The sequence below is a fragment of the Salinivibrio sp. MA440 genome, from assembly GCF_001996265.1.
GTDB lineage: Bacteria > Pseudomonadota > Gammaproteobacteria > Enterobacterales > Vibrionaceae > Salinivibrio > Salinivibrio costicola.
Map to the genome: position 1 here is coordinate 1 of NZ_MUFI01000009.1, position 57,671 is coordinate 57,671.

Annotated in this window: 53 protein-coding genes (1 of these 53 running past the window's edge); 38 read left to right on the forward strand and 15 right to left on the reverse strand. The window is 49.4% G+C overall.

Annotation, left to right across the window (positions count from 1 at the left end; genetic code table 11):
- Nucleotides 1-18: 18 nt before the first annotated feature.
- On the forward strand, nt 19-540 hold the full coding sequence (locus tag BZG80_RS04320; RefSeq protein WP_021023572.1) for a GNAT family N-acetyltransferase: 522 nt from the start codon (nt 19-21) through the stop codon (nt 538-540).
- Nucleotides 541-662: 122 nt separating this feature from the next.
- Here the strand turns inward: BZG80_RS04320 and BZG80_RS04325 are convergent, their stop codons facing one another.
- Nucleotides 663-2,294 carry a glycoside hydrolase family 13 protein gene (locus BZG80_RS04325; RefSeq protein ID WP_077576736.1) on the reverse strand — a complete coding sequence of 544 codons (1,632 nt, stop codon included), beginning with the start codon at nt 2,292-2,294 and terminating at the stop codon, nt 663-665.
- 217 nt (nt 2,295-2,511) lie between these two features.
- Between BZG80_RS04325 and BZG80_RS04330 the strand changes: the two genes are divergently transcribed.
- The 7 genes from BZG80_RS04330 (at nt 2,512) to BZG80_RS04360 (ending at nt 9,020) form a co-directional block, all read left to right on the forward strand.
- On the forward strand, nt 2,512-3,438 hold the full coding sequence (locus BZG80_RS04330) for a LysR family transcriptional regulator (RefSeq protein ID WP_077678811.1): 927 nt from the start codon (nt 2,512-2,514) through the stop codon (nt 3,436-3,438).
- 236 nt (nt 3,439-3,674) lie between these two features.
- Complete coding sequence (zwf, locus tag BZG80_RS04335) at nt 3,675-5,177, forward strand: glucose-6-phosphate dehydrogenase (protein ID WP_077460712.1); 1,503 nt, start codon at nt 3,675-3,677, stop codon at nt 5,175-5,177.
- Nucleotides 5,174-5,899, forward strand: a complete 726-nt coding sequence (gene pgl, locus BZG80_RS04340) for a 6-phosphogluconolactonase (protein ID WP_077460713.1) — start codon at nt 5,174-5,176, stop codon at nt 5,897-5,899. The genes zwf and pgl overlap by 4 nt, the downstream gene beginning before the upstream one ends.
- Nucleotides 5,900-5,910: 11 nt before the next feature.
- Entirely contained in the window at nt 5,911-7,359 is a 1,449-nt protein-coding gene (gene gnd / locus BZG80_RS04345) for a decarboxylating NADP(+)-dependent phosphogluconate dehydrogenase (protein ID WP_077460714.1), read from the forward strand.
- A gap of 113 nt (nt 7,360-7,472) precedes the next feature.
- Entirely contained in the window at nt 7,473-7,754 is a 282-nt protein-coding gene (locus tag BZG80_RS04350) for a DUF134 domain-containing protein (RefSeq protein WP_021023566.1), read from the forward strand.
- Nucleotides 7,755-8,092: 338 nt separating this feature from the next.
- Nucleotides 8,093-8,617: a NifB/NifX family molybdenum-iron cluster-binding protein gene (locus tag BZG80_RS04355; protein ID WP_077678812.1), complete on the forward strand. Its 525-nt coding sequence runs from the start codon at nt 8,093-8,095 to the stop codon at nt 8,615-8,617.
- Nucleotides 8,610-9,020, forward strand: a complete 411-nt coding sequence (locus tag BZG80_RS04360) for a PaaI family thioesterase (protein ID WP_077661548.1) — start codon at nt 8,610-8,612, stop codon at nt 9,018-9,020. The genes BZG80_RS04355 and BZG80_RS04360 overlap by 8 nt, the downstream gene beginning before the upstream one ends.
- Before the next feature lie 10 nt (nt 9,021-9,030).
- Here BZG80_RS04360 and BZG80_RS04365 read toward each other — a convergent pair whose 3' ends face one another.
- The 3 genes from BZG80_RS04365 to BZG80_RS04375 are packed head-to-tail and all read right to left on the reverse strand — an operon-like array spanning nt 9,031 to nt 13,825.
- Nucleotides 9,031-10,002, reverse strand: coding sequence for an L-threonylcarbamoyladenylate synthase (locus tag BZG80_RS04365; protein ID WP_108744100.1), 972 nt, complete (start codon nt 10,000-10,002; stop codon nt 9,031-9,033).
- Nucleotides 10,003-10,010: 8 nt separating this feature from the next.
- Nucleotides 10,011-12,458: a DUF2309 domain-containing protein gene (locus BZG80_RS04370; protein ID WP_077678813.1), complete on the reverse strand. Its 2,448-nt coding sequence runs from the start codon at nt 12,456-12,458 to the stop codon at nt 10,011-10,013.
- Complete coding sequence (locus BZG80_RS04375; RefSeq protein WP_077678814.1) at nt 12,458-13,825, reverse strand: NADH-quinone oxidoreductase subunit L; 1,368 nt, start codon at nt 13,823-13,825, stop codon at nt 12,458-12,460. Before BZG80_RS04375 ends, BZG80_RS04370 begins: the two co-directional genes overlap by 1 nt.
- A gap of 99 nt (nt 13,826-13,924) precedes the next feature.
- On the opposite strand from BZG80_RS04375, the gene BZG80_RS04380 reads away from it, so the two are divergent.
- A complete protein-coding gene (locus tag BZG80_RS04380) occupies nt 13,925-14,857 on the forward strand; it encodes a LysR family transcriptional regulator (RefSeq protein ID WP_077577156.1) in 933 nt (310 codons plus the stop codon).
- Here the strand turns inward: BZG80_RS04380 and BZG80_RS04385 are convergent.
- Complete coding sequence (locus BZG80_RS04385; RefSeq protein WP_077577157.1) at nt 14,793-14,954, reverse strand: DUF2256 domain-containing protein; 162 nt, start codon at nt 14,952-14,954, stop codon at nt 14,793-14,795. The genes BZG80_RS04380 and BZG80_RS04385 overlap by 65 nt on opposite strands.
- Nucleotides 14,944-16,554, reverse strand: a complete 1,611-nt coding sequence (locus tag BZG80_RS04390; RefSeq protein ID WP_077678815.1) for an FAD-binding domain-containing protein — start codon at nt 16,552-16,554, stop codon at nt 14,944-14,946. Before BZG80_RS04390 ends, BZG80_RS04385 begins: the two co-directional genes overlap by 11 nt.
- A 240-nt stretch (nt 16,555-16,794) precedes the next feature.
- Here BZG80_RS04390 and BZG80_RS04395 point away from each other — a divergent pair, with 240 nt between their 5' ends.
- The 4 genes from BZG80_RS04395 to BZG80_RS04410 all read left to right on the forward strand — a co-directional run bounded on the left by BZG80_RS04395 (nt 16,795) and on the right by BZG80_RS04410 (nt 21,226).
- Nucleotides 16,795-17,574, forward strand: coding sequence for an ABC transporter ATP-binding protein (locus BZG80_RS04395; RefSeq protein ID WP_021023558.1), 780 nt, complete (start codon nt 16,795-16,797; stop codon nt 17,572-17,574).
- Nucleotides 17,571-18,440, forward strand: a complete 870-nt coding sequence (locus BZG80_RS04400; RefSeq protein ID WP_077678816.1) for an iron-siderophore ABC transporter substrate-binding protein — start codon at nt 17,571-17,573, stop codon at nt 18,438-18,440. The genes BZG80_RS04395 and BZG80_RS04400 overlap by 4 nt, the downstream gene beginning before the upstream one ends.
- On the forward strand, nt 18,437-20,404 hold the full coding sequence (gene fhuB, locus BZG80_RS04405; RefSeq protein ID WP_077677081.1) for a Fe(3+)-hydroxamate ABC transporter permease FhuB: 1,968 nt from the start codon (nt 18,437-18,439) through the stop codon (nt 20,402-20,404). The genes BZG80_RS04400 and fhuB overlap by 4 nt, the downstream gene beginning before the upstream one ends.
- 87 nt (nt 20,405-20,491) lie before the next feature.
- Nucleotides 20,492-21,226, forward strand: coding sequence for an SDR family NAD(P)-dependent oxidoreductase (locus BZG80_RS04410; protein ID WP_077678817.1), 735 nt, complete (start codon nt 20,492-20,494; stop codon nt 21,224-21,226).
- A 17-nt stretch (nt 21,227-21,243) separates the two neighbouring features.
- On the opposite strand, the gene BZG80_RS04415 is transcribed toward BZG80_RS04410, so the two are convergent.
- Entirely contained in the window at nt 21,244-21,549 is a 306-nt protein-coding gene (locus BZG80_RS04415) for a DUF6482 family protein (RefSeq protein WP_077678818.1), read from the reverse strand.
- Between the two features lie 221 nt (nt 21,550-21,770).
- Between BZG80_RS04415 and phhA the strand changes: the two genes are divergently transcribed.
- A complete protein-coding gene (gene phhA / locus BZG80_RS04420; RefSeq protein WP_077678819.1) occupies nt 21,771-22,643 on the forward strand; it encodes a phenylalanine 4-monooxygenase in 873 nt (290 codons plus the stop codon).
- A complete protein-coding gene (locus BZG80_RS04425) occupies nt 22,636-22,977 on the forward strand; it encodes a 4a-hydroxytetrahydrobiopterin dehydratase (protein WP_077661556.1) in 342 nt (113 codons plus the stop codon). The genes phhA and BZG80_RS04425 overlap by 8 nt, the downstream gene beginning before the upstream one ends.
- Before the next feature lie 185 nt (nt 22,978-23,162).
- Here BZG80_RS04425 and BZG80_RS04430 read toward each other — a convergent pair whose 3' ends face one another.
- Nucleotides 23,163-23,351, reverse strand: a complete 189-nt coding sequence (locus BZG80_RS04430) for a restriction endonuclease subunit S (RefSeq protein WP_077460727.1) — start codon at nt 23,349-23,351, stop codon at nt 23,163-23,165.
- Nucleotides 23,352-23,530: 179 nt separating this feature from the next.
- Here BZG80_RS04430 and BZG80_RS04435 point away from each other — a divergent pair, with 179 nt between their 5' ends.
- From BZG80_RS04435 to BZG80_RS04455, 5 genes are all read left to right on the forward strand, one after another.
- On the forward strand, nt 23,531-24,739 hold the full coding sequence (locus tag BZG80_RS04435; RefSeq protein ID WP_077678820.1) for an EAL and HDOD domain-containing protein: 1,209 nt from the start codon (nt 23,531-23,533) through the stop codon (nt 24,737-24,739).
- Nucleotides 24,740-28,051 (forward strand): response regulator, encoded by a 3,312-nt coding sequence (locus BZG80_RS04440; RefSeq protein ID WP_241833848.1) that lies wholly within the window; start codon nt 24,740-24,742, stop codon nt 28,049-28,051.
- Nucleotides 28,052-28,176: 125 nt separating this feature from the next.
- A complete protein-coding gene (locus BZG80_RS04445) occupies nt 28,177-29,214 on the forward strand; it encodes an efflux RND transporter periplasmic adaptor subunit (RefSeq protein WP_077678821.1) in 1,038 nt (345 codons plus the stop codon).
- Nucleotides 29,211-30,320 carry an efflux RND transporter periplasmic adaptor subunit gene (locus BZG80_RS04450; protein ID WP_077678822.1) on the forward strand — a complete coding sequence of 370 codons (1,110 nt, stop codon included), beginning with the start codon at nt 29,211-29,213 and terminating at the stop codon, nt 30,318-30,320. Before BZG80_RS04445 ends, BZG80_RS04450 begins: the two co-directional genes overlap by 4 nt.
- Nucleotides 30,317-33,382 (forward strand): efflux RND transporter permease subunit, encoded by a 3,066-nt coding sequence (locus BZG80_RS04455; RefSeq protein ID WP_077460731.1) that lies wholly within the window; start codon nt 30,317-30,319, stop codon nt 33,380-33,382. Before BZG80_RS04450 ends, BZG80_RS04455 begins: the two co-directional genes overlap by 4 nt.
- 321 nt (nt 33,383-33,703) lie before the next feature.
- Here the strand turns inward: BZG80_RS04455 and BZG80_RS04460 are convergent, their stop codons facing one another.
- Nucleotides 33,704-34,186 (reverse strand): PaaI family thioesterase, encoded by a 483-nt coding sequence (locus tag BZG80_RS04460; protein ID WP_021023545.1) that lies wholly within the window; start codon nt 34,184-34,186, stop codon nt 33,704-33,706.
- A 257-nt stretch (nt 34,187-34,443) separates the two neighbouring features.
- Between BZG80_RS04460 and BZG80_RS04465 the strand changes: the two genes are divergently transcribed.
- Entirely contained in the window at nt 34,444-35,763 is a 1,320-nt protein-coding gene (locus BZG80_RS04465) for a DEAD/DEAH box helicase (protein WP_028569685.1), read from the forward strand.
- 587 nt (nt 35,764-36,350) lie between these two features.
- On the opposite strand, the gene BZG80_RS04470 is transcribed toward BZG80_RS04465, so the two are convergent.
- On the reverse strand, nt 36,351-36,548 hold the full coding sequence (locus BZG80_RS04470) for a hypothetical protein (protein WP_128080777.1): 198 nt from the start codon (nt 36,546-36,548) through the stop codon (nt 36,351-36,353).
- A 207-nt stretch (nt 36,549-36,755) separates the two neighbouring features.
- A complete protein-coding gene (locus BZG80_RS04475; RefSeq protein WP_077678823.1) occupies nt 36,756-37,295 on the reverse strand; it encodes a hypothetical protein in 540 nt (179 codons plus the stop codon).
- A 287-nt stretch (nt 37,296-37,582) separates the two neighbouring features.
- Between BZG80_RS04475 and aroG the strand changes: the two genes are divergently transcribed.
- Nucleotides 37,583-38,665, forward strand: a complete 1,083-nt coding sequence (gene aroG / locus BZG80_RS04480) for a 3-deoxy-7-phosphoheptulonate synthase AroG (protein ID WP_077678824.1) — start codon at nt 37,583-37,585, stop codon at nt 38,663-38,665.
- A 110-nt stretch (nt 38,666-38,775) separates the two neighbouring features.
- Here the strand turns inward: aroG and BZG80_RS04485 are convergent, their stop codons facing one another.
- Both BZG80_RS04485 and BZG80_RS04490 read right to left on the reverse strand, forming a co-directional pair.
- Nucleotides 38,776-39,207 carry a DUF3069 domain-containing protein gene (locus BZG80_RS04485; protein ID WP_025744569.1) on the reverse strand — a complete coding sequence of 144 codons (432 nt, stop codon included), beginning with the start codon at nt 39,205-39,207 and terminating at the stop codon, nt 38,776-38,778.
- 13 nt (nt 39,208-39,220) lie between these two features.
- Complete coding sequence (locus tag BZG80_RS04490; protein ID WP_077661612.1) at nt 39,221-39,676, reverse strand: bactofilin family protein; 456 nt, start codon at nt 39,674-39,676, stop codon at nt 39,221-39,223.
- A 234-nt stretch (nt 39,677-39,910) separates the two neighbouring features.
- Here BZG80_RS04490 and BZG80_RS04495 point away from each other — a divergent pair, with 234 nt between their 5' ends.
- From BZG80_RS04495 to BZG80_RS04555, 13 genes are all read left to right on the forward strand, one after another.
- Nucleotides 39,911-40,555: a YceH family protein gene (locus BZG80_RS04495; RefSeq protein ID WP_025744571.1), complete on the forward strand. Its 645-nt coding sequence runs from the start codon at nt 39,911-39,913 to the stop codon at nt 40,553-40,555.
- A 6-nt stretch (nt 40,556-40,561) separates the two neighbouring features.
- Nucleotides 40,562-40,813, forward strand: coding sequence for a GIY-YIG nuclease family protein (locus BZG80_RS04500; protein ID WP_037367758.1), 252 nt, complete (start codon nt 40,562-40,564; stop codon nt 40,811-40,813).
- A 137-nt stretch (nt 40,814-40,950) separates the two neighbouring features.
- Nucleotides 40,951-41,904, forward strand: coding sequence for a YbgA family protein (locus BZG80_RS04505; RefSeq protein WP_077678825.1), 954 nt, complete (start codon nt 40,951-40,953; stop codon nt 41,902-41,904).
- Complete coding sequence (locus BZG80_RS04510) at nt 41,894-42,724, forward strand: MerR family transcriptional regulator (RefSeq protein ID WP_077678826.1); 831 nt, start codon at nt 41,894-41,896, stop codon at nt 42,722-42,724. Before BZG80_RS04505 ends, BZG80_RS04510 begins: the two co-directional genes overlap by 11 nt.
- Nucleotides 42,715-44,154 carry a deoxyribodipyrimidine photo-lyase gene (gene phrB, locus BZG80_RS04515; RefSeq protein ID WP_077678827.1) on the forward strand — a complete coding sequence of 480 codons (1,440 nt, stop codon included), beginning with the start codon at nt 42,715-42,717 and terminating at the stop codon, nt 44,152-44,154. Before BZG80_RS04510 ends, phrB begins: the two co-directional genes overlap by 10 nt.
- The gene (locus BZG80_RS04520) at nt 44,154-44,594 is read left to right on the forward strand and encodes a nuclear transport factor 2 family protein (RefSeq protein ID WP_077678828.1); all 441 of its coding nucleotides are present in this window, start codon (nt 44,154-44,156) and stop codon (nt 44,592-44,594) included. Before phrB ends, BZG80_RS04520 begins: the two co-directional genes overlap by 1 nt.
- Complete coding sequence (locus tag BZG80_RS04525) at nt 44,591-45,316, forward strand: SDR family NAD(P)-dependent oxidoreductase (protein ID WP_077678829.1); 726 nt, start codon at nt 44,591-44,593, stop codon at nt 45,314-45,316. The genes BZG80_RS04520 and BZG80_RS04525 overlap by 4 nt, the downstream gene beginning before the upstream one ends.
- 3 nt (nt 45,317-45,319) lie before the next feature.
- Entirely contained in the window at nt 45,320-46,579 is a 1,260-nt protein-coding gene (locus tag BZG80_RS04530; RefSeq protein WP_077678830.1) for an NAD(P)/FAD-dependent oxidoreductase, read from the forward strand.
- A complete protein-coding gene (locus tag BZG80_RS04535; protein ID WP_198532308.1) occupies nt 46,576-47,322 on the forward strand; it encodes a DUF1365 domain-containing protein in 747 nt (248 codons plus the stop codon). The genes BZG80_RS04530 and BZG80_RS04535 overlap by 4 nt, the downstream gene beginning before the upstream one ends.
- Nucleotides 47,323-47,324: 2 nt before the next feature.
- Entirely contained in the window at nt 47,325-48,566 is a 1,242-nt protein-coding gene (locus BZG80_RS04540) for an SAM-dependent methyltransferase (protein WP_025744576.1), read from the forward strand.
- Between the two features lie 3 nt (nt 48,567-48,569).
- On the forward strand, nt 48,570-49,088 hold the full coding sequence (locus BZG80_RS04545; RefSeq protein WP_077678831.1) for a DUF2878 domain-containing protein: 519 nt from the start codon (nt 48,570-48,572) through the stop codon (nt 49,086-49,088).
- Nucleotides 49,085-49,624 (forward strand): hypothetical protein, encoded by a 540-nt coding sequence (locus BZG80_RS04550; RefSeq protein ID WP_025744578.1) that lies wholly within the window; start codon nt 49,085-49,087, stop codon nt 49,622-49,624. The genes BZG80_RS04545 and BZG80_RS04550 overlap by 4 nt, the downstream gene beginning before the upstream one ends.
- Nucleotides 49,621-50,169: a DUF3833 domain-containing protein gene (locus BZG80_RS04555; RefSeq protein ID WP_077460741.1), complete on the forward strand. Its 549-nt coding sequence runs from the start codon at nt 49,621-49,623 to the stop codon at nt 50,167-50,169. Before BZG80_RS04550 ends, BZG80_RS04555 begins: the two co-directional genes overlap by 4 nt.
- 14 nt (nt 50,170-50,183) lie before the next feature.
- On the opposite strand, the gene BZG80_RS04560 is transcribed toward BZG80_RS04555, so the two are convergent.
- Nucleotides 50,184-51,815 (reverse strand): DUF2813 domain-containing protein, encoded by a 1,632-nt coding sequence (locus tag BZG80_RS04560; RefSeq protein ID WP_077661524.1) that lies wholly within the window; start codon nt 51,813-51,815, stop codon nt 50,184-50,186.
- A gap of 212 nt (nt 51,816-52,027) precedes the next feature.
- On the opposite strand from BZG80_RS04560, the gene BZG80_RS04565 reads away from it, so the two are divergent.
- Nucleotides 52,028-52,945 (forward strand): LysR family transcriptional regulator, encoded by a 918-nt coding sequence (locus tag BZG80_RS04565; protein ID WP_077678832.1) that lies wholly within the window; start codon nt 52,028-52,030, stop codon nt 52,943-52,945.
- A gap of 53 nt (nt 52,946-52,998) precedes the next feature.
- Here BZG80_RS04565 and BZG80_RS04570 read toward each other — a convergent pair whose 3' ends face one another.
- The gene (locus tag BZG80_RS04570) at nt 52,999-55,692 is read right to left on the reverse strand and encodes a bifunctional acetate--CoA ligase family protein/GNAT family N-acetyltransferase (RefSeq protein WP_077678833.1); all 2,694 of its coding nucleotides are present in this window, start codon (nt 55,690-55,692) and stop codon (nt 52,999-53,001) included.
- Nucleotides 55,693-55,977: 285 nt separating this feature from the next.
- On the opposite strand from BZG80_RS04570, the gene BZG80_RS04575 reads away from it, so the two are divergent.
- Together BZG80_RS04575 and BZG80_RS04580 are read left to right on the forward strand one after the other, a co-directional pair.
- The gene (locus BZG80_RS04575) at nt 55,978-56,502 is read left to right on the forward strand and encodes an SPOR domain-containing protein (protein WP_077678834.1); all 525 of its coding nucleotides are present in this window, start codon (nt 55,978-55,980) and stop codon (nt 56,500-56,502) included.
- Between the two features lie 178 nt (nt 56,503-56,680).
- Nucleotides 56,681-57,671, forward strand: partial view of a D-alanine--D-alanine ligase gene (locus BZG80_RS04580; protein ID WP_077677095.1) — the 5' portion only. 14 nt of this gene lie beyond the right edge of the window; the window shows 991 of its 1,005 coding nt (coding positions 1-991); it begins with the start codon at nt 56,681-56,683; the stop codon falls past the right edge of the window.

Genomic DNA, 57,671 nt, shown 5'->3' on the forward strand with positions numbered 1-57,671 from the left:
ATTATCAATAGTTTAAATATGAAAGTCTGCCCAGAAATCGAAGTGTCGAACGCACAGCATGAGGCTATTCAAGCGCTTAGAAACAAGGCATTTCCTGACCACCAAGTTTCCCGTTCTTACTATAAGCAGCTTCTCCACATGCGAGCTTTGCAGTACCAAGGTAATCAACTGATTGGTTGTATGGGCTTGGACTATAGGGCAGTGAATGTCGGTGGTGAGGTGTATAAAGTGTTAGGCGTGAGTGATTTTTGCATCGACAGCGCTTGGCAAAGAAAAGGGATTGGCTCGGGTATGCTGGCGCAACTGACTGACTATGCCAAAGACAAAGATGTTGATTTCATTATTCTCATCTCTGAGCTGCACGATTTTTATGTGGCTAATGGCTTTCAGCTTGTCGAGTCACATGCCTCTTGGCTACGCATTCATGAACACACTAACTATGGTGTTGCGGTCGAGTATGTCGATGAATTATATGTAAAACCGATGACAGACAAATCATGGCCAGCAGGGCATATGGATTGGCTTGGGTATATGTATTAATGCCTTCTGTAGACGTCGTTTATGGCGTGTAAGAGGGGTGAGTCGGCTTTGGCTTCGCGCCTGCAGCTATCTGCAGGCGCGACCCGATTATATTGATGGTATCGGCAGACGAAACGCCCTTGCTATTGCATCACTGCAAACGACTCATAAGGGGCCAGTTTGTAGGTGGTGCTTAACTGTTTGACCGGATCCATGTTGTAGCTAAGGCAGGTTAAGGCCTTATAGCGCCAGTGTTCGGGGAGGGTGATGGTTTGTTTTTGCTCACTAAAGTTGCTGACCACGAGAATACGGTGGGTATCGTCGAAGCGCTCGTAGGCGATCACATCAGGGTGGGCTTCTTCCACAGGCGCAAACTGGCCATGTGCAATCACTGGGTATTGCTTGCGCAGCTTAATCAGCTCACGGTAGTGATAGAGCACCGAGCCGCTATTTTCAGTTGCCCGTGCCACATTGATGGTGGTGTAGTTAGGATTAACCGGTAACCATGGTGTTCCTTGGGTAAAGCCTGCTTGCGGTGCGTTCTCCCATTGCATTGGAGTACGGGCGTTATCGCGACTGTTTTGGTAGACCGCCTCCATCATGGTGTCTGGATCAACGCCTTCTGCAACACGCAAGTCGTAAAAATTGCGGGTTTCGATGTCTTGATAATCGTCGATAGACGGGAAGGCGACATTGGTCATCGCAATCTCTTCCCCTTGGTAGATATAGGGCGTGCCTTTCATTAAGTGCAAGGTTGTGGCGAGCATTTTTGCTGAGCGTGTCCGGTACTCTCCGTCGTGACCAAATTTAGATACGGCGCGGGGCAAGTCGTGGTTGTTCCAAAACAGTGAGTTCCAACCGCTATCGGCCAGCTCTTGTTGCCATTTGAACAGTACCTGTTTAAGGGCGGCGACATCCAGCGGCACGGGCTGCCATTTATCGCCGTCTTTCCAGGTCGCGGTAATGTGTTCAAATTGGAACACCATGGAGAGTTCATTGCGTTCCGGTGCGCTATAAAGTTTGGCGATCTCCGGCGTTGCGCCCCATGTTTCGCCGACGGTGAGCAAGCCTTTGCCGCCAAATGTTGCTTGGTTCATCGCCTGCAGCAGAGGGTGAAGGCGCGGGCCGTTGCCAGTGATGCCTTTGTCGATCTCTTTACCAATTAAATCTATTACATCAAGGCGGAATCCCCCAATGCCTTTGTCAATCCACCAGTTCATCATCTTATACACGGCGTCATGGACGGCGGGGTTTTCCCAGTTCAGATCGGGCTGACGTTTGGAGAACAAGTGAAAGTAGTACTGCTCGGTGTTTGGCTCCCATTGCCATGCGCTACCACCAAAGATTGAGCCTTGATCATCCGGCGCACTGCCATCGGGTTTGGCATCACGCCAAATGTAAAAGTCGCGATAGGGACTGTTTTTGTCTTGAAGCGCAGCTTGGAACCAAGGGTGTTCGTCGGAGGTGTGATTGACTACCAAATCCATCACGATTTTGATGCCGAGCGAGCCGGCTTTATCAATCAAGCGCGTCATGTCTTCCATGGTGCCAAATTCAGGCGCGATCGCGCAGTAATCGGAAATGTCGTAGCCATTGTCATCCATCGGCGATTGGTACACCGGTGATAGCCATAACACATTGACGCCGAGCCAATGTAAGTAATCGAGTTTCTCGATAATTCCGTTCAGATCGCCAATGCCATCATCATTGGTGTCGTAAAAACTACGTGGGTAGATTTGATAAACAACGGCATCATGCCACCAAGCGTACTGCATACCCATTACCTCTTTGTTTTTATCAGTTTGAACACGCGTTCGATAATGGATATGAATGTACCTGCCCAAGACGGGGATTAAAAATAGATAACTCTCTCTTTGTTATAGCTATATGGCTATACCAAAGAGTGAAAATAAACCTATTTAACGGCTATGATTGATGCGAGTAAGTGTTTTAAACTATAACGGTTAAAGCAAAAATGTGAACGGTGATGCAATGGACGTAGAAAAAGCGGCAAGTTATTTTTTGGCTGTGGCTGAGAGTGGCAGCATCAAAGCCGCAGCGTTAAAGCTAGGGATCAGTCAGCCTACATTGACCGCGCAAATCCAAAAGTTAGAACAGCGTCTATCAAGCCAATTATTAATAAGGCATCCGCGTGGCGTCAGTATGACGGCTGCTGGCGAGCTTTATTATCAGCACGCAACGGCCCAACACGCTGCGCGCCAACGATTACAAGCACAGTTGCATGTGCTACAAGCCAGAGAAGCCGGACAGGTTAAGCTAGGGACGGGAGAAGCCTGGTGGCCTTTGTTTGTCGAATCGGCGGTGGTGGCGTATCAAGCCGAGCATCAGTGTTCGGTGCATATTGAGTTTGGTAATCGGTTGGCATTAATGTCATCGCTTTTAAATGGCGATATTGATGTTTTTATTGGCCATGAAATCAGTGAACTAATTGCCACCAGTCAGGTGCGTTTTACCCCTTTGTTCCAAGATACAGAAGCTTGGTTTGCACATCAGGATCATCCTTTGTTTGACCAATTGAAGTGCCACCATCAGCCGGTGTTGTCAGCGCATCTTTTTGACTGGCCATTATTGCGAGTGACACCCGATCATCCTCGCCATGCCCATTTACTTTCTCGTCCTTTACCACCGTTGCTAAACCTTCACCCGCATGCCTTTGATCTCGACTCACTCTCAGCCAGCATCTCGTTGTTGCAACGTACGCATGCTGTCATGCCTTACACCGATAAAGCCGCGTCATTTCTCGGCGCTAAGGGAATTAACATGCTTTGGGTTAATGCAGAAAAACGGGGCAACGTGGGTGTTTATACCGCGTACGGGGCGACAAGCGATAAAGTCTCGCAGTTCGTTACGTGTCTGCTGGAAAGCGGGACTGACTGGATGGCGAGCGATGTCGATTGAGCACCTCTTACCAGTGTGGGGCAGCTTATTGACGAATAAAGTGCTAGACTAGAGTGCTTTTGTCGCACATTGAATTGGTCGTGCTGGCTGCAAATGTAGGGATGAGTTAGCCGGCTCCATATTTCAGTGGCGACATCAATGGCATCAATAGGTAGGGCCAATTACCAATTTGGCCACTGCGCTGCTAATTTGTGGCGCAAATCACATGCAGTACCTTTATTATCAAAGGAAAGATGATGGTAATTCCAGAAAACAGCAGTATTGTTATTTTTGGTGCATCTGGCGATCTCACCTTCCGCAAGCTGATCCCAGCCCTGTATCATTTGTATGCGAACAAACAGCTGCCTGCGTCTTTCGCAATTCTTGGCGCAAGCCGCACCTTCTATAGTGACGAGTCGTTCCGTGACAAGCTCCGTCGCTCGATGCAAGAGCTTGAAGAAACCGATCCTGCCACGCTCGACGCCTTTATGGCGCACGTGCATTATCAATCGTTCAATATCTCTGACACCCACGAATATGGCGCGCTAACAGGGCGTTTAGACGAATTGTCCGAACAATATGGTTTCACCCAGCGTAATACGCTGTTTTATCTTGCTACGCCGCCGAAGCTGTACAACTTTATTCCTGCCTGTCTAGCCGCACATGGCCTGAATGATGAAAGTAACGGTTGGAAACGCTTGGTGGTCGAAAAGCCGTTTGGTTACGACTTAGCCTCCGCTCGTCAGTTAGACAAAGACATTCACGCCTACTTTGCAGAGCATCAGATTTACCGTATTGACCATTACTTAGGCAAAGAAACGGTACAGAATCTGTTGGTTTTCCGTTTCTCCAATGCGATGTTCGAGCCGCTTTGGAATCGCAACTTCATTGACTATGTTGAAATTACCGGTGCGGAGCATCTTGGCGTAGAAGGTCGCGGTGGTTATTACGACCAGTCGGGCGCGGTTCGGGATATGTTCCAAAACCACCTATTGCAAGTGTTGTCGCTCGTGGCGATGGAGCCGCCTGCACAGATCAATGCTGATGCAATGCGTGATGAGGTGTTTAAAGCGCTGCAATCGCTTGAGCCGCTCTCTGAAGACGACTTGCACAATAACTTGGTGCTGGGCCAGTACACTGAATCGCAAGTTGGCGGCAAAGCATTACCCAGCTATCGTGATGAGCCAGGTGTGGCGGAAGACTCGCGCACAGAAACCTACGTTGGTCTTAAGATGTTTATCAATAACTGGCGTTGGAATGGGGTGCCATTTTACGTGCGCACCGGTAAACGCTTACCGACGCGCGTGACCGAAGTGGTGATCCACTTTAAACAGACCCCGCATCCCGTATTCGGCAAAAATGCGCCCGAAAACCGCTTGGTGATCCGTATTCAGCCCGACGAAGGCATTCAAATGAGTTTCGGCCTGAAAGAGCCGGGTGCTGGCTTTAACGCCAAAGCGGTAAACATGGATTTTCATTATACGTCGCTGGAAGAAACCCAGATGCTGACGGCTTACGAGCGTTTATTGCTTGATGCCTTAAAAGGCGATGCAACCTTGTTTGCCCGCAGTGACGCGGTGGAAGCCTGCTGGCAGTTTGTTGAGCCAATTCTCCAATACAAGGATAATGGCAAAGCGCTATATGGTTATGCCTGTGGCACTTGGGGGCCGAAAGAAGCCGACCACTTGCTGGCGCGAGACGACCATGCGTGGCGTTTCCCCTGCAAAAACCTCACAGACACGGAATACTGCGAACTATGATCAATGCCCGTATTTTTGATGACGCCGACGCGGTGGTCAATCACTTAGCTGACGCGATGCAAGCGTTCAGCGAGCAAGATCGTGCCGTACACATCTCGCTATCTGGTGGCAGCACGCCCAAAATGCTGTTTAAGCGTTTAGCCAGTGATGACTACGCCACGGCGATTCAGTGGCAAAACTTGCATTTTTGGTGGGGCGATGAGCGCTGTGTGGCACCGGATGATGCCGAGAGCAACTTTGGCGAAGCCGACAAACTACTGTTTAGCCAGATTCGCATTCCAGAAGAGAACATTCATCGCATTCGTGGTGAAGACGATCCGGACGTGGAAGCCGCGCGCTTTAGTGCGGAAATGCAAGCGCTGATCCCAAGCGAAAACGGCACGCCTGTGTTTGATTGGGTCTTGCTGGGTGTCGGTGGCGATGGCCATACCGCCTCGCTATTCCCGCACGATCCTCAGTATGACAATACCGCACTGGCGCTGGTGGCCTCGCATCCTGAATCGGGTCAAAAGCGTGTATCAAAAACCGCCCGTGTGCTGCGCGCGGCGAAGAAAATCAGTTATCTGGTGTTGGGTGAGGGCAAGCAAGCGATCGTGAATGAGATCGCCACGCACGAGCCCACTCAACTGCCATATCCTGCCGCCAATATCCGCAGTGCCAAAGGCACGACGGAATGGGTACTCGATGCCGCGGCAGCAAAAAAATTACCAGGACAGAATTAATGGAGAGCACGATGAAAGGTGATATTGGCGTAATTGGTTTGGCGGTCATGGGCCAAAACCTTATCCTCAACATGAACGACAACGGCTTTAAAGTCGTGGCACATAACCGTACCGCGGCCAAAGTCGATGAGTTTCTTGAAGGCCCAGCCAAGGGCACTAACATCGTTGGCGCTTATTCGCTGGAAGAACTGGTTGAGAAGCTAGAAACGCCACGTAAAGTGATGCTGATGGTTCGTGCCGGTGATGTGGTCGATACCTTTATCGACAAACTGACGCCACTGCTTGAGAAAGGCGACATCATTATTGATGGCGGTAACACCAACTATCCAGATACCAACCGTCGTGTGGCAGCACTGCGTGAAAAAGGTATTCACTTCATTGGTGCCGGTGTGTCTGGCGGTGAAGAGGGCGCACGTTTCGGGCCGTCTATTATGCCAGGCGGCTCAGAAGAGGCGTGGCCAGCGGTGAAGCCTATTTTCCAAGGTATTGCAGCGAAAACCGATACCGGCGAGCCATGTTGTGACTGGGTCGGCCGTGATGGCGCCGGCCACTTTGTGAAAATGGTGCACAACGGTATCGAGTATGGCGATATGCAGCTGATCACCGAGGCGTATCAGTTCATGAAAGACGGCCTTGGCATGAGCCATGATGAGATGCAGCAAGTCTTTACCGACTGGAACAAAACCGAGTTGGATAGCTATCTGGTCGAGATCACCTCGGACATCTTGGGTTATAAAGACGAAGACGGTGAGCCTTTGGTTGAGAAAATCCTCGACACCGCGGGTCAAAAAGGCACCGGTAAATGGACTGGGATTAACGCGCTGGATCTTGGCATTCCGCTGACCCTGATCTCTGAATCGGTATTTTCGCGTTGCTTGTCAGCATTGAAAGATCAGCGTGTCGCGGCAGAGAAGCTATTTGAAAAACATATCCAGCCGGTTGATGGTGACAAAGCCGAGTGGGTTGATGCGCTGCGTCAAGCGCTGCTGGCGTCAAAAATTATCTCTTACGCGCAAGGCTTTATGCTGATGCGTGAAGCGTCAAACGAGAACGGCTGGGATCTCAACTACGGCAACGTCGCGCTGATGTGGCGTGGCGGCTGTATTATCCGTTCGGCCTTCTTGGGTAACATCCGTGATGCCTTTGCTAAGGATCCTGACTTGGCCTTCTTGGGCTCAGATGCGTACTTTAAAGGGATCTTGGATAACTGTTTAGCGGCATGGCGTAAAGTGGCGGCGAAATCGATGGAAACCGGTATCCCAATGCCATGTACCACATCGGCGCTGACCTTCTTGGATGGCTACACCACAGCACGTTTGCCAGCCAACCTGCTGCAAGCGCAGCGTGACTACTTCGGTGCGCATACCTATGAGCGTCTTGATCAGCCACGTGGTGAGTTCTTCCACACCAACTGGACAGGCACTGGCGGTAACACCGCCTCGACGACGTACGACGTGTAACGTGACAGACTAAGTCACTGCTCGTAGCAATAAATAGAAAAGGGATGCATTGGCATCCCTTTTTGTTGGCATAAGCAAAAAACTCACTTAGCATAGGCGAAAAAGGAGACCCTATGCCGCGCCCTAAAATGCCCCGCCGTATCTGCGGAAAACCGCATACCAATTGTTTTAAACCCAACGCCATTCCACTCAGTGAGCTAGAGACGGTGACCATAGGTTTGGATGAGTTCGAAGCCATGCGCCTTGTTGACCATCAAGGGATGCAGCAACTGCAAGCCGCGGAAGTCATGGGCGTATCTCGTCAAACGTTAGCCAACCTGGTTAAACGCGCCCGCGCCAAAACCACCGCCTGCCTCGTAGAAGGCAAAGCACTGGTGTTTGAGTCAGAAGAGTAGTGTTGGGTTAATCATTTACAAAAAAAGGTCTGTGCTGAATGTGACTAACCAAGGTGCTTTTATGGTTTACTAAACTGTATTTTCACGTCAATGATTGCCGTGAAAATAGGTATTTTTAAACTAATGCTTCCATTTAGTTATTGTCATTCATCATGCGACTTAGCAAGGATGAGCGCGTGTTCGAAAAAGTATTTTGTCGCACGACGTTGCAGCTTGATTCGAACACTCTCCACGTCTTGACGTGACTTTCTTCATTTTTCTCTCACAGAATAGTTTGCATATGCCACAAATGAGGCGTATTTTTAGCATATGCCATTTATATAAAGAGAGAACGGAAGATGACAATTGTTATTGCGATGACCCAAGACCGTCCTGCGGGACATTTTATGAAGGCCGAGCACTTTGCGCTGTTTGACGACGATGGCCAAGCACTCGCTCAGTTCGCCAACCCACGTGTAACAGAAGGTTGCGGTGCCAAAAACGCCTTGATAGCGATGCTGAAAGCTAACCAAGTAACACGTGTGGTGACCCGTCATATTGGCGAGAATGCGTTAGCGGGATTACTTGATGCTGGCTTACATGTTTATCAGTTAACCAATGGTCGCCTAAATCCTACCCAGTGGTTGTCGCCTGCGTACTGGCAACCGCTTACGGATGCGAGTCAAGGGCGGCCGGCGTTGCAGCAAATGAAGCAACAGCAACAACAGCAACAACCACAACAACGGAAAGCAGCGTGTCATTCAGGACGTGGAAGAGGGTGTGGCGCGCAAGGTAGCGGTCTAGGTGGTCAACATCGAGGGTGTGGCAAGCGGCAAGGTAAAGGCGGTCACGCTAGTGGACAGGGTTGCGGTTGCCATGAGTGAATTACGTGTGATGCCGCCACGGTCGCATCATCAGTGTGTGGCTTGCAGTGACAACGGGCTGTTTAATCTTAGATTTTACCAAGACGATGAAACTGCAGTGAGCGCAAAAGTATGGTTAGAAAGTACTTGGCAGGGATATCAAGATCAGCTACACGGTGGGGTAATTGCGACGCTTTTAGATGCGGCGTTGACCCATTGTACCTTCTTGTTTGCCCCGCAAAGTGTGACAGCGTCACTTAATATTCGCTATCACCATCCAGTGCCCGTTGCCGTTGAGGCTGAGGTACGTGCTTGGTGTGTGAAAGCGAAACACGGCATGAGTCAGTTGGAGGCAACACTTACCGTTGCAGACACTGTGTGTGCCACTGCAACGGCAAGCTTTATGCAAACACGCGCGTTGTGAGCGTCAAAAACTAGCTGACGGCGCGGCGCAGGCGATCATGCACGGCTAGCCATGCTTCGCCATGAGGGGGCTGGGCGAGCCAGATTTCATCGACGCCCAGTTGGTCGGCTTGGGCGAGTTGGTGATATAACGCTTGCCCATAGCGTGCGGCGTCATCCGGCATGGCAATGCAGACCAGATCATCCCGTGTCGGGGCTTCGCCAAAGTGAAGCAAGGCCGCGCGTTTTTCAGGCTGGGGCGCAGGGAGATCAGACAAGTCCGCAGCCACCATCTGCAACCGTGTGTTGGGTTGGTAATGGCTTCCCACATTGCCGGGCACCACGGTGTCGTGCTGCTCGGGGGCGTCGACCGTTTCACCCAGCACGGCGCTCAGCTCGCTGGCGGTGATTGGACCGGCACGAAGTACGCGGAAGGGGCGCTTGGTAAGATCGACAATGGTCGACTCCAGCCCATGTTGGCAAGGGCCGCCATCAATGACTGCCGCAATTTTTCCGCCTAAACCATGCACCACTTGCTCTGCCGTGGTGGGGCTGAGCTTTTTATACGGGTTCGCTGACGGGGCGGCAACGGCAAGTTGATGGGTGGCGAGCAGGTCCAATAACACAGGTTGCGCGGGCACGCGAAGCCCAATGGTATCCAATCCACCCGTGACTACCGGTGAAACATGCTCGGCTCGTGGCAGCAGCAGCGTCATCGGCCCTGGCCAGAAGGCATTCGCCAGCTTATATGCTTCATCAGGGATCTGCGTTGCCCACTCGGTGATCGATGCGACGTCACCGAGATGCACAATCAAAGGATGATTGGCGGGTCGCCCTTTGGCGGTAAAAATGCCCGCGACGGCGTCTGGATTGCTGGCATCCGCTGCCAGACCGTACACGGTTTCTGTAGGCACCGCGACTTGTTCGCCGGCTTTCAGTAGCTCGGCGGCTTGTGTTAGGTCCGTTGAACACTGCGCTGAGAGAAGTTGCGTTTTCAACGACATGCTCCGTTTTATTTTGCTACGTTCAGGTGATACCACTGACCCGAGCGATCGCGTTGCCATACTGCACCTTGCGCATCAATTTGCATCAAGTACAGCCAGCCGTGATTCGCCAGCGCGGCTATATCGTTATGGCGTGCAAGTATACTATCAATTGCCTCCCGAGGGGCAGCGATAAATACGCTTAATCGCACTGGCTGGTGGCGATATCGACGGCCATCGTGCACGGATTGATGCGATAAGCCAATTCGCAAGTCACCACCATTCCCTTCAAACACCCCAATATGGCCACCCACGATGTTGTGCAGCAATTTGTTTCCGCTGCCAAATTTTTCCGGTGCGGTAACAGAAGCAAAGTACTGCAAGTTGATCCAATTGGTCACCACCATGGGCGCGGTGAGGATTGCCGTAAGCTGGCTAAAGTCACTGTCTCTATGCCAGTCGTAGTCGTGTAAAAAGCTGCGACCTTGCAAATTAATCTGTCGAGACAGGGTGCGCGGGCCCACGATTAACGCGGCGTTGTCACACAGTCCCCATTCAGGGCGCATTTGTGCCCAATCTTTGGCCCGTGTAGCAAAGAAGCGTTTGAGCTTGGATGGCTGGGTAGGCGTTTGATCAAACTGGTTGGCGCGGGTTGCACGTGCTTGCTCGCTCGCAGCGGCAAGCCACGTTTGCCATTGGGCATGCTCTTGAGCGTGAAAGACATCCAGTGCGTCGGTGGTGGTGTTGTGCATGGCGGCATAAAAACGGGTGCTGGCGGGAATCGTTACGCCTTGCTGTGCCATGGCATCACGCACGTCGGCATCGTTAAGAAGCTGTGCGAGTACGCGGACATTCACCTCACCGGTTTGTCCACCGCAAGCACCACAGTCAAGCCCTGCTGCATGAGGGTTGTTACAGGTTTCACTGCCATGACCCACCAACAAGACGGCATCGGCTAAATGGTCAGCAATGCCCATGGCGCGCAAGATACCAGCGCCTAGCTCTGCCTTTTCTGCTGCGCTTAACGGCATGTTGTCAAGGGTGAGCGCCCAATCACTGTCAGTATGACTGAGTCGATTTAGCGGGTTTTCGGTGCCAGAAATGCGCAATGCGCGCTTTAACAAACTCACCAGTTTCAGCATGCCACCGGCTTCGACCATGCCTAAATTGGCGGCGGGCGCATCAAGGCTACGTTGCCAGCCGAGCTTGGTCATCCGCAACCAGCGTTCGGGGGTGGCATGGGTTTGTGAGGCGGTGATCGCCGGTGCCAATAAGCCGGGCAGTTGCGGGCGTTGAATCTGGCTATCAGTGGGTTGATAGGCGATCGGCAAGCCAAAAAAGCCAGCAAAGCCAAGGGTTTGAATCCGATCAGATTGTGCTTCTAACGCGCGACGCATCGGTTCAGAGCGCACATCGATACAAAACACAGCTTGCAGCGTAGGCGAGGTGGCGAGAGTGTCGACACTGGCCTGCGCGGACAAGGCGTGTGCCCAAGGGCGCTGCTGACTGATTTCCAGCGCTTGCTGCCAAATCCACAGTGGCGCGAGCTGTTGTTGTGCTTGGTGATACCAATGGCGCACATTCACCGCTTGGTGGTGCATGGACTGGCGAATGCTTGCCCACGCCGCTTCACGGTGTTTAGCAAGCCAGCGTGCCAGCACTGTATCCCAAGCGAGTAAAATCGCGAATAGGCCCATGCCATGATCTTGTTGTTCACTGTCACTGAGCTGTTGCTGCCAATCTAACCAAGCCTGCCAGCTTGCCCAACCTGATAAACCATGCATCAGCGCGTGGCAATAGGCCAAGTTACCGTTTGGGTCATGAAGGATCGGTTGCCAAAAGGCGGCCGCTTCAGCGATCAGGGCATCCATTTGGATAGGCAGTGCGGCGAAATCGGCGAGCAAATCTACGCCAGTGAGGGTTTTAATGCCTTTATCTTGGCTCACCACACTCAACCAGCATTGATAAAGGTGTTCACCGCCTTGGCCTTGGGCATCAAAGCGCTGTGGGTATTGGTGATAAAGCGCGAGAAACTGGCTCACTTGCTGCTGGATTTCTTGCTGCCACGATAAGCCTTCTTGTGTTTCCCGAGTGCGGTCACACAACTCAGCCAATGGCTTCCAACGCGGGAGGTTACTGCTATGAATGCGCAGTGCACGCAGACAATCATTCACTGTTAATGCGCTGCCAGAGGTTGAAATGGCCTCGGCAAGGTGTGCCTCACTAATGGGCGATTGCCAATGCGACAGATAGTACGCCGACGGCATTAGCGGACAGTGGCCACTTAACACCGCTTGCTCAGCAAAGACTTGCTCAATGGGGGTAAAGCGTTGCGGCCACCATGGGTTCACCGCAATCATTTGATCCAACGGCCAGCTTGGCGCAATCGCTACGACCGCTTGCTGGGTGGCATCGCGAAAATCGCTCACATCGAGGGACTCAGGGTGTGCAGATACGTTGGGCGTTTTCGCAATCATTAACGCGTCTCCTTATGCGGTTGCCATTGGGTCGTTTGTAGTTGGATTAAAGAAGCACTCGGCCACCATTTGAGTGTTAGGCGCGTCGCCCACTCATCAAGGTAAGCCCCGGCGTTCAGCCAAATAAACAGGCGGTTGACCCACGCTTTGTGAGGCCAGTACTGGACCGCCAGTGATAGAGCAAACAGCGTGATAAACAGCACCAGCGCAAAGGCATCGGCAAATAAATAGGTGGCATTTCCACCCGCGACAAACACAATCAAGCTATGTTTAATGGCGGCGTAGAGCCCGAGCAGGCCAAGCGCAAACACGCTACTGAGCAGCACGCGTGTCGGGCGAGCAGCGCCTGGGCGGGTAAAGGCCGGTAATAGCAGCATGGTCATCGCCATCCACAGCAACCAACCGGCTGCAAAACTATTTAAAATACCGACACTCAGGTGCACGGCGACAATCAAACCGGCGGTGGTGGCCATCGCGGCAAGCCAATGGCAGCGACGCGGAACTGAGGCGTCGGCCAGTTGGGTTGCTAGCCAATGATTGACGCCATTGCCGCTGTTGAGGAAAGAGAACGCCTTGTAGAAAGAGTGCGCCAGTAAGTGCAGCAGTGCCAACTCATAAAGGCCTAGGGCGATTTCAACTAACATCAGACCCATTTGTGCGACGGTCGACCACGCCAGTTTTACCTTAATGCTCACGCGTGTCAGGCTCACCAGCCCTGCCACCAGGGTACTGACACCGGCGATAACCAGCAGTGCAAAGCTGGCACTGGGGCTCGCCGCGAGCACTGGCGCGAACAGCATCAATAAGATCCCGCCAAGATTCACAATGCCAGCGTGCAACAAGGCAGAGACAGGCGTAGGTGCTTCCACCACTTGAATGAGCCAGCCGTGCAAGGGCAGTTGCGCGCACTTAATGATCGCCACACCCACCAGCATAAAGGCGGCGATGCTTACAGTCAGCGTGTGAGGCTGCTGGCTGACTTGAAACATCAATTGGTCAATCTGCGCGGTTTGGTAGTGGAAAAATAACAATAAAAATGCGCCACCGAGTAGCAATTCGCTAAAGCGGGCGAGCAGCATTTTTTTGTGTGCCGCGAGTTGGGCGCGAGGCCGATGCGGATAGAAAAGAATTAAGCGACCCAATGAGAGGCTAACCGCCACCCAAGCAAGCCAAAACAGCAACAGGTGATTGCTGACTAAAACCAACAAGACTGCCGACAAGGTGAGCAGTAAGGATAAAAGAAAACGGTGTTTGTCGGTTTGGCCTGCAAACGCGGTGGCACTGTATCGCCAGATAACACCGCCAAGAAGCGCAACCAGTGCCAGCAGCACCAGTTTGAGCGGCGTGACGAGAAATAGGGATAACATGACTTACCTCACAGCAATAGTTATGCGAACCATTGTGAAAACTTACTACAATTAAGTAAAATACATAATAAATTACTTTTCATTCTGTTTTAGAGAACGATGAGCCGACTTAACTACCATCATTTGTATTATTTTTGGCAGGTGGCACGCCATGGCAACCTGACCCAGACCGCCCGTAACCTGCATATTTCGCAGTCGGCGCTGTCGTCACAAATCAAGCAGCTTGAGCAGGCGATGCAGGTGCAATTGTTTGAGCGGCAAGGTCGTACATTGACGTTGACCGAAAGTGGCTATCAAGCGATGAACTATGCCGAAGAAATATTTCGCCAAGGGGAAGAGCTTGAGCAGTTGTTATCCAGTGGCGGGGCGCTGTCCAGTGCCACGATTCGCATTGGCACCTTATCGACCATGTCGCGGAACTTTATCGAGCAGTTTATTCAGCCGTTGGTGAATCAACGGGAGTGCCGTTATGTGTTGCAGTCGATGGATCAAACCGGCTTGCTCCATGCGCTGTCTGATCACCAGCTGGATTTAGCACTGACCAATATTGCGGTGCGTGGCACCAATAAACAGATTTGGCAGTATCAGCAACTAGCGCGCCAGCCAGTGGCGGTGATAGGTTGGCCGGGTAAAGCTTTGTCGCCCACCTTAGACGCCAGCTATCAACACCAAGCGTGGGTGTTGCCTTATGGCGATAACCCAATTCGCTCGGGGTTTGATGCCATCTCTGCGCAATATCAACTCAAGCCTTACATCATGGCAGAAGCCAATGATATGGCGATGCTGCGCCTTTTAACCCGAGACAATGATGCGTTAGCGGTGATGCCCGAAGTGGTGGTCCGCGATGAGCTAGATAGTGGTATGCTTACCCGCTACGCTTTACTGCCGAGTGTGTATGAGCCGTTCTATGCGGTATCGATTAAACGTCAATGGGTACACCCGAAATTGAATTCGCTTTTAGATGCGTTCAGTGCGTCGCCGCTCGCGCATGGCGACGACCTTCCCGGCGGCAACGGTCAGAGCAATACCTAACGTCGTCCCAACAGCGTGCCCACTTTTTACGCCACGTAAACGGGCGTTCGCACATCAAACATATCTTGCTGGGGAGGTGTGGCTTTTTATGCGCCATCTGGGTTGCCTCCAGTGGATTGAGTGGCAGGTAAACGTGATTTTTTAGTGCGCTTTTCTGCGTGCCCCGGGCTTTTTCGTTGTTCAGGGCTGTTTGTTGGCTCAGGGCTGTTTGTTGGCTCAGGGCTGTTTGTTGGCTCAGGGCTGCTTGGACGCACATGGGTGGCGAGGATCCGTGCTTTTTCGATACGAACCGCGTCTTGTTGACGAAACGACCATAAAATATCACGCGCACGTTTGCCAGTTTGTTCGATATCGACAATGGCTTTCGGGTAATCTTCGCCAAGCACCACGCCGTACATCATCGCTTCCATATCGGTCATTTGCCACGGGGTGTGGATCAAACTGTCGGGCAAGGGAGAAAGCTCAGGTAACCATTCACGAATAAATGCCCCTTCCGGATCTTGCTCTTGCGATTGTTTCACTGGGTTATAAATGCGCAAGGTATTTGCGCCCGTTACGCCAGCCTGCATTTGAAACTGGGGGTAATGAATACCGGGCTCAAAATCGAGAAATAGCTGCGCCAAATGATGGACACCGCGGCGCCAGTCAATCAGTAGATGGTGGGTTAAAAAACTGACCAGCATCGCCCGCATACGAAAGTTGATATAGCCGGTGGCGTGTAGGCAACGCATACAGGCATCGACGAGCGGATAACCGGTATGACCTTGTTGCCATGCGAGCAGATGCGCATCGCTCTGCGGACCGTTCGCGTACTCAAAATGTAAGTAACCTCGATTGACGGGCCGATGCTCCATGTGATGCTCGCTTTCAAATTTCTGCATAAAATGACAGTGCCAATGCAAACGCGACACCATGGCTACCAGCGCACGCCGCCAACCCTTTTTCTGCCAATGGAGGAGGGTGATTTGATACATCTCGCGCACGCTGATGTTATCCCAAGCAAGATAGGGTGACAGTCGCGTACAGCTTTTGCGGCTGGCGAGCGGTTTAGAGATATGGCGCTGATAGCGTTGCCCACGCTCGCGGAAAAAAGACTGCAAGGTTTTATACGCCCAACTCGGGCCGCCGGGTTGAAAGCGTGGCGCGGGAGAATCCCACTTGTGGTGTTCGAGCGCGGGTAGCGTGAGTGATGTGTCTAGCCAGTGCGCTTGTTGCCAATCGGGATCAGCAAGAGGGGCACGCATCACCTTTTGCCATTCTGCATCCCAATCGACTCGGCTTTTAGCGCCGCGGATCACCGACCCGGTAGGATATTCATGCCATGGGATCTGATGGCTTGCCAGCCATTTCGCCACCGCTTTATCGCGAGAAAACGTCGCGTCGACGCCAATTTCTTGATGGCTATACACCGCGCCAATCGCTTGTTGCTGGTGGATGGCCTGAAGCACCGACACCGCGTCGCCTTGGCTTATGGTGACATGACCGCCAAGCGGTGCCAGCTGTTGATTAAGATCGCACAGGGATTGCCAGACAAATCGCCAATGGCGCTCGCAGTGGTGCGGATCGTTGAGCAGCAGTGGCTCAAACAGGTACAGGATCACCAAGGGACGCCCCGCTGCAATGGCAGCTTGTAAAGGGGCGTGATCCCGCAGGCGTAAATCGCGTTTTAACCACACAAGGCTGATGGGCGGGGACATAGGGCTCTCGACAGTAGTAACAACAATCTTCTATTCACCTTTGGCGATACGAGGCTGAATGGTGTTTGGATCCCTGATGGTGACGTGGTTGAGGTCTAATTTCTCTCATTAACAAGCGCTAAGCGCACAAAGCGAAATCAAAATGGTTTGCATTTGCTTTTTAGGCATCGGAAAATTACCAACTGTAGAATTAACTGACAGGCGCATCCCGCGCTTGTACTTAAGCAGTAGGATCGGGATATGTTAGAGGCAAAGGACGTTGCGTTTGCCGTCAACGGAAAAGTGTTGCTTGATAAGGTGAGCTTGTCGTTTACGCCAGGAAAAATCTGTGCGTTGGTCGGCCACAATGGTTCGGGCAAATCGACGTTGATAAAGCTGTTAGCGCAGCAACAGGCAACCAGCAGCGGACAGATCGCATTAGACCAAAAGCCCTTGTCGAAATGGTCAGAAAAAGCGTTTGCGCGCGAGGTGGCGTATTTGCCACAGCATTTACCGGCAACAGATAACTTAACTGGGTATGAGTTGGTCAGTTTTGGTCGCTATCCTTGGCATGGCTTGCTGGGGCGGTTGACCAAAGCCGATCACCAAGCGATCAACGAGGCAATGGCGCTCACCGGTACCCAAGATTATGCCGAGCGCTTGGTCGATACCTTATCGGGCGGCGAGCGCCAACGGCTATGGATTGCGATGCTGCTGGCACAGCAAACGCGTTACTTACTGCTCGATGAGCCGCTATCTGCACTAGATGTAGCCCACCAAGTTGAAGTGATGACCTTGGTGCGAAAACTCAGCCGAGAGCTGGATAAGTCCATCATTATTGTGGTGCACGATATTAATATGGCGGCGCGTTTTTGTGATGAGATTGTCGCCTTGCACAGCGGGCAAGTCCTGACTCAAGGTGCGGTTAGTGATGTGTTTCAAGAGTCGGCCCTCAAATCGATTTATGGTATTGAAATGCCGATTGCCGATCATGCCGCCGGCTATGCGGTCGCTATGCCGGGGGAGTTATCGCCAGTATGATCAAGTCCTCTTTTCTGACGCTTATGGTCTGGCTGACCGCGGCCATGATGTCAGCGAGCGTCAGCGCGTCGCCTCGTATTCTCTCGCTGGATTGGACCCAAACTGAAACCTTATTGGCCTTGGGGGTGACGCCCGTCGCGGTCGCGCAAAAGGCGGATTACAATTCGTGGGTGAAATCCCCGCCCATTCCAGAAAAAACCGTTGATATTGGGCTTCGCACCCAGCCGAACATGGAGCGTTTGGCCGAGCTTCATCCCGATAAAATTCTAATTTCACCCATTTTTAAGGCGATGACGCCCAAGCTAAGTACCATTGCCCCGGTGAGCTCAATTCCTCTCTATGAAAGTGGGCTAAGCTGGGCATCGCTCAAAACCGTGACGCGGCAAATTGCACATGAGGCCAACCGTCCGGAGGTCGGTGAAACCCTGATTGCCAATGCGAAACAGCAATTGGCGAGCTTGCGCGATACGATCCCCGGTGAACAGCCCCCGCTGCTGATGATCCAGTTCCTAGACCCCAACCATGTGCGGGTGTTTGGGACCAACAGCTTGTATCACGCCGCCATCAGTGAATTGGGGCTCAGCAATGCGTGGCAAAACACCACCAACAGTTGGGGGTTTAGCATGGTTTCCACCCGCGAGCTGCTAGACCTTGATGCGCAGCTGGTGATTGTGCGCCCGCTCCCCGCGGGTGTGGAGCAAACCCTTAAGACCAATATGTTTTGGCAATATTTGGTTAAACGTACGGGACGTACGCCATTGATGATTGACCCCGTATGGAGTTTTGGTGCGATTCCATCGGCGTTACGCTTTGCCCGCCTTGTGACCGTGGCATTGACCGACCCTGAACAAGGGGAGCAGTCATGAAACTGAAACTATTATGGGTACCCTTGGCGTTACTGACGGCACTGTTAAGCCTCGCCTCCACTCAATTGGGGCAGTGGGATGTGAATGTTTCCATGCTTTGGCAGTCGTTGTGGTCGCTGGATGACAGTGCGTCGATTGGGGTGGTGATGCATTTAACCTGGTGGCCGCGCTTGGTCACCGCATTGCTGGCGGGGACGTGTTTGGGGCTGGCCGGTACCTTGATGCAACAGGTTTTGCGCAACCCCTTGGCCTCGCCCTCTACGCTGGGGGTGGCGAATGGCGCCAGCTTGGCGCTGATGCTAGCTACGCTTTATGCCCCTTGGCTATTGACTTGGTCGAGCGCGATGGTGGCGATGTCTGGCGGGGTGCTGACTATGCTGGTGGTGTTTGCGCTGGCATGGCGACGCGGCCTATCGCCCACCGTGGTGGTGATCGCGGGTTTGATTCTAAATCTATACTGCGGTGCGCTCAGCACTGTACTGCTGTTGATGAATCAAGAAGCGCTACACGGCATGATGGTGTGGGGCGCGGGCTCGATGGTGCAAACCGACTGGCACAGTGTGCAAGCCTTACTGCCACGTGTTGGATTGGCGGTCGTGTTGATCCTTGCCTTATTAAAGCCGCTCAACGTCTTGAGTCTTTCGGATGAAGGAGCGAAAAGCTTGGGCGTATCACTGGCGAAAATCCGCGTAATTGCTCTGGGGCTATCGGTGCTTCTGACCGCGTGGGTGGTTAGCTTGATTGGCGTGATTGGCTTTGTCGGTCTCGCCGCGCCCGCGATTGCGCGCTTATGTGGCGCACGTAAGCTCATCACCCGATTGAGCCTGGCGATGATTTTAGGCGCATTGATGTTGGCAGCCACCGATTTGGCTGTCCAACTGTTACCTGGCCGCCGGGCCATGATGGTGCCCACTGGGGCGGCGACGGCAGCGTTAGGGGCGCCTCTTCTTTTGTGGTTGTTGCCACGGGTGTCACTGGGGAATCGTCAACGCCAACAGATGCAATCGGGATCGCCCGCACCGCGTCAGGATTGGCCGTTAGGCCGAACGTTGATGTTACTGGTGTTAGGTGTGGTGATTTTTGCCACCGTATCGCGTCAAAGTGAGGGCTGGCAGTGGCTGGCGCTCAGCGGCGATTGGTCTTTGTTGGAATGGCGCTTGCCACGCTTGCTGGCGGCGGCATTGGCGGGCGGTGTGCTTGCTGTTGCCGGTGCCGTGCTTCAGCGTTTAAGTGCCAACCCGATGGCGAGCCCTGAGGTGATGGGGATCAGTGCCGGCACGGCGCTGGGGCTGATTGTCACTATTTTTGCGGGCATGGGCGCGTCTATGCTGAGTTTGTATGTCGGGGGATTAATCGGTGCCGGCGCAACCTTGGCGTTGATTGTACTACTCAATCACAAAACCGGCTTCCAGCCAGAAAAGGTGTTGCTCACTGGCGTAGCCATTGCCGCACTGATGCAAGCGGTACAGAGCTTCTTGATGGCGGGCGGCGATCCTCGCGCGTATCAAGTCCTCGCTTGGATTTCAGGCTCAACCTATTATGTGACCGACAGCACAGTGACTACATTGGCCTTGGTTGCGGCGGTGCTGGTAGCACTGGGATTGATGTGTCAGCGGTGGCTCGATATTTTGCCGCTCGGTGGCGAAACTGCTCAATCGCTAGGGGTAAAGGTAGGGCGTGCCCGCATGCTGTTGCTGGCCCTCGTCGCGGTCATGACCGTCAGTGCCACCTTGGTGGTAGGGCCGCTTAGTTTTGTCGGCTTGATGGCTCCGCATATTGCGCGCAGTTGGGGTGCGAAAAATGCCCGCGCGCACATGATCACCGCCGGATTGATTGGCATGGGATTGATGCTGTTTGCCGATTGGCTAGGACGACAATGGCTGTATCCGCAAGAAATGCCAGCTGGGATCATTGCTTCCTTGATAGGCGGGCTTTACCTCATGGTTGTGTTACGTAAGCTATAGTTTTAACGTACGGTGATCGACAAGATCGCCTCATCCCTAACTAAAGAGATGCAGTTTGCATCTCTTTTTGTTTGAGGAGCCAAGAGAATGAACAGTGATTCCATGCAGCGTGTGGCGGTTGTCGGCGCAGGTGGCGCGATTGGTGAAGCTTTTTGCCGCGCATTGCTCGACAAGCCATCCATTCAGCAAGTCTTTGCCTTGGGGCGTGACCCCGCGCCACTTGCTGAGATAAGTGAAAAAGTCACCCCGGTGACGGTGAACATTCGCGATGAAGCATCGATACAAGCAGCGGCCGAGCACATCGATGATAACAGTTTAGATATGGTGATCATTGCTTCGGGAATGCTCCATGATGATTCGGTCAGCCCAGAAAAACGCCTCGCGGCGTGCAGCAGTGAGGCCATGCACCAGCTTTTTGATGTGAATGCCGTTGCGCCGCTGCTGTTGAGCAAACATCTAGCGGCCAAACTGAAACGTAACGCTGAGGCGAAGCTCGCTATCTTGTCGGCGCGCGTGGGCAGTATTAGTGACAACCGTGCGGGCGGTTGGTACGCCTATCGTGCAAGTAAAGCGGCGGTGAACATGCTGATCAAATGCATGAGCATTGAACTTGGCCGCCAGGACAAATCATTGACCGTGGTTGGTCTGCATCCGGGGACCGTCGACAGTCATTTATCCGCGCCATTTCAAGCCAATGTTAAGCCAGGCAAATTATTCAGTCCGGCCCAATCGGCTGGCTACTTATTGTCGGTATTGGATGGCCTCGACAGTCGCCATACTGGGCGGCTGTTTGCATGGGATGGAGAAGAAATTGCCCCGTAGGTTGGGGCATTGTTGAGTTATTTCCAATGCAATGGCTGCTCTAGGGTCGATAAAGGCTTTTCCGTGCCAAGCCCTATCATTTCGTCATACGCCGTGTCAGTGACTAACACGTATTGCGCGGCGTTAATCCATTCAAAATCATCTTTCACCGCTAGCAAGCTGCGGGACAGATAGGGCTTATCGCCGTGGTAAATCAGCTTCTGCTCCACCGTATCGCCGTGACGCAAAAAGGCTATTGCTTGATATAACATGCCATCAATGCCGCGGATCTGAATCTTGTCAATGTTGTCGTAATTTATCAGTTCGCTCAGTTGTAAATTCATCACTCGTCCCTGCAGTTAGGCCTTTCTCAACCACTACGAGCCATACAAGCACGCGGATCCCTCGAGGGTGAGGCATTACCCGTAGCGACAGCCTTTTGAATGCACAATGTAAAATAAATGTTACGCAAAGGTAAAATTGAAACCGAGGTGAGGAGATGATTTTCTCTGCAAAGTCGACGTAATCTGTGAGTAACGGAAACATTGCGTAAGGCTAAGGGCCGCTGTTTACGCGCGATTTTTACGCCAGACAACGACACAAGGCGGTGAACGTGAAACAGAGTAAATACGAATCCAAACCACTTGATGAGCTAGGTCGTGTAGCCTGGTCGGCACAAGAAAACGATGTATGGCTACAGTTAGTCACACGGCAGCTTGCGTGTATCAAAGACAAAGCGTGTCAGGAATATCTCGACGGTTTACGACTGCTCGACTTGCCGCATGACACGGTGCCACAGATCCCAGATGTCAATGCAGTGTTAATGCGAGAGACGGGCTGGCAAGTGGCCCCCGTGCCTGCATTGATTGATTTCGACCATTTCTTCGCCTTATTGGCGGATAAAAAATTCCCCGCGGCGACCTTTTTGCGCACCAAAGAAGACTTTGATTACTTGCAAGAGCCGGATTATTTTCATGAGATCTTCGGTCACTGTGCGATGCTCACCCACCCAGCATTCGCTGAATTTACCCATATGTATGGTCAGCTCGGTAAGCAGGCCACGCCCAAAGAGCGCGTCTATCTTGCACGCTTGTATTGGTTTACGGTCGAGTTTGGTTTACTCAGTGACGCGCAAGGCAATCGCAGCATTTATGGCGGCGGGATCTTGTCTTCGCCGGCGGAGACCGAGTACGCCTTTAATAGCGACAAAGCGGTGCGTAAGCCTTTAGAAGTGATAGATGTCATGCGCACGCCATATCGGATTGACATCATGCAACCCATTTACTTTACCATTGAGTCGATTGACGACTTATTTGCCATCAGCCAACGTGATTTGATTGCTGATGTGCATCAAGCCATGGAACTGGGCCTTCATGCGCCTTTGTTCCCGCCCAAACCGAAAAAGACAGAACAGCAAAAGGAAACGCAACATGTCTGAACTAACTGAGTTGAAATGTGAAGCCTGTAATATTGATGCCCCATTGGTCAGTGCTGAGGAAATGCCGGCGCTGCTTAAAGATATCCCACAATGGAGCAAAGTGACGCGAGATGGGATTGATCAGCTCGAACGCGAGTTTACTTTCCGCAACTTTAAGTTGGCGTGGGCGTTTGCCAACCAAGTAGCTGAACTGGCTGAGCAAGAAGGCCACCATCCGGCTATCTTGCTGGAGTGGGGTAAAGTGTCCGTGACTTGGTGGTCGCATAAGATTAAAGGCCTGCACAAAAATGATTTTATTTGTGCGGCGAAAACCGACGGCATTGCGCCTGAGTAAACCAAAAAAACGCCCCGAAATTGAACTCGGGGCGTATCTTTTTCGCTCATTTACTATCTATCCCTGTCACGCAAGTATCAATCCTGCAAGGCTCACATCTCTCATTGGCACGTCTCGGCTATCACACTCATAGTGCAAAATAGGATAGATTTAAAAAGTGACAAGGTCACTTTATCGTGTTGCGTTTACTCTTCTTCGTCGCTTGTGTCTTTTTGTTTGGCGGCAAAATACTGCGCCAATACGTCGTCGGTGAGCTCGCCTTTTTCCTCAAGCGCTTTGAGTTTTGCCACAATCGCTTTTTGTTCGTCGAGTGACGGTAACGAATCCGGCTCGTGCTCGGGGGCATCATCAGCGAGTTGGTTTAAGATATCCATGATTTATCCTCTTAGTGTCTTTGCGGGAAGCGTAGCAAAATTCATGATTTCTCCCAAGTAAAAGGCACTATCTTGGTAGGGAAATGGACTTAACATACTCACTTTAATCAAAAAAACGATCAAAAGTCCTTCCTTTGGTCTAAGTTTGTACTAAGGGATCGTTTTGGGGGGAGTACATTGTGAGTGAGATTTTTTTTTCGTGCCAGCCGATCTTTGACGACAAGCAAAATCAGTGGGGTAGCGATTTATTATTTCGTGAAGGGTTACAAAACAAATTTCCCTCGATTGATGAAGATACCGCAACATCGCGGGTTTTAAGTGCCAACTTTCTATCGGGAAAGGAGCTTGATGATGATTTGCGCTATGTCGTGAGTTTCTCAGAAACGGCCTTATTAGATGAGATACCCTTTTCTATTCCTGTCGCGCGTTTGGTTCTCTATATTACGGAGACGTGCAAAGCAACGCCTGTACTGGCTAAACAGCTAGAGGCCTACCGAAAAGCAGGGTTTACGATACAGGGTGACAGCGGTATGTTTACTAACCGCTGGCAGCGGCATTTGCATCTGTTTGATGTCATTTCTGTCAGTATGGCAAGCGAAGACCCGATGAGTTGGGTTGGTGTGATGTCTGATTATCCAGATATTCAGTTTCTTGCGAAGAAAGTTGAAAAAAAAGACGAGTTTATGCTGGCCAAGCAACTTGGGTTTAGCCTGTTTCAGGGCTATTTTTTTGAACAACCGCAAGTAAAAAGTCATAATGATGTGGCGCCATCTGTGATCAGCTTATTAGATGCTTGCATCGTGATTAATCGTAGTCCTCATGATATTGATGAAATCACCGACGTAATTTCTCGTGATGTCTCGTTACTCTATAAAGTTGTAACCAGTGCGAACATCCTGGCTAAATCGAAAAAAAAGCCGATCACAAATCCGAAGCAAGCGGTTGTCTATCTAGGGCTTGAGTCGTTGCGTCGGTTAATATCCTTACTCATTATGTCGAATATGAATCATCAGGAATGCTCTCATTTGCAGACATCCGCGATACTCCGTGCGATTTTTATGCAACAGGCGGCGCCAATGATAAAAGGTATGGATCCTGATGAGGCCTTTTTAGTTGGTGCCTTTTCACTGCTTGATGCTATGTTGGCAGCGCCAATGGAAGATTTAGTTGGGAAACTTGATCTCGACCAAGAAGCGAAAAATGCACTCTTGTCTCAATCAGGACGTTATGGTGAATTGTTAATGTTATGTAAGCACATTGAGCATGCCAATTGGGAGTGGGTCGGCTCAGTATGTGAGAAAATGACGTTAAAAGAACGTGCTGTACTCAAAGCTTTCGATAAAGCACGTTTTCAAACTCAGACCTTGGCTGCAACGATGCAGGTGTAAATGATGAATCAAGTAGGGATGCGGCTAGCCGTCGTTTTAATGGTATTGGCGACCTTATTACTGGGCGTTTTCGGATACTATAATTATCACGTTGCGAAAGAGCGCCTTGAGTCAGACATGAATCAAGACATTAATTCGATTACCCAACGTTTAAAGCAGCGGTTACCAACGTTAATGTGGAACTATGACTTTAATAATGTACAAAATGATCTAGATAGTGAAATGGGATCACGCTATGTACACCGTTTAGAGTTAACCGACTCTAATGATCAGTTTCGTTATGTGACTGACTCCAAAGGTATGCGCTCCAGTGACGAGTTAAATAAAGTCATCGTTCCAATGGTTTACAATGAAACCAGCCCGTCTGTCCAGGTGGGTAAACTAATCATTTATCAAGATAGTCGTTATATTAATAGAGAGTTAAATACAGAAGTGCTCCGTACAGCGACACAAATCGTACTTTTGAATCTATTAGTGGTTTTTTTTATTTGGAAATATGCCAAGCAAATAAATCGTGCAGAGAGAAGTCGCGCATATTTGGATACCGTTATTCATAGTTATACGGATGCTTTGTTAGTGCTGGGCGAAAAACACCGCATTATTACAATCAATGAGTCGGCAAAAAAGCTTTTCGAACTTGAGTCGGTTCCCGACGAAGCAATCAGTTTATCCACGATAATTTCTCGTGTTACGCCTAATTCTCGTGGATATTTTTCTCAAGCTCTTTACGGCTTGAATGGACGTGTTGAACGCTCCTATGAAATAGAGACTGACGGGGGCGTTCGCGTTGTACAAGTGAAATCGACCCCCATTAAAGACGAAGATCCTCGCGCACTTAATGTCGCCATTATACGTGATATCACTGAGCAACATCTGGACAAGCAAAAAGTGTCCAAAGGTGCTGAGCTTTTCTCGGCGATGAAGAGTTTACAAGATAAATTTTTGATACGTGAGGACTTTAAAAAGAGCTTTAAAGATGTGTTAGACATTCTACTCCGTATTGGTGAGAGCAATCATGGTATTATTGTTGAAGTCGGCCATCATGACGATAATAATATAGATTACAACCTCCCTTACCGTATTTTGGCACAAACGCGCCTGGTTAAAAATAACTTTATTGGTGAGGAATTTGTTCGTGGTTTAATCGAAGATATTATTGAGACGAAACAGAGCAAGCGTAGTCTGCAGATGGCAGGTGTTGCCGGTAATAACCAGAAAATGATTGTTAATGTGTTTGGCACGCCGCTCTACATGTCAAATCAAATGGTTGGTGTGGTTTGCCTTTTTGATGAGTCTACGACATACAATGAAGAGTTACAAAGCTGGATAGAGCCGATTTTATCAAGTTTGAGTTCGATGGTGCACTTTGTGCAACAGAAAGCACTGAACGATATGATTTCACGAGAAATGGCGCGAGCGAAGGAACAAGCTGAGCGCGCAAATGAATCAAAAACTAACTTCTTAGCAATGATGAGTCACGAGATTCGCACACCCATGAATGGGATTGTGGGGATGTCTAATCTATTGATGGAAACGTCGCTTACGCAACAGCAACGCTATTTTGTTGACACCCTACAGAATTCGTCGACGGCATTATTAAATATTATTAATGATGTGCTCGATCTCACCAAAATAGAAGCAGGTAAAATGACGCTTAGCAAGCAGTCGGTAGATTTAGCTGAGATCGTACATGAATCTCTAAGTATATTTACGGCGAAAGCGGCTGAAAAACAATTACGTCTCCATTGCTACATCGACCCCAACATGTCATGTGACATTGAATTAGATGCGATGCGTTATAAACAAGTGATTATTAACCTTGTTGGTAATGCAGTGAAGTTCACTAAGCGCGGTCATATCTGTGTTAATCTATTTCAAACGCATGATGACAGTGGCATCACCAAGCTTATCATGGAAGTCGAGGATACCGGGATTGGTATTCCAGAAGATCGTCATGATGCTATTTTCGAGAATTTTACGCAAGTTGATAATTCGTATTCTCGTTCTTATCAAGGAACCGGCCTGGGCTTGCCCGTCTGTCGCAAGCTTTTACGTTTGATGGATGGGGATATTTATATACGCAGTCAAGAAAACCAAGGGACTACTTTTGTCGCGGAAGTGCCGATTAGTGTCCCTAATCCTGATTGTACGCTCTTATCAAGTTACGACTTGAGCAACGCTCTTGAGGGTTATCATATATTTTTAGTCTCTGGCGATAGAATATTGACTAAGACGCTGACTGCTTATTTACAAGGTTTTAATCTCGCGCTGACGCCATGCTCTGATGGACGAAACCTTGAACTGGACGAACCTGAACAGACGGTCCTAATGGTCGATCAAGACAAAATGCAAGGCTGCCAGGCATTTGTCGGCAGTGTGCATAAGTGTATCGCAATCAGTCATGATGGGCATCATGATACAGGAATGGCCACGCTGACTTGTCCCATTTACCATGCTGAGCTTTATAGAGTATTGAACGAAGATGAACATACATTAGTTGATCCAAGTCCGGATGTAGGGCAATACGACAGTATCAATTTTGATCTCAATGTCTTGGTGGCAGAGGATCATCTTGTTAACCAAGAACTTATTGATATTATTTTGGCACAACTCGGCTGCCAACGAGCGCTAGCCGTGAACGGAAAAGAAGCGCTTGAACTGCACAAAAAGACCCCTTTCGATATCATTTTGATGGATTGCCAAATGCCGGAAATGGATGGCTTTGAAGCGACTCGGCAGATCCGTGAATTCGATAAACACACGCCAATTTTAGCGGTGACAGCCAATGCGTTGTCTGGGGATGCTGAGCGATGTGTGGACGCGGGAATGAATGGGCATTTAGCTAAACCGTTTAGTAAAGATCAATTAATTGAACTGTTACTACTTTACGCTAACCCAGACTCGGTCCGTTATGGCGATGATAGCGGCGTTGAAGCTCAGCCCCGAGATGATGGAGAACCTGCCATGAGTGACTCATACCCCATTGACGTTCAGCATGTCAAAGATCAAGTAGGTGATAGTATGGAGCTAGTGACCATGCTACTTAATAAATATGTTAATAATCAAACCCAAGATTTAACCGCGCTGAAGCAAGCATTTGAACAGCAAGATGTGGGTAAAGTTAAAAAACTCGCACACAAAATGAAAGGTGCAGCAGCCATGATCGGAGCGAACGAACTGTCGAAAACGTGTCTAGAGTTGGAAAAGTCACCGCATCAAGATCTGGAATCGTTGCAGCCCTACATTCTTCCTATTGAGAAACAAACAGCATTAATTGTCGAACAAACAGCCAGTTTATCGGAAACATCTTGATACATGCTCTGGCGCTGGTTAGCATAACACTCAGTGCCGGTTAGAATGAAAAATAAAGACCCATCAAAGACCTAGGGTCTGACAGTTGCTGTCGGACTCTAGGTTTTATTGTTAAGGATAAGCTGATGATAAAGCGTTTTGTATTAGCCAGTTGCGCTGCTCTCATCCTTTTTGGGTGTGGTGAGCCAGCGATATCTTCTCCCTCAGAGACGCCAACGCGTCCTGCTAAGTTATTGACTGTGGTAACGAATGAAGAAGGATTAACCCGGGAGTTCCCCGCTCAGGTTGAAGCAGATAACAAAGCGTTACTGTCATTTCGAGTCTCAGGCGTTATTGAATCTATGCCGATAAAAGCAGGAATGGATGTCAAGAAAGGGCAGATGCTCGCGGCGCTTGATAATCAACAGTACTCACTGCAGTTAGACAAAGCGCGTGCACAATACCAGCTTGCTCAGGTTCAATTTAACCGTGCTGATCGGTTACACAATGATAAAGTTATTTCGGAGCAGCGGTTTGATGAAGCGCGTTCGGCACTAAGCGAAGCTGCGGCTGGTCTTGAACAGGCACAAACCAACCTAAATTACACCGAGCTCAAAGCGCCGTATGCAGGCACCGTGTCATTAAGAATGAAAGAGCGCAACGAGTTTACTCAAGCACAATCTCCGGTGCTGCATATTCAATCTAAAGATGTTATTAACGTGAGTTTCCAGTTACCGGAGCGCTACTTTCACTATTTCGCCCAGCATCTTGATACCTTAACGCCGAGTGTTTCTTTTGACACGTATGAGCATCGCCAATTTTCGGCTCAGTTTAAAGAAATCGATACTGAAGCGGATCCAAAAACCGCGTCTTATCATGTCACGGTCAGTCTGAGTCGACCCGATGCGGTCAATGTATTACCAGGGATGGCTGCGAAAGTCCATGTCACCATACCGGCGCAATCACAGCCCCAAATCCCTGATACGGCAGTGGTGCAATCAGACTCAGGAAGTGCGGTTTGGCGGGTGAATGAAGACGGAGAGATCACCTTGGTTCCTGTCGTGCTCAAAAACGGCAAGATTACCTCTGGGCTTGACAATGGCGATGTCATTGTCGCGACGGGTGCGGGCGCACTTGAAGCCGGTGATCGAGTGAGAGCTTGGGTGAAGGAGCGAGGGTTATGAGAATAAAATTAATCAAGGTGCTGCTTTGGCTTAGCGTGGTACTCGGGCTAAGCGTTATCAGTGGCTGTCAACCTGATCCGGCGTCTCATTCAGCACCTTTGCCTGTTGTTTCAACTCATACAGTCGCACAACAACAGTTGGATGAGCGGATTGCTTTCCCCGCGGTTGCCGCTGCCGCCGATAAAGCCAAGTTAGCGTTTAGGGTGCCGGGCGAAATTCAAGCCATTAATGTGCAAGCCGGGGACCGTGTGTCAAAAGGACAGGTCCTCGCTCGTCTCGAGCCGACGGACTATCGCTTAGCGGTTGAAAATGCGAACGCAAAATTCGACGTTGCTAACTCACAGTATCAGCGTTCGGCACCGCTTGTTGAAAAAGGAATGCTAGCTCAATCCCAGTTTGATGAACTAAAAGCGCAGCGACAAATTGCACAAGCAGAATTAGCCTTGGCTAATCTCCGTTTATCTTATGTCGCATTGAAAGCCCCCGCTGATGGAGTGATATCGAAAGTGAACGCAGAACCTTTCGAGACGATTGCTCCGGGACAAGGGATTATGAATATTCATGATGCGTCACGCGCTGATATTCGCGTTCAGGTCCCAGATGTTCTTTTTAGTCACAATGCCGATGGGGATGCAGCATCTGTGCAAACACGCTTGCAACCTAAGGTCGTTACTGAGCAAGGGCAGTCATACAAAGCCACAGTCGATGAATTCACCGCAGAGCCAGATCCCAACAGTGGGGCATTCGTGGTGACGTTGACAATGCCAATGCCTGATGACCAATTCATATTGGATGGCATGCCGGTACAAGTCAGTATTGCTCGTGATGGATTAAAAATGACGCGTACAGGCCTTTCAGTCCCTATCGAAGCGATTTTCAATCAAGATGGCGATCCACTCGATCGCGATCATAGTTATGTTTGGGTCTACGATGAGGCCTCCCAAACGGTAAGCAAACGACAAGTCGAAATGGGCCGCATTCATGGGCAACAGATTGAAGTCGTAACGGGAGTTTCTATGGGTGAGCGTATCGTCGTCGGCGGTGCCAACCATCTGTCTGAAGGACAAAAAGTAGAATTGGCGTCAAAAGAGGAACAAGCATCATGAAGCAAGGTGTGGCGGGTTATTTTATTCAAAACAAGGTGATCAGTTGGATGATCACCCTGATTTTTCTTATCGGCGGCACCCTTGCATTCCTAGGATTAGGGCGCCTCGAAGATCCTGCTTTTACGATCAAAGATGCGATGATCGTCACCAGTTATCCGGGTGCGACACCGCAACAAGTGGAGGAAGAAGTCACCTATCCACTGGAGAAAGCGGTACAACAGCTGACTTATGTTGACGAGGTGAGATCGATTTCTAGTCGAGGCCTCTCGCAAATTACAGTGAAAATGAAACCCAAATATCGCTCAGATGATTTGCCGCAAATTTGGGATGAATTGCGACGAAAGGTCCATGATGCCCGAGGCGAGTTACCGCCTGGCGTCAATCCACCTTCAGTCAAAGATGATTTTGGCGATGTATTCGGCATCTTACTTGGAGTAACTGGAGAGGGTTACAGTTACAGCGAGCTAAAAGATTATGTTGATTTTTTGCGTCGTGAGCTGGAGCTTGTCGATGGCGTGGGCAAGGTACAAGTGAGTGGGGCTCAGCAAGAACAAGTCTTTGTCGAGGTCTCAATTCAACGATTGAGTAGCCTGGGGATCTCGCCAGATACCCTGTTTAACTTGTTAGCGACCCAAAATCTGGTCAGTAACGCAGGGGCGTTGCGGGTCGGTGATGAATATATCCGTATTCACCCAACTGGCGAGTTTTCTTCTGTTGAAGAATTGGGCAGTTTGATTTTAACAGAAGCAGGTTCCGAGGGATTAATTTACCTACGTGATGTGGCGGATATTAAACGTGGATACCAAGAAGTCCCGCGTCAAATTATTGCTTACAATGGTAAGCAGGCACTCCAGGTTGGGATCTCGTTTGCTGATGGCGTCAACGTGGTTGAAGTGGGTGAAAAAGTAGATAAACGATTAGCCGAGCTGAATAGTGATCAGCCGGTAGGTATTCACGTTCATCATGTTTATAACCAACCTGACGAAGTAGATAACTCAGTCACCGGTTTTGTCTCGAGCTTGGGACAAGCGGTGGCGATCGTAATTGTGGTGCTGTTGTTCTTTATGGGTTTGCGCTCGGGCCTATTGATTGGGCTAGTGCTCTTGCTCACTGTGCTTGGCACTTTTGTGTTCATGTACTATTTCGAGATCAACCTGCAACGCGTCTCTCTTGGTGCCTTAGTGATAGCCCTTGGGATGTTAGTCGATAATGCCATTGTGGTGGTGGAGGGGATCCTTGTCGGACTAAAACGCGGGCGAACACGATTACAAGCGGCGCATGACATTGTTACACAAACGAAATGGCCGTTGTTGGGGGCGACGGTTATTGCGGTCACCGCGTTTGCCCCGATTGGTTTGTCCGAAGACGCGACAGGGGAATACTGTGGAACGCTATTTACCGTATTGCTAATTTCTTTGCTATTGAGCTGGTTTACCGCGATCACATTGACCCCTTTCTTTGCGAGCCTCTTTTTTAAAGAAACGCCTTTAGAAGAGGGCGACGAGGGAAGCGATCCCTATAATGGTATTCTTTTTGTGGTGTATAAGCGCTTTTTAACTGCGTGCATGCACCATGCTTACCTCACTTTGCTGGTGATGGTCTTAGCGCTAGGTGCGAGCGTGTATGGTTTTGGTCATCTTAAGCAGTCCTTTTTCCCTGACTCAACCACGCCTATGTTCATGGTTGATGTGTGGTTACCGGAAGGAACTGATATTCGCGCCACACAAGACACGCTTGACGAAGTGTCAAGCTGGCTCAGCGAGCAAAAAGGGGTGAACTATGTGTCTACCAGTGCTGGGCAGGGATCGCAACGTTTTATGCTGACCTACTCACCTGAGAAAAGCTATGCCGCCTACGGTGAGCTAATAGTAAGAGTAGACCAATATGAGCATGTGAAATCAACGATGGGATTAGTGCGCGAGTATGTACGTCGCCAACACCCCAATGCACAGTTAAAACTGAAACCGATTTCTTTGGGACCATCGACGGGATCTAAAATCGAGGCACGTATTATTGGCTCCGACCCCACTGAACTTCGTGCGATAGCGAAAAAAGTGGAAGCGCGGCTGCATGATGATCCCGATGCCGTCAATATTCGCCACGATTGGCGCAACCGTACCAAGGTGCTGGAACCTGAATTTAATGAAAGCCAAGCACGTCGTTATGGGATCACCAAAAAGGATGTCGACGAGCTACTGGCGATGACATTTAGTGGCAAGCGGATTGGTGTTTATCGTGATGGTACCAATTTAATGCCCATTGTTGCGCGACTGCCGGATGAAGAGCGCGTCAATATCAATACGCTTGAAGGAATGAAAATCTGGAGTCCAGCATTGCAAGATTATATTCCCTTGCAGCAGGTCATCCTGGATTATGACATGCGTTGGGAAGATCCGATCATTATGCGGAAGAATCGTAAACGTATGCTAACTGTTTTGGCCGACCCTGATCCATTGCGAGAAACGACCGCCGCGACCGTATTGAGCCGTGTACGTGCCGATATTGAATCGATACCGATGCCGGATGGTTACAGCATTGAATGGGGCGGTGAGCATGAGTCTTCCAAGGAGGCGAAAGAAGGGCTGTTTAGTATTATGCCGCTTGGCTATTTGTTCATGTTCTTGGTCACTATTTTGCTATTTAACTCAGTGAAAGAGTCGGTCATTATTTGGCTAACGGTACCGCTGGCCGTCATTGGGGTGACAACTGGCTTGTTGTTACTTGATACACCGTTTGGCTTTATGGCTTTACTGGGATTTTTAAGTTTAAGTGGGATGTTGATTAAAAACGGAATTGTGCTAATCGACCAGATAAATATAGAGGTTGAGAGTGGAAAACAGCGATACCAGGCCGTGGTTGATGCTGCGGTTAGTCGTGTGAGACCCGTTTGTATGACGGCAATTACAACCATTTTGGGGATGCTACCCCTACTACCTGATGTATTTTTCCGGCCTATGGCAGTGACCATCATGTTTGGTCTTGGGTTTGCTACCGTGCTGACCTTGATTGTGGTGCCGGTGTTGTATCGCATTTTCTATCAAATTCGTTATCACCCTGAATAACGATCAACCGGCATCGCTTAGCGCGGTGCTGTGTTTTTCAAAGTAAGAAAAACGCCAGCTGTGTATAACTTTAAAGTCATCCACAGAAACGGTTGATAACTCGGTGTATTACCGATGAAATCCGCAGCTTTATTGTGCTTGTATAAAGTCAATGATTTTTCAGTGATTCTTGCACCCGTATCACGGATGTCAGAATGAGTGCGCTGAGCTTTTTGTATTGTCGTTATCGCTAACGATTACTGATAAAAAGCCAGATTATCTGCTGACCGATAATCTGGTTTTTTTCTGCGTTGCCGAGGCTGTTACGGTTAAGCCGACGCGCTAATCAGTGATGTGTTTCACTGATAACGTAAGCTCAAAGGTTGCCATTGGTTCATCACCATGTAAGCTTGGACACGTTGCGACAATAGTCACCGGCTGGTTGATGCGTTCACCTGTCTCTATGGCATTGCCAATCATGGCACTGATTTTTTCGCCATCTTGGCAGGTGAAAATGACATCCCCTTCGGGACGTTTGTGGAAATCGGCTTGTACCGATTTAAACGCAAGGCTAATCTTCACACCGCGCTGCTCTGCCATCGCCATCGCTAGAAAGCCGCCCGCTACATCGGCCCCTACGGCTAAAGCACCAAAATACATACTGTTCAAATGATTTTTGGTGCGTCGACCTAGCGGAATTTTCATCGTGACATGTTTATCGTCGATCGAAAGGATCTTGGGTCGGCACCAGCCAATCATTGGGACTTTTAGGAAACCGAATAGTGATAGATGCTGATTCGCACGGGCGAGTGGAGACGAGAACATAGACACTCCTTGTTATCTGGTCTTACCTGTAACGCTACATTGATGTTTATTTGTGCGTCAACATTTTGTTAACAAACTTGCGGGCTGATGCCTTTTTTTCGCAGATAGCGTAGACAGACATACATGTAATCACAGCGTCTGGATATCGGAGTGTCGAAATTTTTGGTGCGGTGTTTTTGCGTAAAGTATGATAGCATTCGCCGCCTTAAATGGCGCGTGTGCGCCTTTTGCTTTTGATTTACCTTTGGAGTGATACCTTGCAATTTGACGATTTGGGACTCGATAGACGCTTACTGTCGCTCATTGCCCACCGTGGATTTGAACAGCCAACTGATATTCAACGTCAGGCAATTCCTGTTGTGATGGCAGGGAAAGATTTGCTGGCGTCATCGAAAACGGGCTCGGGAAAAACACTGGCGTTTTTGCTGCCTGCGATGCAGCGTGTTTTGCGTTCTAAACCTCTCAGTCGTCGTGATCCACGCGTGTTAATATTGGCACCGACTCGCGAATTGGCCAAACAAGTTTATGGTCAATTGCGGATGCTAACCAGTGGCACGACTCATAAAGCGGCCCTCGTTCTGGGTGGCGAAAACTTCAATGAGCAAGCAAAGGTTTTCCGTCAGTCGCCAACTTTTGTGGTGGCCACACCTGGCCGACTCGCCGATCATTTGAAACAGCGCAACGTGTCTTTATCTGGTTTAGAGATGCTGATCTTAGACGAAGCGGATCGCATGCTCGATCTTGGCTTTAAAGAACAATTGGATAGCGTGAATGCGCATGCTGAGCATAGGTTGCGCCAGACACTGATGTTCTCTGCAACGTTAGATCATCAGCAAGTGACTGAAATTGCTGCCGGTATGCTAAAGTCTCCTAAGCGAGTCGCGGTTGGTGAAGCGGAAAGACTGCACAGTGATATTGAGCAGCATTTTGTACTGTGTGATCACTTGGATCATAAGCAGGCTTTGCTTGAGCACTTGATGAAAGCCAACGTGCACAAGCAAGTCATGATCTTTACTGCCACTCGCGCAGACACGGAACGATTGGCTGAGCGATTTACACAGGCAGGGTATAAAGCGATTGCGTTGAGTGGTGAGCTAAACCAAGCATCACGTAGTCGTATTATGAATGAGTTTGAGCGCGGCTTTCATGAGGTGTTGGTCACTACCGATGTTGCGTCACGCGGCTTAGATTTGTTGAATGTGTCTTTGGTCATTAATTTTGATATGCCAAAACACGCTGAGGAATATGTGCACCGCGTGGGACGGACTGGTCGGGCAGGGCACCAAGGCCTGTCTTACTCACTGGTTGGGCCGAAAGACTGGCGAAGCTTTAAAAATATTGAAGGCTTCTTGCAACAAAAGCTTGAATTTACGGCAATAGAAGGCCTAGAGGGTAAATTTAAAGGCTTTAAAGAGAAAAAAGTCCCTAATAAAAAATCGCCTGGACCGGCAAAACGCCAGAAAACACCGGTTAAAAAGCAGCCTAAAGCCCCGAAAAAACGAGATAAGAGCTTTTACAACAATGTGCCTGTCGGCGATGTGCCGTTAGCAAAAAAGAAAACAAAACCTGAATCCTAACGCCACAATACGTCTATCTTTTGTCGTGACTATCCGCTGTATCCCCCTGGTGCAGCGGAGTCGACGAGCCTAATAATCTTTTATTACCATTTCTGCTTTTCTCAATCAGTTAGCTCAGCGATTTTTACAATAAACACCTAACTAAAACTGCGCATTGTCACGTTTAACTTTGTGAGTTGATGAAACTTTATCTGTCGAAGTGTCGATCTTGCCAAAAAAAGCGCTTTTCTTTGCGTTAGATCGATTCTATAGCTGATTTTTAGCTCATGGAGTCGTAGACTATGCGCATCTGTTGATAGTCGCTCATTCTTCAGACGATTTGAGTGGCTGGCAACTTGGGTTTTTGTCTTTTAATCATCAATGAAACTGGAGTGTTGCTGTGGAAACTGCACTGGTCGTTGCCTTTATTACTGCCGCGGCATGGATCGTTCGTCGTGAGCGTGCCGCACAATAATTTGCTGTAGTCGTCCTTTTTAAACACATGTTTTTAGGCAGCAAATAAAAAAGCCTTCTCTTTTGGAGAAGGCTTTTTACCTATAATACATTTTTATGGGAATGTGATTTTTGGACGCTTCTATGGTGATGTGTTAACTATCGTAGTAATCCCCGTCAGAAACATCGTGAAAGTCTTCTACCTGACTGGCTGCTTTAAAATCAGCAGCAGGTTTTAGCTTACGCCGCCGCAATAACGCGACCTGCTCCTCTAAGCGGTGAGCCGTTTCAATGTTACCTTCTTGATAGGCCTCTTGTATTTTTCTCTCAAATTCACCAATACGCTGAGTCATCACCATCGTTATACCCTCCGACAGTCCTCACGTACAATGACGACGAGCGTCAGACGTGAGTGTTACACCACGCACTAAAGACGCCCACTTTTTACAAGAGTGGTACGTCTCTACGTTTAATTTAGCTTAGATTAAAATTTTCACCAGCGAGAGAAGATCACACTGGTATGATCACGCTGTAGAAGAAGAGCAACGAATCACAGGCTATTAATACAGGTATCTGACTGAGAAAATCAAGCGGTTTTGCTCTAAACCATTAGCACGCCAGGTCGCGCCGAGAGATAACGCTTCTGTTGAGTGAAAACGACCACCAATTTCGACAAGGCTGGTGCTATCGTCTTGGTCAAAAATAATCGAACCGACATAAAGATTTGCCTCAAAGGGCGGTGCGATCCAGGCTCGCATACCACCGCCAGCTACCGTGGCAAACTGACCTGTATCATGTACTTTATCTCCCGGACGTTTTAACCACGCTCCTTCAAGTTCGCCGTATAAATCAACAAATTCGTTAATAGGAGCATGAAAACCAACCCCGCCAGAGGTATACCAGTCCCCTTCAAATTGCGTATTCCCTTTGACGACAAAATGCGCCCCTTCGGTAAACGCAAAACGTGCTAAACCACCCAGCCCACTAGGATTGCCTAATGCATTGACTTGAATATGGTTATAGTCAAAGTTGGTCGCCTGGGCGGTTGGAGCCCAAAGGCATATCCCCAAGAGTGCGCTAGTGGTTAGGCGTGTGATCACGTCATTTACTCCTTTTATATTTAATGATCAGTGTAATAGCTTCTGTATGACAAGTGCAATAACGAGGTCGTGTTTGCAGTGGGAATTCTCTTGTCGTGCACCGCAACGGAAATACTGCCTATTTATCCCTGTCAATTTTTTTAAAACATTGATGACTATTTTCTCTGTAAAAAAATATTTGCACACGCAGAGATGTCAGGTTAGCGTAGACGTGTAACCACAAGAACGTAAGCCCATCAGTGGCCGCATTAGCGCGTAAACGATAAAAGCAAACACAGGACAAGCCCATGAGTGTACACCCAACGGATGACGTAAGAATCCAGCAAATAAAAGAACTTCTTCCGCCGATTGCTGTATTGGAAAAGTTCCCCGCAACAGAGGCGGCAGAGCAGACCGTCGTAAACGCCCGTCAGGCGATTCACCGAGTGTTAAACGACGATGATGATCGCTTGGTGRTTGTGGTTGGCCCTTGCTCGATTCACGATCCAGATGCCGCGCGAGACTACGCACGTCAACTTAAGCAATTACGTGAAACCTTAAGTGAGGATCTCGAAGTTGTCATGCGGGTTTATTTTGAAAAACCACGCACTACCGTTGGATGGAAAGGTCTGATTAATGACCCTTATTTGGACAATAGTTTTAAAATCAATGATGGCTTACGCTTAGGGCGCAAACTGCTCCTCGATATCGCCGATACTGGCTTACCTGCAGCGGGTGAGTTTCTCGATATGATTACCCCACAATATATGGCGGATCTGATTAGCTGGGGAGCAATCGGGGCGCGAACGACAGAATCTCAGGTGCATCGTGAGCTAGCGTCAGGCCTGTCTTGTCCGGTGGGGTTTAAAAATGGAACGGATGGCAATATAAAAATTGCCACGGATGCGATTCGCTCTGCCAGTGCCCCTCATCAATTTCTGTCTGTGACCAAGTATGGCCATTCAGCCATTGTGGCGACGGCCGGTAATGAGGACTGCCATTTGATTTTACGCGGGGGCAAAGTGCCAAATTACAGTGCCGGAGACGTAGATCAGATTTGCAGCGCGTTGACGGGCGCGGGACTGCGTCAAAAAGTAATGATAGATTTAAGTCATGCAAACAGCAGCAAACAGTATCAAAAACAAAAAGACGTCTGTGAAGATATCGCGGGCCAAATCGCCGCTGGAAATCAGGCAATTTTCGGTGTGATGATTGAAAGCCACCTGGTCGAAGGTCGACAAGATTTAACGGATGGTCAGTCGCTTACCTATGGTCAAAGCATCACAGACGGCTGCATTGGTTGGGATGATACCGAGAAGGCACTACACCAGTTGGCAGCAGCTGTTCGAGCGCGTCGAGAAAAAGCGGCTCGTCTTAGTGAGTCTGCCTAATTGGTTTGTTCGCCGAGGAAAAATGTTCGTCGATAAAAAAAGCCCCCAGCGTTTGGGGGCTTACTCTTAACGACCAAGGTTAGCGGCTAGCGCTAGCCGTCTCTATCTCTTTATTTTTGAAAAATCGCTTGGAATTCGCGTTTCAAGCCCGGCTTTAAGCGTGCTTGTTTAAGCTGTTTAGCTAAATCTTTGACACAAGAGCTAAGTACATCGTCGAGTACTTGGGCTTTGTAGTTTTCTTTCGCCTCGTCAGACATATCACTTAAGTCGACTTTCTCGAGTTCGCTCAGCGCATCGATACCTGCATAACTTTGGCTAATCGCAACGAGCGCATGAAATTGGTCATAGTTATCGAGAATATTTTGTGCGCTGGCAGGCAGTATTTCCCACGCTTCTTTGACACTTGAACTAGAAGCATCATGGACAGATGCGATCATTGCGTACATGGCCTCAGGCGCTTGCTCATAGCGAATCACGCACTGCAGCTCTGGGGAGAAGCTTTCAAAACTGACTTGTGTTGGGTTTGCATCGGTATCAGACATACACCGATTCTCCTTATGATTTTTTAGATGAGGAAGAGCGTGTTTTATGATCGGTGTGGTGCGCGTCCGGATCCTGTTTGGTCTCAGCACGATTCTGTTCAGGCAGTGGGACAACGGTATCCGTTAACAAGGTAGCTCGGTTTTCGCCGGCGAGTAGGCCGCCTTTTTCAATGGTTAATTGTTCGGTGTTAAGTACGCCTTTCATTTTTCCTTGTGAAAGGATATCGATGGCATCGGCATCACACTGACCTTCGATTAACCCATTGATAGTGATATGTTTAGCGTGAATGGTACCGCGAAAATGGCCAGAAGCAGAAATAACAACAGCATTGGCTTGAGTAATATTTCCCTCTCCAAACCCATCAATTTGAATGTCACCTTCAAGATCGATATCACCCACCACTTTGCAGTTTTTGGCAATGATAGATAACCCATGATTTGGATGAGATTTTGAACTAAACAGGCCCATGTCGTGCTCTCCACATACTTCATTTCGACAAAGTATACCATTAGCCACGCTTTGATGGAGGATGATCGGCGGATAAGCGCGTGATAAAGATGTGATCCCGCTACCAGTATTCGGGGTTGCTGAGTGGCTCGTGTGTTCCCTAAGGCAGTGAACAGCGATTGCTTGCATCACCGTCAATTGATATAAAGCCAATCATTTAGCCGAATAGAGACATCAACTATGTCCATCTCTACTATGTCAATACAGCTTTCCCCATACCAACAGCGTGTTATTGGCTGCTTGCTTGAAAAAGAAGTCACGACGCCAGATCACTATCCGCTGACTTTAAATGCGCTGACCACCGCAGTGAATCAGAAAAGCAATCGCGATCCTGTTTACGATATGTCGGACTCAGACGTGCTGGATGTTATCCATCAGTTGGAAGAAGCAAGGCTTGTCAGCCCGCAAGAGGGGAGCGGAAGTCGTGTGACAAAATACCAGCATCGGTTTTGTAACACGACATTTGGTGACTTGACGTTTAGTGAACAGCAAAAAGCCATTATTTGTGTACTGTTACTGCGTGGCGCGCAAACACCCGGAGAACTAAGAACTCGAACGCAACGTTTGTGCGCCTTTGATGACATGGCGGACGTCGAAGCAACACTGACAAGCATGGTTGAGCAACAGTGGGTGCAAAAATTACCCCGTGAAGCGGGTAAGCGAGAATCACGGTACAGGCATTTGTTTACCGATGCGTCGATTGATTCGTTGATGCATTCAGAGGATGAATCAGAAGCGGTTGGCGCGTCTGATAACGTCTCCCTTTCTCAACGTGTCACGGCACTCGAGCAAGAGGTATCAGAGCTACGTCAACTGTTAGGTACACTGTTGGGGCAGTAATTGAGCATGGACACGCCTTGGTTTGTGTATTTGATTCGAACGCGTCAAGGCCACTTGTATTGCGGTGTTACCACTAACGTTTCTCGTCGTTTCGCACAGCATTCAGCCGGAAAAGGCGCCCGAGCATTGCGAGGTAAAGGTCCACTATTATTGGCGTGGCAGTCAGAGCCCATGGAAAAACGGGCTGCGATGCAACGCGAATGGGAGATTAAACAGTGGCCTAAGGAACGTAAAGAAGCGTTATGCCTTCAGCAATAGCACGTCGCTTTGATTCTCTTAAATTGTACAAATAAAAAAATTTGTACAATTTTGATCTATCCTCTACCTTTACTTGTACAAGATAATATAAATGTACAAGTGCGGCACCCGTCGCACAGTGAGTGTAGAGGTAAGGCATGTCGTTTCCAGTTGGTGTAAGCGCCTGTGTGATCGGTGAAAAAGTCCGCTTTGACAGTGGCCATAAGCGGAGCACATTCGTCACGAAAGAGTTAGGTCCTTATGTGGATTTCGTGCCCGTGTGCCCTGAAGTGGGGATTGGTCTTCCTGTTCCCCGTCCGGCGATTAGGCTGGTCGATAAAGGCGATCTTTCTGTAAAGCTTGTTGAAACCAAGGATCAACAAAAAGACTACACGGATAAAATGATCGCGTTTAGTGAGCGTAAAGCGGAAGAGCTGGAACACAAAGCACTCCGCGGATACATCGTCTGCGCAAAGTCACCAACGTGTGGCATGGAGCGGGTCAAAGTGTATCGCGAAAATGGCTACGCCTCTGATATTTCAGGGGTTGGCTTGTACACGCAAGCACTGATGGCGCAGATGCCTTGGCTACCTATAGAAGAAGATGGTCGCCTTAATGATCCTATCTTAAAAGAGAATTTCGTGTTCCGTTTGTTCGCGCTCGATGATCTCTATAAAAGTGTGGAAGGTGGCGTCACTAAAAAAACTCTAGTTGATTTTCATTCCCGATACAAATTGGTGTTGATGGCACACTCGCCCGAACGTTATCGCGAGTTAGGGCGTTTTATGGCGAGCATTGGGCATTACGATATCGATGCATTCTTTGAACAGTATCGGACCGCTTTTATGCAGGCGATTGCCATTCGCGCTACCCGTAAAAAGCACACCAATGTGCTAATGCATCTACAAGGTTATTTTAAAAATAATCTCGATAAAGGCCAAAAAGCAGAATTGGCGAACCTTATCCACGCCTATCGTCAAGGCACCATGCCATTACTGGCGCCTTTGACCTTAATTTCACATCATTTACATAATCATCCCGACGATTATCTGGCCAATCAAGTCTATCTCAAGCCATACCCCGACGCACTGAGGTTACGTTATGGCTTGTGAGGGATCCCACACACTCACTATTAGTCAGGTCGCAGAGCAAACGGGCGTTAATCCTGTGACCTTACGCGCTTGGCAGCGTCGTTATGGCTTATTGTCACCAGCAAGAACCGCAAAAGGCCACCGTTTATACAGTGACGATGACGTCAGCACGATTGCGAGCATTCTTCAGTGGTTAGACAAAGGTGTGCCAATTAGCAAAGTGAAACCCTTGTTGGTACAAACGTCCGCATCTATCGATGTCCAAGACAACGGTGTCGCTCGAGATTTGATCGATTGTATTCATACGTTCTCGGTAAGGCGCCTTAGCCAAAGTTTGGACCAACTCTTCAAAGAGTATCCCTTTTACTGGTTGGTCGAGCATGTCATGACACCCGTCGATCAATGGCTCAGTCATCACGATGGAGCGGTCAGTATGCTACAGCGTGATCTTTGGCAAACCACGGTGATTGAACAGTGCCGGTCGGTGATCGCCGCGAATGCCAAGAGAAACACGCGAGCAACTTGTTGGTTGGTATCGCTCAACCCAACCAATGAGTATCAACGTTTGTTAATGGCGGTGGCTCTTCACGAAAAAGGTTACAACGTCACTATACTTTCACAGGCACACAGCCAGTTAAGTTTGATTTTAGAGGTCATGCGCGAGCAGCAAATTAAAACACTGGCGGTGATGGCAAACCATCGACTTGATCGTACGCAGCTTAACCAACTACGTCTTTGTCTGTCGCAAAATGAGATTGAGGTGGTGAGCCAGGCATTCATTTACTCCGTACACGGTGACGAGCTCGAGGATTTGAGGGAGAACAAGACGTTATGCATCTAGTTTGGTTTCGGCGCGATTTACGTGTGTTAGACAACTTGGCGTTGAGTGCCGCGAGTGCGTCATCTAGCCCTGTTGTCGGGATTTTTATCGAAACACCACAGCAGTGGGCTGAGCAACAGCTTGCACCCACACAAGCCGGACTTATTCAAGCACGGCTCGAAGCGCTGCGTGAGGAGCTAAAAGCACTCAACATCCCATTAGTGGTTGAACGGGCGAATGATTTTACTGAGGCGGCGCGTACAGTGGCAGAGTATGCCACACAAACAGATGCACAAGCGGTATTCGCCAATCATGAGTACGAGCTCAATGAAGTCAAACGAGATGAACGCGTGCAGGCTGATTTAGCCGCCCGAGGGATTGCTTGGCATACCTATGCCGATCGCAATTTATTTGCTCCTGGAACGATAAAGTCAGGCAAGGGAGAAGCATACAAAGTGTTTACCCCGTTTAAAAAAGCGTGCTTGCGCGCGCTTGATAACTTGGACTTATCGCCCCGTAGAGCGCCGTCTGTGCGAGAAGAAACATCTGTGGTGAGAGACATCTTTTCTCAACTCACCCCGATTGAGTTTGTCTACCCAAGCGTAGATGTCTCTGCGTGGGCGAGTGACGAAAAAGGGATCCTTGATTGTTTGCGCGAATACTGTCGCGAGCGAGCGGCAGATTACAAAAAGCACCGTGACTTTCCTGCGATGGATGGCACCAGTCAGCTTTCCCCTTATCTCGCCATCGGCGCCTTGTCACCACGACAATGCTTAGCCCGACTTCAGGCGGAAAACGGCGATTGGCGTGAGCCTGATACCGGCGCTGCTACCTGGTTGTCTGAGCTTATTTGGCGAGATTTTTATCAAGAAGTCAGCGCGCAGAACCCTGCAATTAGCAAGCGGCAGTGTTTTTTAAGCTGGGGAGAGTCGGTGGTTTGGGAAAACGACTCAACCTTGTTTGAGGCGTGGAAAAACGGAAAAACGGGTTATCCGATTGTCGATGCCGCCATGCAGCAACTGAATCAAACCGGCTGGATGCATAACCGCTTACGAATGATCGTGGCGAGCTTTTTAACCAAAGATTTGCTGATCGACTGGCGCTGGGGCGAAGACTATTTTATGTCCAAACTGATTGATGGCGATTTTGCATCAAACAATGGCGGTTGGCAGTGGTCGGCATCTGTCGGCACCGATGCGCAGCCTTACTTCCGGATTTTTAACCCAACAACACAAGGAGAGCGGTTTGATAGTGATGGCCGTTTTATCCGCCGCTGGATTCCGGCTTTAAAATCGGTGCCTGGCAAGCATGTTCATCAACCTTGGCAATGGGCAGAAAAGTACGCTCAATCAATAGATTATCCACGACCTGTGGTTGATCACGCTAAACAAAGAAAGAAAGCGTTAGCCTTATTTGAAGCGGCTAAAAACCAGCCTCAGGAGTCGTTTTAATGGCACATAATGATACACAAGCCGGAGCGAAGCAGTTTGTGTCTATTTATAAGGCATTAAACAAACGTAACTTAACGTCATTAGAAACTCTTTATCATCCAGAGATCGTGTTTCGTGACCCGGCACATGAGATTGTCGGACTGGCAGCCTTCATTCAGTATTTTACTGTGCTTTATGAGAATGTTACTGACTGTCAATTTGTTATTCATCACACCACGGTCGAAGACGATGACGCATTTGTCACCTGGACCATGACACTCTCGCATCCAAAGTTAGAAAAAGGCAAAGCGCGTCAGGTTCAAGGTTGCTCTCACTTGCGCTTTAGCGAGGGCAAAATTATCCGTCATCGTGACTACTTTGACATGGGTGAAATGCTATATGAAGCATTGCCTGTTCTCGGGCGCTTACTGAAACAGATTAAAACGAGGTTAGGACAATGAAACACGTAGTGATCACAGGCGCGACCTCTGGCATTGGCGAACAGTTGGCTCGAGATTATGCGCGACAAGGCTGGCAAGTCACCGCGTGTGGGCGCAATCAAGACAAACTGTTTGCAATGGCAAATGATCATGCCTCACTCACCCCCTTGGCGTTTGACGCGACCGATAGTGAACAAACCCATCAGGCATTGGGCAACCTCAGTATGGCCCCAGATTTGATCATTTTAAACGCGGGAACCTGCGAATATATCGATCAAGGTCGGATCGATGTGTCGTTGTTTAAGCGCGTGTTTGATATCAATGTCTTTGGTGTGCTCAATTGTATTGAAGCATTACAAGCGGGTTTTAGTGATGCGACCCATCTTGCGATCGTGGGTTCCTCTGCCAGTTACATGCCGCTACCCCGAGCAGAAGCTTATGGCGCCTCCAAAGCGGCGATTAGCTATATCGCCAATACGTTATCCGCCGATCTTGCTCAGCAAGGAGTGACAGTGTCACTTGTTTCTCCTGGTTTCGTGGAAACCCCGCTCACGGACAAAAATGACTTTGCTATGCCAATGCGAGTCAGTGTTAAACAAGCCTCAGCGGCGATCCAGTCTGGATTAGCCAAAGGCAAGACAGAAGTGCATTTCCCACGAAAATTCACGTTTATTCTTAAATTTTTAGCGCTACTGCCTATGTCTTGGCAGATAGCCCTTGCTCGACGTATGACAAGGAACTAAACCATGAAAATTGCCATTATTGGTTCGGGCATTGCCGGGTTAACGTGCGCCCATTACCTTAACAAACAACATGATATTCAGTTATTTGAAGCGAATGACTACCTCGGTGGTCACACGGCGACCGTTGATATTGAGGTCGAAAGTGGTCAATACGCGATTGATACCGGCTTTATCGTCTTTAATGACAGAACTTATCCAAATTATGAGCGCTTGCTCAATGACATCGGGGTTGGACGTCAGCCTTCACAAATGAGTTTTAGTGTGCGCAACGATGCAAACGGCTTAGAATATAACGGCCACAGCTTGTCGTCGTTGTTTGCGCAAAAACGCAATATCGTTAATGTACGTTTTTATCGCTTTCTAGCCGAAATCATGCGCTTTAATCGTCTCGCACGTGACGCGTACGCAGCGAAAGATAGTGCCTCGTCTTCATCATTGAATACCTTAGGGGATTTCCTTAACCAACATGGATTCAGTGATTATTTTTGTCAAAACTATATCTTACCGATGGGTGCGGCCATTTGGTCGTCAACGCTGTCGGATATGCGTGGATTTCCATTAGCCTTTTTCCTACGGTTTTTCCAAAATCATGGTTTGTTAGATGTAACGAATCGACCGCAGTGGWATGTGATACCAGGTGGCTCACGCGAATACGTGAAAAAACTGACACCGGCTTTTGCCGATAAAATTCATCTCAATACGCCGGTAAAACAGGTTCGACGTGATCAAGGCGCGGTCTATGTCACCACGGATAAGGGCGAGCAGGTGTTTGATCAGGTGGTATTCGCGTGTCATAGCGATCAAGCGCTTGCTATGTTAGCCGATCCCAGTGATGCAGAGCGTGACGTTCTCGGCGCCATCCCTTATCAAGATAATGAAGTGGTGCTACATACGGATACCTCTCTGTTACCTAAGCGACAAGGTGCATGGGCGAGCTGGAATTATCATTTGCCCTTGTCAGAAGAAATAGACACGGATCCGGCAGCTTTGACCTACAATATGAATATATTGCAATCAATTCAGTCGCCTGAGACGTTTTGTGTCACGCTCAATCAAACACACAGAATAGAACCCAGCAAGATTTTACGTCGTTTTGTGTATGCACACCCAGTGTTTAATACCGAGAGCGTCGCAGCACAGCAAAAGCGTCATCAGATTAATGGCCAACAGCAAAGCTGGTTCTGTGGCGCGTATTGGTATAACGGTTTTCATGAAGATGGGGTTAAAAGTGCACTTGACGTGGTGGAGGGCATCAATTCGTGACTGAGTCGGTTGTAACTTTGAATAGCGGTTTGTATGTCGGCCAGGTCCGGCATCGGCGCTATACACCGATCAAACATACGTTCACGTATCCTGTTTTTATGCCGTTGATTGACCTAGACGAATTGGCATTACTGTCGTCACAGGTCACGGGGTTCCGGCTGGGTAAATGGGGCTGGGCGGCCTTTGATTATCGAGACTATTTAGATGGGCGAGAAGATACCAAAGCGGCGTGTCTTGACAAGGTATACACACTCACGGGCGAGCGCATAGAAGGAAAAGTTTATGCGCTGTGTCAGCTGCGTTATCTCGGCGTGTATTTTAGTCCGGCGAATTTTTACTACGTCTATGATCACGACAATAACTGGCGCTACGTGCTTGCAGAAGTCAGTAACACCCCTTGGGGCGAACGCCACTATTACGCGGTTCCGGCCGGTACGCGTTGGGAAAATGATAAAGCGTTTCATGTGTCGCCGTTCAATCCAATAGAACAACGCTATCATTGGCGTCTTCGTCCGCCCCGCGAGCGCGTGCACTTGCATCTTGAAGCGCACCGCGAAGCCAAGGAGTTTGACGCGACACTTGGCCTACAACGACGGCCTTTTACCTCAAAAACATTGGGTAAGTTATTGATCCGGACACCGATAGAGACAGTAAAAGTTCTCATTGGTATTTATTGGCAAGCGCTCAAACTTTGGATAAAGGGCGCACCGTTTTATCCGCACCCGGGTGCGAAGAAGGAGTAATTATGTCTGTAACGGACGTACCTCAAAGTCAACGCACATTGACGCGTAAAGAGCATTACGCGAAGCAGTTGGTTTATACGTTAATGGCACACGTCAAAGATGCTTCCATTTCGCTCGTTGATGAGCAGGGTCAGACCTTGCAGTGCGGAGATCCTCAGGCACAATTACATGCATCAGTCTTAGTCCATGATCCACGTTTTTATACTCGGATTTTGACCGGTGGCAGTATTGCAGCCGCCGAAGCTTATATTGAAGGCTGGTGGGAATCGCCCAGTCTAACCGACGTGATTCGGGTCTTTGCTCGTAATTTGCCGGCGATTGATCGGATAGAAAAGCACACGGGTTGGTTGGTGAGCCTCGGTCATAAACTGGCACATTGGCGCAATCGTAACGAGAAAGACACAGCACGCCGCAATATTGCCGCGCATTATGATCTTGGCAACGATCTGTATCGTCACTTTCTCGATGATCAAATGCTGTATTCCAGTGGGATTTATCCGGAAAAGGAAGCCTCACTAGAAGCCGCGCAAATCGAAAAAATGGATCGTCTCTGCCGACAACTGTCGCTAACGCCTGATGATCACCTGATCGAAATTGGCACAGGTTGGGGTGGCATGGCGATCTATGCCGCAAAGCATTACGGCTGTCGCGTTACTACCACCACCATCTCGGAAGAACAGCATGCTTGGGCACAGGCGTGTATTGCACGAGAGGGGTTAGATAATCAGATCACATTGCTTAAAGAGGATTACCGCGATCTGACCGGCGAGTACGACAAACTTGTCTCGATAGAGATGATTGAAGCGGTAGGCAAAGAATACCTAGATACCTTTGTGCGAAAGTGTCAGTCACTACTCAAGCCGAGTGGTTTGATGGCGATTCAAGCGATTACAATAGCGGATCAACGTTATGACCATTACAGTCGCAATGTCGATTTTATTCAAAAGCACATTTTCCCGGGAGGGTTTTTGCCCTCGGTAAACGTCTTACTTGATCACTTCACCGCCCAAACGGACTTTGTGATGCGGGATTTAAAAGACATTGGTTTGGATTACGCGCAAACGCTAGCTGACTGGCATACCCGGTTTAATCAACAAGCAGAGACCTTGCGGGAATACGGATACGACGATCGTTTTGCGCGCCTGTGGCGTTTTTATTTTTGCTATTGCGAAGGCGGCTTTAGAGAGCGAACCATCAGTGCAGTCCAGCTGTTGCTCAGTCGTCCGGCTTGGCGAGAGGCCTAAATAATGCGTTTTGTGTTGATCTCTTTATTGTTCAACGTGTACTGGTTTTCGGCGGCTATCGGGCCGCCGAGTTTACAATGGTTGATGGGAGCGATGTTACTGGTTGCGATCGCCTATGATCGTACCGTGATCGCTGGGATCTTAACCCTTGCCCCATTAGGCATCATTGGTGACAGTGTGATGCTGTATACGCAGTGGTTAGCTGTCGACACCGGCTCACTGATCATGCCTTCTTGGCTTATTTTACTTTGGTTGGGTTTTTGCGCCTTTGCGTGGCTTATGCGTGAACTCGTGCTCGCTCGGCCAATTTGGTTGATCACATGCATTGGCAGTGTGGGGGGAGCAAGCAGTTATCTCGCGGGAGAGCGACTCGGTGCATTATCATTCCCGCAATCCTTTTGGATAACGGGCGTGGTATTACTCGGCGTTTGGGCGATATACAGTGTGTTATTCGTTGCCTTAATGCGTTGGTTACAACACAAAGTAGAGGCGCGAATGGCGGCAACAAGGGGACAACAATGACAGGATGGAAAGTACTTATCGCCAGCCTCATTCTCACCATGGCAACTTCCGTGCAAGCTGAGCAGCCAACGACCGGCGGCTCGATGGCCTGGCAGCAATGGCCCGAAGTGGGGGAAGCGACCTTAACTTGGGGCTGGTGGACGATTTATCAATCGTCATTACGCACGCCATCAGGCGATTACGAACCACCATTACCTCATGCTCTGGTGATCACGTATGCCCGTGATATTAGCGACGAGCGCTTGATGAAAGCCACTAACGACCAATGGGCGCATTTAGGTTATTCGGCTTCACAACGTGAACGCTGGCAAACTGCGCTTAATGATGCGTGGGGCGATATTGCCGAAGACGATCGACTTGCGTTTGTTCGCTACAAGGACAAAGGCGTTTTCCATTATCAATCTCAAGGGCAAGATTGGCGCACCACATTAGTGATCGATGACACAGATCTAGCCGACGCCTTTTTAGCTATCTGGTTATCAGAAAACACAGAGTACCCCGATCATCGGCGCGCATTATTAGGAGAAGCATCATGACAAAGTGGACCCGCAGTTTTAACCGGGCATGCCTTACCCTTGCAAGCGTTATCATGCTTGCTGCTTGTTCGGCGGATATCGATGATTATCAAGATCGTGAGCCGGCGTTCAACATGTTCGAGTATTTTGATGGACATACCAAAGCGTGGGGCATGGTCCAAGACTTTACAGGGGAGCAAACCCGCCGCTTCGAAGTGGATATTGAGGGAACGGTCGACGGTGACACGCTCACATTGGATGAATCGTTTATCTATGCGGACGGAGAAACCCAAACGCGCGTGTGGACGATTACGCGTCATCAAGATGGTACTTATACGGGGACGGCTGGCGATATCGTCGGCGAGGCAAGGGGTGTCGTTGCGGGTAATGCCCTGAATTGGCGCTATGATTTAGTGGTGCCTGTTGGCGAGAGTGAATATCAGTTCCACTTTGATGACTGGATGTTTCGTCAAGATGATGATCATCTCTTTAACGTGACCTCGATGCGAAAATGGGGCATTGAAGTGGGCAAAGTGACGCTGTTTTTCCAACGCGTCGAACAATAAGTGCGTTTGAGGCGTTATCCAACGCCTCTAGCTAGCCCGATGGCACGTTGAATAACCCAACGGAGCAGTTTAGGGATCGGCGTATTCAGCTCATTTTCTGTATAAGCAATAATGGCCAGGGCGGCATCGGGTTTTGCGTAGCGCTTTAACGCCTTGGCGATGATACGCTTATCGTTCATGTGCGGCTGCTGGCTCGCCACGCCGGCCATCTCGCGAAACAACGGCTCATAGCCATTGTTATATAAATAATGCTCAATATCTCTATCGGGCAGTACCGTCAGTCTTGCTCCTTCGGGCTGATGCTCGATTTGTCCTCGCGCGGTGGCTGCGTACTTCTTTCCTGCCATATCACCATCGGCGACAAGGTGCCATTCAATGCCCAGTGCCTTGGCGGTCTTGATGAGTGGCCTAAGTCCGCTTTGTGCAAACTCAATTAAATGGACACCTTCCGCTGCAAAGTCATAACCTTGTAATCGTGCAAGCTCATTAAATAGCCAGATTTCAGTTTCACCTTCAACCAATAACCAGCAGCGTGCGAACAGTGCGCTGGGACGATGAAAGCGAACGTGGAACGTGACACGCCGACGTTCATCTTGCGTCAGTAGATGAGAAGGGACTTGATGGCTACGTGTTTCCGTGGGATGGCGTACAAGCCGGCGAATATGATCGAGCTGAACGCCAGCCAACAAATCACCGCTATTGGTGGTCAACAGTTTTTGCATGGGCATGAGTTGGATGAGGCGCCATGCCTGATTTAAAAGTGTGGGGTGTAGCCGACCTTCAGGATCTTCAAACAACATAATAGGTCGGGCATTGCGTTTGAGTTGTTTCGGGCCACGCGCCCGCACAAATGCACTCAGTAACCCCATTAATACGAGCCGGCTTTGGTTAGATGTATTGGCGGCAACCGCTTCTAAGGGGTGCATTTGATTATGGGTAATCGACAGCGCGCCAGGAGCATGAATGGGATAGGGGGCGCGGCTATGCTCGTCAGCGGCAAAATAGTGATCGAGTAGCTGACGCATTGCATGCAGGCCACTTTTGATTTCCCCTTTGTTAACGTGCCCAGGCATCATTAATAAACGGCGATAGGTATTATCTAAACGTTGCTCAACCCGCGTATTGTCTTTATTGACCATTTGCCCAGGTACCCGCATACGTCGGGCATCACGTACCCTAACAACGGGGTGGATCTGCATTAAATGGCTTGCGAGCGCATCGTTGTCGACCTTTTCAATTATCTCTCCCTGACAAGACAAGAATACACGCTGTACCGAAACTTTACTTTCTTGCATGGTCGCGTTCAGACAGTAATCTAAAGTTCGGCAACCGGCATTTTCACCGTTCCAGAGCGGCTTAAAACGACGATAACGGCGAGCTTTATGCTCCCCCGGAAAACTTTCCTGCCAACGGAGAATAATCTGAAATTGTTGTTCTGGTGCGACGCCAAGGGCATGGTCAACATGAAAGTCAGAGCGTTTAAACTGAGGTTTATCGCCACTGGGATGGAGTGCGAGCTCCAGTGCATCCAAAAGAGACGATTTCCCCCATGCGTTTTCGCCGATTAACACGGTGAGTTCATCGACTTGGAGTGATAGGCGCCGGATGCCACGGAAGCCTGCAATTTCTATACGGTCTAATCTCATTGTCACCTCTGTTTCAGAGTATGACACCTTGACGAAAAAGGAAACGAAATCGATGGTTATTTTGTGCTATATGCCTGATTTATCGTGACTAACACATAATGCTTCCTCACGAGGGATTGCCCTTCGATTTACCATAGGGTGGTAAGGTAAACCCTGATATAGTGTGTAGATCTGTTACGTGCCCTTTTTAGGGTGATCATCGAGAGAAAATTATGTTGTCGTTTGAAGCCTTACACGTTCTTGATGCCATTGAGCGAAAAGGCAGTTTTGCTGCTGCCGCTGAGTCGTTGAATCGTGCGCCCTCATCGCTGAGCTATCAAGTACAAAAGCTTGAAGACGAACTTGGGTTAGTGATTTTTGATCGTTCAGGCCACCGTGCGACGTTTACTGATGCCGGCCATTTATTGGTTGAGCGAGGGCGCATGTTATTAAAAGCGGCAGACGAAATGGTGGCGGATGCTGCATCATTGGCTCACGGCTGGGAGTTGGAAATTTGTCTTGCCTACGATGGATTGTTTAAGAGCGACTTCTTTTTTCCGCTGATCGAGCGTTTAGCTAAAAAGAGTAGTACACGACTGAAACTGTCTGAGCAAATACTAGCAGGCTGTTGGGAGGCGTTAGCACAAGAGCGCGCAGATGTACTGATTGCGCCGATCCCCGATACTGTGCCTCAAGGGATAAAAGTACAGCCGCTGGGAGAAATGAGCGCCTATTGGGTTGCCGCTCCCGACCATCCGATACATAAAGAAGCGCGCCCGGTTGTACCCGATGTTCGCGCCAAATACCGTGGCGTCGCGGTTGCTGACACGGCGCGAGGTATGCAGCCGAAAACCTATAATGTGCTGGAAAATCAACCACGCTTAACCGTCAGTTCCATGCATGACAAATATACGGCTATTTTGAATGGCCAAGGCATAGGGACGTTGCCCTGGTTTTGGGTCCAAGACGATCTCAACGCCGGACGTTTAAAACGCCTAAAAGGGGGAGAGCCGTTTCAGCTCAAGTTCGGAGTAGCCTGGAAGCGCAATCGAATGGGCAATGCTAAATCCTGGTTAGTCAGACAGTTGCCCAATTTACTTGCGCCTTACATGCAAGCAGGCGACATACCGATTAATAAGTCCTCGTCTTGAATGAAGAAGGCGCTGGATTGAATTGACCAGCTTTGGTCGCGCGTTGTCTTCGCTTACGCTTTGGATGATAACGGCAGTTGCATATCGACGATGCCATCGGCCATTTGCACATCAATACTAAAGCCGCATTTTTGTGCGAGTGCGATCATCCCTCGATTATTGGGCATGGTCATCCCGGTGATGCGTGATAGGCCTGCCTGGCGGCCATAGTTAATAATGGTGTTCATAAGCACACTGCCGAGACCAACACCTTTTAAATCAGAGCGGACTAAGACCGCAAATTCGGCGTCTGTATTTTGAGGATCGGCCAATAAACGCGCGACTCCCCAGATTTCTTCTCTCCCGGAAGATAGTGGGAACGTGGCCACTATCGCCATTTCACGGTCATAGTCAATTTGAGTCAAATTCGCTAACGCCTCATGATTTAGCTCGCCAACGTCAGAGAAAAAGCGGCGGTATAGATCCTCTTCAGACACTTTTTCGACAAAGGCCTTATGCGTTGGCTCATCTTCGGGAAGAATAGGACGCAGCAGAATGGTTTGTCCGTTTTTAAGCGTGACCGATTGCTCCAATTCTTTAGGGTAAGGCCGAATAGCTAAGCGCTTTTGTTGGCTACCCGCGTAATCTCGTAACCGCAGCGATGCATCCAAAACCGTGAGTTCCTCGCCAGCGACCAGAAGTGGGTGGATATCGAGCTCATCGACTTCCGGGCAATCAATGATCATTTGTGACAATGTCACTAAAAATTGACATAGACGCGGTACATCGATAGCAATAGGAAAGCCGCGTTGCTTGATTTTACCGCTTTTAATCGCGCCAATCACAAGATAGCGCGCCAGTGCCATATTAAGCGGCGGGATCCCGACTGCCGCATCTTTGGTGACATCCCAATCAGAGCCACCTTCTCCGAGTAAAATGATGGTACCAAAAACGGGATCATTACTGATGGTAACGCGCAGCTCCTGGGCACCCGCTCGCGGAGCCATCGACTGTACCAATAATCCTTGGATGTGGGCGTTGGGAAAAGTGACAGACACGCGATCAAGGATCGCTTGAGCGGCATTAGCGACTTCTGCCCCTGTACGTAAATTCAACATTACGCCTTGTACATCTGATTTATGACGAATATCGGAAGAGCGAAGCTTCACGGCAACAGGATAACCAACTTGTTCGGCAATTTGGGCGGCTTCTACCGCGTCGGTCGCGAGCCAGGTAGATATAACCTGCATACCATAAGCTTCTAAAAAGGGTCGTACCTCATGGGTCGTTAGGGTGAGATGCTCAATGTCTTCTGCTTGTTCGATAAACGCCCGTGCGGCCAATAAGTCATAGTCCATGAGTCCAGTCGAGGTAGGGGTTTCCATTAATTGCTTTTGGTTGCGCCTATATTCCACTAAGTGCATATAAGCAGTCACGGCGCTTTCAGGTGTTCGATAGGTTGGGAAGCCGGCATGCGTGAACGCCAGCCGGGCGACTGTGGCGTCGTCTCCCTCACCTTGCCAATTCGTTAAAATATTAAAGCGCCGCGCGCGAGGGTTTTCTTTTAATGAATGAATGATGGCTTTGGCGGTCGCCAGTCCAGGTGCCGTGACCGATGGGGAATGCATGATCAAAACCGCGTCGGCCTCATCACTGTTTAACATGATATCTATTGCCGCTTGGTAACGCTGCGTGTCAGCATCTCCGACCAGATCAATGGGGTTCGTATGCGACCAGCTTGCAGGCAAGACCTGATTTAGGGCGTCAAGCGTTGAGTCACTCAAGGTCGCTAGCTTACCCCCAGCATCCATCAGCGTGTCAACCGCCATCACAGCCGGCCCACCGCCGTTAGTGATAATCGCGAGCCGTTCTCCACGTAAAGGAACGGAGTGAGACAGCGTCTCGACCGCGGCAAATAACTCGTGCGTGTTGTTCACACGTAACATCCCAGAGCGACGAATTGCAGCATCGTAAGCGGCATCTAACCCTGTACTGGTCTGACTAAGTTGCTCAAGAGCAACAGATCCACCGCGGGTACGACCACTTTTCAATACGAGAATACGACGATTCCGGGCGGCTGCTCGCGCAGCGGAGATAAAGCGTCGTGCATCACGAATTGAATCGACGTAGAGCAAAATCGCGTCGGTTTTACTGTCGCGACACAAAAAGTCGAGTAATTCGGGGAAATCAATATCACAGGCTTCGCCCAATGAGATAAAGGTTGAAAAGCCAATACGTTTATTTCGCGCCCAGTCCAAAATAGTGGTACAGACGGCGGCTGATTGAGAGACAAAAGCAATGTTTCCTTTGTTGGCCGGCACAGGTGCAAAGGATGCGTTAAGGTTAAGCCATGGTAAAATCATGCCCAAACTATTGGGGCCAAGCACGCGCATGGTGTATCTCTGTGCCACCCGTTGCATTATCGCGTACTGACTTGTGCCGAGTGAGTCGAGCTGGCCGCGCATCCCGGCTGCGAGCACAATGACGAGCTTAACGCCTCTTTCTCCCAATTGTTCGATAAGCGCTGGCGTCGCTTCACCACGGGTACAGAGAACGGCTAAGTCGGGAACAAGTGGCAGGTCCGCAATCGTTTTATACGCCAAAATGCCGGCAACCGCTTGATACTTAGGTGTGACAGGCATGATAGGGCCTTGAAATCCACCGGATTGTAAGTTGCGGGTGATAACGTAGCCTGCGCGCCCGCTGCGGTCGGACGCACCTATAACCGCAATAGATTTAGGCTTGAGGAGTTGATCGATGCCGGCCATAGTTTCCTCCGAAAAAGCGTCGCCCAGCGTCATCAACGGTGGGCACATCAATTGGTTAAGCTCTGAAGCCAGTCTATCGGTTCAGCGTTGAAATCAACGGTCTTTTTTAACGCAATGTGATCTGGGTGTGGCAGAAACTGGCTGTTACGATACACTCAAGCACGTCGTTTAACGTTCTATCTGTGAGCTATCACCGGAAACCTTATGTAACAGGTTAACTTTTGGTTGAATGGCTATTGGGTCGGGGGCACAATGAAACAAATTTGGATAACTGACAGAATCACAATGAAAAAACTGGGCTTACTTGCAGTTGCGCTGCTGCTATCAGGATGCAGTGGTGGTGGTGTGACCACTGAAATTTATAGTCAGACCATTGAGTCAACCGATACGCGCGAGACTGTGAAAACCTCGGCACCACAACCGAAAGAGCAATCTGCATCGAAAGAACGATCTGTATCGAAAGAGCAATCCGCTTGGAAAGAGGAAGCGTCGCCAGCGCCGAAAAAACAAACCGTAAAAGCATCAAGTCAGGGCCCAGGGTATACCATTCAAATTGTGGCACTTAGCCATGATCGCGGGTTTACTGATTACGCCAAACGGCTTCCAAGTAACGAGCCACTTTGGAGCAACAAGAAAATGGTAGACGGCTTACCTTGGTATACCTTGTTGTATGGTGAATATTCATCACGAGATGCAGCAAAGCGTGCCATTAAGGCTTTACCGCAAACCATTCAGCAGTATGGTCCTTTTGTTCGTGACATCGCAGACATTAAGCGTTCATCAACGCCTGAGATGACACGCGTTAACTAGTCGAATCTCCGCGCCTGTTAATATAGAAGCTGGCTCTTGGGTCAGCTTTGAACAAACCCGCAGCAATCAAACACCAAAATACCAACAAATACGCGTCGATAGGTGAAAGCAACGTCGCATTTGACTACTATGGCGGTATATTCAGGTAACGTGTTAATGCACGTGGTGAGAGAAAATAATGACGAAACTAAACCTGCTTTTACTGTGCGGTGGCGGTGGTGCGGAGCACGATATCTCGCTCGTTTCTGCGCAGTATATTGAATCACAGCTAGCGAAGCTCCCTCGAGTCAATGTCCAAAAAGTCGAAATCACCCAAGAAGGATGGCATCTTGACGATGGTATGCGCTGTCACCTTGATACTGATGGCATGCTTTGTAGCAAGGTTGAGCATAGGCAAATTCATTATGTGATCCCTTGCTTCCATGGTTTTCCCGGCGAGACGGGGGATATTCAGTCACTACTCGAGATCACCGGCCTGCCTTACCTAGGATGCGGCCCGGAAGGTAGCCAAATTTGCTTTAATAAAATTACCTCGAAGTTGTGGTTTGATGCCCTCGGCATTCCGAACACACCCTACGTGTTTATCACCGATCAAAGTGACCAAAACATGGCACGTGCGTCTGCCTTTTTTGCTGAGCATCAAGGCGTTTTCGTCAAAGCGGCCAGTCAAGGATCCAGTGTAGGCTGCTATCGTGTTACTGAAGAAGAGCAGCTCTCAACATGCATTGCAGATGCGTTTACGTTTTCTGACCAAGTATTGATCGAAAAAGCGATTCAACCGCGTGAATTAGAGGTGGCCGCGTTTCAGGTTGGCGACGAAATTATTGTCACCAAGCCGGGTGAAATACGCTGTCCAGAGGGGAGTTTTTATACCTTTGAAGAGAAATACAGCGAAGGGAGTTCGAGCAATACACAGATTGAAGCACTCGACCTTAGCGAGGAACAAGTTGCCTGTATTCGCGACTATGCCCATCAAGCGTTTAAGCAACTGCGATTAAAGGACATGTCGCGCATTGACTTTTTCTTGACTGAGAACGGTACGGTACTCGTCAACGAAATTAATACCTTTCCAGGTATGACGCCCATTTCCATGTTCCCTAAATTGGTCGAACATCATGGGTTAGCATTTGATGAATATCTCGCATCACGTATCACCCATGCAACGGGAC

Bases quoted from the DNA above. Each gene is read 5' to 3' on its own strand.
- BZG80_RS04320 (WP_021023572.1), top strand. From the start codon at position 19: ATGAAAGTCTGCCCAGAAATCGAAGTGTCGAACGCACAGCATGAGGCT.
- BZG80_RS04325 (WP_077576736.1), bottom strand. From the start codon at position 2,294: ATGCAGTACGCTTGGTGGCATGATGCCGTTGTTTATCAAATCTACCCA.
- BZG80_RS04330 (WP_077678811.1), top strand. From the start codon at position 2,512: ATGGACGTAGAAAAAGCGGCAAGTTATTTTTTGGCTGTGGCTGAGAGT.
- zwf (WP_077460712.1), top strand. From the start codon at position 3,675: ATGGTAATTCCAGAAAACAGCAGTATTGTTATTTTTGGTGCATCTGGC.
- pgl (WP_077460713.1), top strand. From the start codon at position 5,174: ATGATCAATGCCCGTATTTTTGATGACGCCGACGCGGTGGTCAATCAC.
- gnd (WP_077460714.1), top strand. From the start codon at position 5,911: ATGAAAGGTGATATTGGCGTAATTGGTTTGGCGGTCATGGGCCAAAAC.
- BZG80_RS04350 (WP_021023566.1), top strand. From the start codon at position 7,473: ATGCCGCGCCCTAAAATGCCCCGCCGTATCTGCGGAAAACCGCATACC.
- BZG80_RS04355 (WP_077678812.1), top strand. From the start codon at position 8,093: ATGACAATTGTTATTGCGATGACCCAAGACCGTCCTGCGGGACATTTT.
- BZG80_RS04360 (WP_077661548.1), top strand. From the start codon at position 8,610: ATGAGTGAATTACGTGTGATGCCGCCACGGTCGCATCATCAGTGTGTG.
- BZG80_RS04365 (WP_108744100.1), bottom strand. From the start codon at position 10,002: ATGTCGTTGAAAACGCAACTTCTCTCAGCGCAGTGTTCAACGGACCTA.
- BZG80_RS04370 (WP_077678813.1), bottom strand. From the start codon at position 12,458: ATGATTGCGAAAACGCCCAACGTATCTGCACACCCTGAGTCCCTCGAT.
- BZG80_RS04375 (WP_077678814.1), bottom strand. From the start codon at position 13,825: ATGTTATCCCTATTTCTCGTCACGCCGCTCAAACTGGTGCTGCTGGCA.
- BZG80_RS04380 (WP_077577156.1), top strand. From the start codon at position 13,925: ATGAGCCGACTTAACTACCATCATTTGTATTATTTTTGGCAGGTGGCA.
- BZG80_RS04385 (WP_077577157.1), bottom strand. From the start codon at position 14,954: ATGGCGCATAAAAAGCCACACCTCCCCAGCAAGATATGTTTGATGTGC.
- BZG80_RS04390 (WP_077678815.1), bottom strand. From the start codon at position 16,554: ATGTCCCCGCCCATCAGCCTTGTGTGGTTAAAACGCGATTTACGCCTG.
- BZG80_RS04395 (WP_021023558.1), top strand. From the start codon at position 16,795: ATGTTAGAGGCAAAGGACGTTGCGTTTGCCGTCAACGGAAAAGTGTTG.
- BZG80_RS04400 (WP_077678816.1), top strand. From the start codon at position 17,571: ATGATCAAGTCCTCTTTTCTGACGCTTATGGTCTGGCTGACCGCGGCC.
- fhuB (WP_077677081.1), top strand. From the start codon at position 18,437: ATGAAACTGAAACTATTATGGGTACCCTTGGCGTTACTGACGGCACTG.
- BZG80_RS04410 (WP_077678817.1), top strand. From the start codon at position 20,492: ATGAACAGTGATTCCATGCAGCGTGTGGCGGTTGTCGGCGCAGGTGGC.
- BZG80_RS04415 (WP_077678818.1), bottom strand. From the start codon at position 21,549: ATGAATTTACAACTGAGCGAACTGATAAATTACGACAACATTGACAAG.
- BZG80_RS04425 (WP_077661556.1), top strand. From the start codon at position 22,636: ATGTCTGAACTAACTGAGTTGAAATGTGAAGCCTGTAATATTGATGCC.
- BZG80_RS04430 (WP_077460727.1), bottom strand. From the start codon at position 23,351: ATGGATATCTTAAACCAACTCGCTGATGATGCCCCCGAGCACGAGCCG.
- BZG80_RS04440 (WP_241833848.1), top strand. From the start codon at position 24,740: ATGATGAATCAAGTAGGGATGCGGCTAGCCGTCGTTTTAATGGTATTG.
- BZG80_RS04445 (WP_077678821.1), top strand. From the start codon at position 28,177: ATGATAAAGCGTTTTGTATTAGCCAGTTGCGCTGCTCTCATCCTTTTT.
- BZG80_RS04450 (WP_077678822.1), top strand. From the start codon at position 29,211: ATGAGAATAAAATTAATCAAGGTGCTGCTTTGGCTTAGCGTGGTACTC.
- BZG80_RS04455 (WP_077460731.1), top strand. From the start codon at position 30,317: ATGAAGCAAGGTGTGGCGGGTTATTTTATTCAAAACAAGGTGATCAGT.
- BZG80_RS04460 (WP_021023545.1), bottom strand. From the start codon at position 34,186: ATGTTCTCGTCTCCACTCGCCCGTGCGAATCAGCATCTATCACTATTC.
- BZG80_RS04470 (WP_128080777.1), bottom strand. From the start codon at position 36,548: ATGACTCAGCGTATTGGTGAATTTGAGAGAAAAATACAAGAGGCCTAT.
- BZG80_RS04485 (WP_025744569.1), bottom strand. From the start codon at position 39,207: ATGTCTGATACCGATGCAAACCCAACACAAGTCAGTTTTGAAAGCTTC.
- BZG80_RS04490 (WP_077661612.1), bottom strand. From the start codon at position 39,676: ATGGGCCTGTTTAGTTCAAAATCTCATCCAAATCATGGGTTATCTATC.
- BZG80_RS04495 (WP_025744571.1), top strand. From the start codon at position 39,911: ATGTCAATACAGCTTTCCCCATACCAACAGCGTGTTATTGGCTGCTTG.
- BZG80_RS04500 (WP_037367758.1), top strand. From the start codon at position 40,562: ATGGACACGCCTTGGTTTGTGTATTTGATTCGAACGCGTCAAGGCCAC.
- BZG80_RS04505 (WP_077678825.1), top strand. From the start codon at position 40,951: ATGTCGTTTCCAGTTGGTGTAAGCGCCTGTGTGATCGGTGAAAAAGTC.
- BZG80_RS04510 (WP_077678826.1), top strand. From the start codon at position 41,894: ATGGCTTGTGAGGGATCCCACACACTCACTATTAGTCAGGTCGCAGAG.
- phrB (WP_077678827.1), top strand. From the start codon at position 42,715: ATGCATCTAGTTTGGTTTCGGCGCGATTTACGTGTGTTAGACAACTTG.
- BZG80_RS04520 (WP_077678828.1), top strand. From the start codon at position 44,154: ATGGCACATAATGATACACAAGCCGGAGCGAAGCAGTTTGTGTCTATT.
- BZG80_RS04525 (WP_077678829.1), top strand. From the start codon at position 44,591: ATGAAACACGTAGTGATCACAGGCGCGACCTCTGGCATTGGCGAACAG.
- BZG80_RS04540 (WP_025744576.1), top strand. From the start codon at position 47,325: ATGTCTGTAACGGACGTACCTCAAAGTCAACGCACATTGACGCGTAAA.
- BZG80_RS04545 (WP_077678831.1), top strand. From the start codon at position 48,570: ATGCGTTTTGTGTTGATCTCTTTATTGTTCAACGTGTACTGGTTTTCG.
- BZG80_RS04550 (WP_025744578.1), top strand. From the start codon at position 49,085: ATGACAGGATGGAAAGTACTTATCGCCAGCCTCATTCTCACCATGGCA.
- BZG80_RS04555 (WP_077460741.1), top strand. From the start codon at position 49,621: ATGACAAAGTGGACCCGCAGTTTTAACCGGGCATGCCTTACCCTTGCA.
- BZG80_RS04560 (WP_077661524.1), bottom strand. From the start codon at position 51,815: ATGAGATTAGACCGTATAGAAATTGCAGGCTTCCGTGGCATCCGGCGC.
- BZG80_RS04565 (WP_077678832.1), top strand. From the start codon at position 52,028: ATGTTGTCGTTTGAAGCCTTACACGTTCTTGATGCCATTGAGCGAAAA.
- BZG80_RS04570 (WP_077678833.1), bottom strand. From the start codon at position 55,692: ATGGCCGGCATCGATCAACTCCTCAAGCCTAAATCTATTGCGGTTATA.
- BZG80_RS04575 (WP_077678834.1), top strand. From the start codon at position 55,978: ATGAAAAAACTGGGCTTACTTGCAGTTGCGCTGCTGCTATCAGGATGC.